Below are 57,671 nucleotides of genomic sequence, written 5' to 3'. Positions count from 1 at the left end.
GCTTTCCGGGTGGTAGCCGTTTGTATGGAAGCCATATTTGAAAAGATCGCCTCCCCAGTTTTGCCGTGATCCTTTTTCTGGATCGACCTCTTCTGGAATCTCCGTCTCTTTTACCAGAAAATCAGTAAAATTGAGATTTGCAAGGGGGCAGCGATTGGAAAAACCCATGGCCATATCGACGAAAAAGCGGATGCCATGACTATGACAGGTGGTGATCAGCCGGGAGAGATCACTCGTTGCGGTTGACCAGGTATTGCCGAAGGGTTTACCAAGATCCCAGTCGGGAGCAAAATAGTTACTGGTTGCATAGCCCCATTGGCGATCGACCCAGCTGTCTGCGGGTGGGTTCAATTCCAGCGCATTGATCCCAAGTTCCTGAAGGTGAGCTCGGTTCTCAAGGGCCGCGATACCAGAAAAATTTACAGGCCTTGCCTCGACCTGAATGAGTGAAAGCACATCCCTGAATGATCCGACATCGATCAGTTTGCCACCCTGCTCTCCCTCACGCGACCAGGAAGTAGGTAATTCATATATGACACATCTGTTGTTAGGGGCGAGGGAAGATATGGTAAGGGTTTCGTCTCCGGCCATTGCTGTTTCACCACCAGCATCGCAGGGAATCAGCAGCCCGCCACTGTACATGATGATTGAGGAGGGATCGCGATCGTCTTCGTCATATCCTTCTCCGGCATGGGTGGCGCGCAGTCGCCAGTCGACACCGTAAGCCATGGGGTCGGTGATCTCAATGAGAGCGTGGGCCGATTTGTAAGGGTTGGTATCACGTACACGGAAAAAATAGTGGTAGACCCCACCTTCACGAAGCTGGGGGATTTTGGAGACATGCAGTACCCACAAGTCAGGAAATTCCGGGTGTTTTTCAAGTTTCAATTCCTCTTTTTCTACAAGTGTGCAGGGGTTACCCGGTTGAAGAACGCCAATCACTAACTCGGGAACCGGATCCGTTTTCGGCCTCCAAAGCACAAAATGATTCTGTTTCAACACCAGTAAGTGTGACATGGAACCTCCATAACGATGGATGACAAGCCAGTTGCTATACACTAAACCTACTGTGGTTGCAGGCTATGTTAACTTGGAGTCTGCAACCACTTGACAGGCAATTGTCAAAAGACACTGGGCTTGGATAACCGTCACCTCAAAAACCTACCAGATCCTCAACCGGCAGGTTCAGTTCGGTTGAACCGGTTATGCGTTTGAGCGATTTTTCCACCACATTGATATTGTTGTCAAAACCGCCATGAGAGGCTTTCTCGATCTTGGGGCTCATTGAACTGCCGTTGCCAAGTCGGGTCTGGATGGTTTGCTCATCATGGATAGTCAGTCGTTTCTCGAGTCGACAGATTTCTACAGCGTTTAGCCAGTTGGAGAGGGTCTCTCCGGTAAAAGACGAACCGTCCCAGCCTGAATATTGCTGATTGAAGACATTTGCCATACCGAGAATAGGCATGCGGTGATCAGCCTCAAGGGCATTGGAGACGAAGTAGAGCAGGGATTTTCGATATATTTGCGCAACCTGATCGTCTTGTTCCCGGGCATCGCTTAAGATATCCAGATAGAGGTTTTTCATGATTTTCGTTTGCGGTGCATAATGTCTGTTGGCAAAGGCCACAGTACAGGCGGGCGCATAGAGATGTACTGAGGCAACCTTGTCTATCAGTTCCTGGCGAGCAAAGAGATCGAGCAGTCTTCCAAGAATGATGGAACCGGCTGAGTGACCCATAAGGTGCAGCTCGAAATTGTCACCCCAGCTCCCGGCCAGTGATTTTAAGGCTGACACCAGCAAATCACCACCTCGACCGCTTTCCGAGGCCAAGATGGCGTTTTCCTTCATCTCACTCCATAATGGCCTGGCGAAAGGGCGGCCAATGGTTTTCTCGATGAGAGGATCAGAGACTGAATCGCTCAGCCAGTCGCCGAATCCCTGGGCCCTGGTGTCGTCGCCTTTATACATTTTATCGGCGAGGATATTGCCGATCGATTCAAGCAAACCGCTTTTCCAGACAAGAAAGAGGGGGTAGCAGCCGTTGCCGATGAAATAGCGACCCATGGCCTGGGCCCGTTTGATAGCCGACTCCTCACTATTGAGGCCGCCATGAGCATAAATGACGAGACGTTTTTTCTTATGCTGGCTGTTTCTAAACCATGAATCAGGCAGGACACAGGCCTGATTCTGTAAAGTGCGGGTCAAGCCATCAACCTGATCAAAGCGTTCCACCCTGCCGTTATTACCAAAGACTATACTGTGCTGATAGGCAGTCGCTTCATTCCACCAGCTTTCAGGCACCTTGCCTTCTGCAGCGGTTGTCCCTGCAGCCGCTTTCGGAGAGGACAGTCTCCCAGAGATGACGCCAGGGACACCCATGGCCGCCACCCAGGCATCCATAGCGTGTGCAAGCCAATCCTCATAAGTGATGAGTGCGAAGCCGGCCGCGCCCCATCTGGTACCCCAGGAGTTTTGAATGACAAATCCCTTTCTATTGAAACCCACAAGGGCAAAGGCATGGCCGCCTTTCCGTGATGGTACGCCATTGTATGTGATAACTGGCAGGCCGGCATGGGATGATGGGGGGCTGGCGGTATTGCCAACAGTTTCCCAGCCCTTATGGGTATAGGCAGAGACATAAATCGCGCCAACTTCATGGATTGCTGCCTGCAAGTCAGTGATAGCCTTGGTGGAGATCCGGTAATACACGCCAAGGGTTCGCTCAGCCGCATCGGTGTCCCAACCTGACAGAGGCAGGGAACTATTGTCGCCGGGATGATACGGCCACCTGCTGTCAAGGCAGACCCCGTTATGGAACCAGCCTTTCAGTGCGCCGCGACAGCTTGAGCCTTCATAGTTTTCGCCTTCATACTCATCATAACGACGAGCAAAATGATAAAGCATGCGTGGGCTAACCGATTCAAACTGGCCAGGCGCTCCTGATGCGCGCCAGCGCAGGTAGTTGATGACGCAGGCAAGCCCAAAACCGGTGCAGGCGCCTTCTCTGCCCTGATTGAGAATGAGACCGGCCTTACTGTATGCTCCGATGAACTTTTTAACATCAGCATTATCCGGATAAATCTCAGGAAGGGAGCGGGGAGGCGGGGTGTATGGTCTATCGCGCAAATCGGCCGGATCGCTGCTGACATTTGAGGCGGCTCGCTGCTGCGCTGCCGTCAGTGTCTCTTCGCCAGCCATTTCGCCGGCCATCATCACCCTTGGTCGAGCTTTACCCCAAAGTTCGCTGGCTTTTACGAAGGTATCAGTGAATCGATCAAGTCCATGGCTGCCGCCATTGACCGCTCTACGGATTTTTTTCAGGTCCTCTGTTGCCAGTCCTTCGGTAATTGTTTTTTCTTTGGAAGCCAGAAAGGCAGCAAGGAGGCAGGCGGCAATCTCAGGGGCGCAACCAAGGTCAGGGTTTTCGGCTAGAGGGATATCGAGGAGGCTGCCGAAATTCTCATAATTGGCCCGGCCGGTCAGCTGTACAAAACCTCGTCCTTTATAGCGGGCACCGTCACCAACCCTGGTATTGCCGATATTTCTCCTGTTATCGTACGCGCTAAACGGGGCTTGTCCCGGTAACGTATTGAAATGGGATGGCATTTCCGCTATCGGCACAAAACCTTCAGTTTCAGCTCGGATTGTACCAAGCGCGACACCGATCATTTGCGGGTTGGTTAGGCCGAATGCTGCCAGTGCAGCTGTAACATAGGGGAGGTTTTTGGATATATTGGAGGACTTTGTGTATGGAAAAAGGGTGCAGACTGAAGCGACATCGACTCTCACATCAAGTTCATGCTCTGCGGCAACGCCAAGGGCACTCATCGTCCTCGGCCCAGCAATGCCATCCGGTACGAGGCCTACCGATGCCTGCCAGGCTCGAAGTGCGGTCTCTGTGGCGATATCGAACACTTCTCCTTTGTCTAGTTCGTAACCATGAAGACTCTCTCCTAGAGCTTTTGCCAGTGCATCTTTTAAGACTTTTACTTTTTTGCCGACACTGCCTTTCATCAACAGTAAGGATTTGACTTTTGTATTTTCCATAGTTCACCTCCTTGATTGCTTGATCTTCCTGTTCCTGTTGGCTGCCTGATGATCTTGTAGAAAGTTGCAATACTCACTAAGTTTAATCATGTAATCTGAAAAATACCTGACGATCAATTGGTGTACAAAGGGGTCAGGTTGTTGACACTGTCCATTTGCAATGATCTGGAGGAAAACGAATCATGCCATCCTGTTCCAGTTAAAATGAGAATGGCCTGTGGGGGTAACATTGCAAAACTATTGCAATATCTGATCCACAAGTGGCGTGTAAATGTCGGTGAAATTACAACTGGTTAGATTTGTGTGTTGTCGTACTGCTCTATAGAAATGCGAATTTGTGGAAGGTTCTGTTCATATTTGCGAAATGTATATGTTTTCTATGAACCTGTATAAGTGGTGGAGAAGCTGTGATTTTGAATGTTATCGTAATTGTCGAGTTTCATTGTGTGGGTAATTTCTGTTAGGTAATACGTGCAAAGCGAATGGAAATGGACTAATTATTCTCGCGATTGCGAGAGAAATATGGTCCATCCGGGTAAAAAAAGAACAAGAGTCTGTTTGACGTCGTGGGGAGAAGAAATGAGAAGAACGAAGGTGCTGATCTTTGTGTTGTCAGCTGTCATGATGTTATCCGGCATTGTCAGAATATGTGTTGCTGACGATCAGTATGAGAACGAATTTATCGAGCATCTGGCAGCGGGGCCTGCACAATATCTGGGGTTGAATGTACATGGAAGGAATGCAGCGGAAATTGATTCTGCACTATCTGAGATTTACCATGCTAACGGGTTGCAACCGTATTGGCTCGAAAATGGCCGACCGGGCAGAAGAGCTGAAGCAATCAGGGCCGTGCTCGATGATGCTGCAAGTCAGGGGCTTGAACCTGGTGACTATTTTACTGATTTGATTCATCGTTACTGGGATAGCAAGGATACGGCAGGTCTGGTCCGTCTCGACCTGGTTTTAACGCTTGGTATGATGCGCTTTGTCGCTGATCAAAGGGAAGGGCGGCTGGCTGTTCGTGAAATTGACCCGAAGTTGTTTGCCTCAGCCCGGAACGCGGAAGTTGCCTGGAGGCCTCTCTGGAAAGAAGCATTCGCGGCAGCAGATATGAAGAATTTTTTAGACGACCAGGCCCCGCCATTTCTGCAATATGACGGTCTCATGAAAAAGCTGGCAGAATACCGGGTACTGGCAGCGTTGGGTGGTTGGCCGATGGTTCCTGATGGGCAGGTGTTAAAACCTGGTATGAGTGATGATCGGATTTTAACTATCAGAAAACGCCTTCAGGTGACCAATGAATTGTCCGGAGATGGCAGCAGTTCGGTATTTTATGACGGAGTACTTGAGAAAAGTGTTCAGTCCTTCCAACGTCAACATGGCCTGCAACCGGATGGCGTAATCGGTAAACAGACCATTGCCGCCATGAATGTGCCGGTCAGTAAAAGAATTGAGCAGATAATACTGAATATGGAGCGTTATCGCTGGCTGGATCGATCAATACTCGACGATCGACTGGTAGTTGTCAATATTGCCGGGTTTACAGCTTCTGCCGGAAATGCGGGGAAGTTCGATCTGACCATGCCTGTTGTTGTAGGCAAGGAGTATCAACAAACTCCTGTGTTCAACGACACCATTAAATATATCGAGTTTAACCCGTATTGGACGGTGCCGCCATCGATCGCAAGCAAAGAAACTTTACCTAAACTCCGTCAGAACAGAAATTATCTACGGGAAAGGAAAATGCGGCTGTTTAACGGTTGGGAAGCAGATACCAAAGAACTCGACAGTACAAAAATTAACTGGAGCAAGGTGTCTCCCCAACAGATGCGGCGTTATCGTATAAGACAGGATCCCGGTCCAGGCAACGATCTTGGGACATTGAAGATCATGTTTCCCAACAGCTATAATGTCTACCTGCACGACACCCCTCAGCGAACTCTTTTTGCAAAAGATCGTCGGGCTTTCAGTCACGGCTGCATACGTCTTGGAAAACCTGTCGAAATGGCTTCCTGGCTGTTGGGCGGGCCACAGGCAGGATGGTCGGTGGAGAAAATTGATCAGCTTATCGCAACCGGTCAAAGGAAAGTTGTTGTTCTGGATAAACCAATACCGATACATATGATTTACCGCACGGCGGTTGTAATTGATGACACGATCACGTTCTATGAAGACATCTATGGTCGTGACCTACTTATCAGCAAGGCATTATTTCGGAAAAAAACGTAAGACACCTAAAATCTAAAAGTGATGACCTTTGGTATCTGGGGTCGGAGGCGAGGTCTCAGGCAGGCGAAGCTGGACTCATTTCAATGGAGGAGATTCATGTGGATCGTTGAACTGCTGGTCGTTTTGTTTTTTATCTGGCTTGGTGCGAGAATCGGCAGCATAGGTATCGGTTTTGCTGGCGGATTTGGGGTTCTTGTTCTCGCATTGCTTTTCGGGATCGAGCCTGGCGCTATACCTGTCGATGTTATTTTGATCATCATGTCGGTGATAGCAGCGATAGCTGCCATGCAGGAAGCCGGAGGCCTCGACTATCTTGTTCATCTTGCTGAAAAAATTTTGAAAAGCAATCCAAAGTACATCACCTTTTATGCACCGATTGTTACCTATTTCATGACCTTGCTGGCGGGGACAGGTCATACAGCCTTTTCAACCCTGCCGGTCATCGCAGAGGTTGCCAAAAGGGAAGGGATTCGACCGTCCCGGCCCCTAGCCATAGCCACTGTGGCCTCCCAGATTGCCATAACTGCCTCACCAATATCTGCAGCAGTTGTCTTTTTTTCGGCTGAACTGGAAAAGATTGGCGTCGATTATGTGCAACTGCTGCTCATAGCTATTCCAAGTAGCTTTACTGCGGTCATGCTCGGCGCAGTGGTGACCAATTTTCTAGGAAAGGAATTAAAAGACGACCCCGTTTATCAAGAACGATTGGCAAAAGGGCTTGTGAAATTGACATCAGAAAACGACAGAAAACAGGAACTGGCACCGGAAGCAAAACGGTCTGTACTGTTTTTTTGCTTCGCCATCGTCTGCGTTGTTTTCTATGCAACAGCAATAAGCCCGACAGTTGGTCTTATCACCGCCCCTGTGCTTGCCCGTGATCACGCCATAATCACCTTTATGCTCGCGACGGCCACTCTCATTACGATATTTTGCAGGATTGATGCAAAACAAATCGTCAACGCAGGGACCTTCAAATCAGGCATGAGTGCCTGCATATGCGTTCTTGGAGTAGCCTGGCTAGGAACGACATTTGTTGCTGCACATCTTGAAGAGATAAATGTCTTTGCCAGTAATCTCCTGGCAGCAAAGCCTTGGAGTCTTGCCGTGGTATTGTTTTTTGCAGCCATGCTGCTCTATTCTCAGGCTGCAACTACAAGGGCACTGATGCCGGCAGCTCTCGCCTTAGGGGTAAGCCCACTTGCGGCTATTGCTTCCTTTGCCGCAGTAAGTGCTCTTTTTGTTCTGCCGACTTATCCGACCCTGCTGGCTGCGGTTGAGTTCGATGACACCGGTTCAACCAGAATCGGAAAGTATGTATTTGATCATCCATTTCTTATCCCGGGGACCCTGACCATCGCTTTTGCCGTCGCAATCGGTTTTGTTCTTGGCGGTATGATTTTATAACCATAAGAAACAGGAGATAATCTATGAAGATAGAGCACTCAATTATCAAACATGTATCCAAGACCACAGGCATAAGTGAAGACGATCTCGAAATATTTTTCAAAGAAGGTGTCGAGCAGTCATATGCACCCAACGAGTGGTTATTTCAGGAGTCTACTCCTCGTAAATGGGCCGGCATAATATTGAGTGGTGACGTTTCTCTGGTAAGAGGGCTGCATGGCTCAACCAAGCATATTGCAACGATGGTTGAAGGATCACTCATCAGCGAGGGAACATTTCTTGAGGATGGAGCGCACAGTAATGGTGCCTACACCAGGAGCGGTGCGGTCATCTGGCAGATATCACGTGAGAAGATCGAGCAGTATCGTGAAACGAAGGCTGAAATATTTTACCGGATAGTCTCTCGTGTTGCTGTCGGCATCAGCCGCCGGATGCGGGTACTTTCCAGGCAACTTTACGAGAATCGTGACGAAGTCCAGGTGATAAGCGGTTTCAGGCTGGAGCATGATTCTCTAGGTCAACGAGAGATCTGTGACAGCAGCTATTATGGTGTTCAGACCCAACGCGCCATGGAGAATTTTGCCATATCGGGAGTATTTGTTTGTAATTTCGACCACCTGGTGGAAGGGCTAGCTATGGTCAAAAAAGCCGCGGCCCTCGCCAACAATGAACTTGGGATGCTGGATGAGGCTAAGACCAAAGCTATTTGTGCCGCCTGTGACGAGTTGCTTGAGGGGAAATTCCACGAACATTTTACCGTTGACATGTTCCAGGGTGGAGCGGGAACCTCGACCAATATGAATGCCAATGAAGTGATTGCCAATCGCGGCCTTGAGCTTATGGGTTACCGGAAAGGCGAATATGATCAACTTCATCCCAACGATCATGTGAACTGTTCACAGTCAACGAATGACGCCTATCCCACCGCAATAAAACTTGCTGTTTTGCTTTCTAATCGCAGTCTGATCAGTGCAATGGAAGAATTGCGCGAGGCTTTGGGTAGAAAAGCAGTAGAGTTCAGCGACGTCCTGAAAATGGGGCGCACAGAGAACCAGGATGCGGTACCCATGACACTGGGGCAGGAGTTTAGTGCCTACGCCATGATGGTTGAGAGCGCTATTCGTGCAATTGAACGGGCGGCGTATGAATTTCTGGACATCAATATGGGGGCAACTGCTATTGGCACCGGGATCAACAGTCCTGCCGGCTATGCCAATCTTGTGACCAGCAAATTAGCGGAGGTAAGTGGCTTTGAGTTGCGTAGGGCCAAAAATCTGGTGGAGGCGACTCAGAATGCCGGGACCTTTGTGCAGATGTCTGCGACATTAAAAAGAGCGGCAGTACAGATTTCTAAGATATGTAACGACTTGCGTTGGATGTCTTCGGGTCCGCGTTGCGGCCTCAATGAGATCAATCTGCCTGCCATGCAGCCGGGCTCGTCGATTATGCCTGGAAAGGTTAATCCGGTTATCCCTGAGCTGGTCAATCAAATCTGCTATCAGGTAATGGGATATGATGCGGTGGTCTCAATGGCGGCTGAAGCAAGCGAACTAGAACTCTGTATGGCAGAACCGATCATTGCGTACGATCTGCTGCACGGGATGATGATATTGAAAAATGCGTGTGTAACTCTGGCATCACGATGCATTGCAGGTATAGAGGCAAACCGCGATATTTGCAGGGGATATGTGGAGAATAGTATAGGGCTTGTTACGGCAATGGTGCCGGTTATCGGTTATGAAAAGTCGGCAGCCATTGCGAAAGAGGCGCTGAAGACAGGTGGCAGCGTCTATGAGTTGCTCTTGGAACGTAAGCTCGTTTCAAAAGAAGAACTTGATGAAATTCTTCGGCCGGAGAATATGACGGATCCGAGAGAAATACCAAATAAATAGAGTTGTTCGGACTGGTTCATTGTTCTGCCAATGTGCCAGTAAGTTTTCAGGCGTGTAGTAGGAATATGGCTTATGGCTGTGGTTCAAATTCGTTACGGTTACTGTGTGAGAGGAGTTAGCCCATGGATCCATTAATGATTGTTGTTGCTTTTCTTCTTGGCTTCCTGGTCAGGCAGGTTGGGCTTCCTCCGCTGGTAGGGTATCTGGCCGCTGGGTTCGTCCTCAATTGGTTGGGCTTTGCCGGGGGGGAGACCTTGCATGTTTTTGCCGATCTTGGTGTGACGCTCCTCCTTTTTTCCATTGGTTTAAAACTTGATATCAAGAGCTTGATACGTCCGGAGATATGGGGCGGGGCGTCGATACATGCTTTGTTGACTGTGACAGTGCTCGGTGTAGCTGTTTTCTGTCTCAGTCTTGCCGGTGTGCCATTTTTCAGTGAACTCGATCTGCCAAAGTCATTTTTAATTGCCTTTGCACTCAGTTTTTCCAGCACGGTTTTCGCGGTGAAAATCCTCGAGGAAAAAGGTGAAATGGGTGCACTGCATGGTCGGGTTGCCATTGGTATTCTTATTATGCAGGATATCTTTGCCGTACTTTTTCTCACTTTTTCGCTCGGTAAAATTCCATCTATTTGGGCACTTGCAGTTCCAGTTGCGCTCTTAGGCCTGCGACCTCTTCTTTTTACGATGATGGATCGAAGTGGTCACGGAGAATTGCTGTTGCTCTTTGGTTTGTTTGTTGCGCTTGCGGTTGGGGCTGCAGGATTTGAGCTGGTTGGCCTTAAAGGCGATTTAGGTGCTCTTATTGTAGGGATATTGCTTGCTAAACATGAGAAAAGCTCAGAACTTGCCAAGACGTTGATGGGGTTCAAGGATCTGCTGCTGGTTGGATTTTTTCTGACCATAGGCCTTTCCGGGGTGCCAACAATTGCGGCAATCGGGGTTGCAGCCATCCTGGTCATTGCCGTACCTTTTAAAACGACGCTGTTTTTTATGTTATTGACCCGCTTCAAGCTGAGGTCTCGATCATCACTTTTAGGATCATTGAGTCTTGCCAACTACAGTGAATTCGGGCTGATTGTGGCAGCTGTTGGCACTGCAAAAGGCTGGTTGGAACCAGACTGGCTGGTGATTATCGCCCTGGCCTTGGCCGTGACCTTTGTTATAGCATCACCCCTGAATACGATGGCTGACATGCTTTATGTTAAGTATCGTGAAAAACTCAAAAAATTTGAGACAGATACCAGGCACCCCGATGACCAGCCAATACGACCGAAAGGGGTGAGTGTTGCCATATTAGGGATGGGCAGGCTAGGCACCAAGGCGTATGATTTTATGTATGAGAAATACGGGGATGAGGTTTTAGGGGTCGACTTCGGTAAAGACAAAGTTTTGGAACATCGGGTGGCGGGCAGGCGGGTTATTCATGGAGATCCAACAGATCCTGATTTCTGGAAGCGTATTGAACGTCAGGATATTCCGGCACAGATCATAATGTTGACGATGCCCAAGCACCAGGCAAACTTGTCGGCGGCCCGTCATCTTAGAGGTCTTGGTTATGAAGGCTGTTTGGCAGCGGTTGCCCATTTCGATGACCAGGTCGAAGAATTGAGAAAGTCTGGGGTGGATGCGGCATTTAACTTCTATAATCAGGCAGGGCTTGGTTTTGCTGAACACGCCTGGTCGTTTCTCGAACGGAGCAGGCAAGAAGAGCTACAGGGATGAAGCTGAATATACGGGAGTGCAATATCTCGCAAATGGGGGGCATTGTATCATGGAGCTTCCGTCTACGGTCCCGGTAGCAACAGGACAATTGTCGGTAATGATTCAAGTCGGCAGTGAGGTGATGACCATCAGCGCTGATCCGCGCTGGCTGGCAGCACAGGAAGTGGGGAGAGTGTTAGGGGTGAGGATAACTGACGATAATCCGATATGGAACACTTTTGTTGCTTCGCACTGATGCGAGAATAACGGCTACGTTGGTTTCATCACTTCTGTTGCTAGAGCATGCCACATCGTGAGAGGTTCCTTTCTACAGGGGAGTTCCGTCTCTGCTGACGATCGTTTCCTGCTAATAAATGCTTGCCGTTCACCATCTTCCGCCGTATAGTGCCTGACAATTCGGCCGGGGTGCTGGCCATCCCGCTCCGATACCTGTTGGCAATTCATCGAGACTTCATTATCCGGTTTAAACCCGCCTGAAGTGATATTCAAAACCGACATTTGATCAATTTCTAAACGCGTCAATGAAAAATAAACTGTTGGTATGCTTTGTTACATGGATGCTATCCGTTCCATGTTTTCCTTTATCAGTAGTCGCCGAGAACGGCTTGAGTTTTGCGGATGCCTGGAAGAGGGTCCAGGTTGAGAATGATGCTCTTCTCGCCTCACGAGCAGAGGTGGAACATGCCGAGCACAAGCAGAGCGCGGCAAAATCACTTTATCTTCCTGAGGTCGGTTTATCGGCAAGCTATATATATTTAGATGATGATGTCAAAATTTCCCCTGACGATATATTCGACAGTATGCCGGCCGGTGATAAGGTGAAGTCAATGTTTGACATGATCGGTGGGGGGATGGGACTTTCACCAGCTCAATTGAACAAAGGGCTCACCTCGACCATTGCCGAGCGGGATAATCTGACCAGTTCGCTGACGGCCACCTGGCCAATATATACTGGCGGGCGTATTACCGCTGCCCAGGACATAGCTGCCGGTCAGGTTGATGAAGCCCAGTATGGTCACAAGCTCCAGCTTATCAGTCAGTTTGAGCATCTGGTGCGCTACTATTTTGGGGCGGTGCTGGCAAAACAGGTCTATACCACTCGATTGAGTGTGGAGGAAGGACTGAAAAAACATCGGGATCACGCTGTTCTGTTGGAGCAGCAGGGACAGATTGCTAGGGTCGAGAGGATGCAATCTGAGGCCTCTCTTGATAAAGCGGTTGTCGAGCGAAAAAAAGCTGGTCGTGACTTGGAAATTGCCCGCGTCGCGCTCTCCAGGATGTTGAAGAGTCAGGAGTTGATTGTTCCGGCTGACGATCTGTTTCTTTATGAGGATCTTCCTCCTCTTGAAGTATTTATCAAAAAAACCATGAACAATTACCCGGCACTCGGCATGCTTGATGCAAAAAAGGAGCAGGCCTCCGGGGTCGTCGATATCGAAAAAGGCAAATACCTGCCGACGGTTGCCCTCTTTGGCAATGTGAACCTCTATGAAGAGGATGATTTGCTCAATAAAGCACTGATGCCTGACTGGTTTCTTGGGGTCGGTGTGAGCCTGCCCCTGGTGGATCGCTCCGGACGGGCGGAGCAGCTGAGCGCCGCCAAGAGTACGGTAAAACGAATAGATCACCTTGAGCTTCAGGCAAGAAGCGATCTTTCCGTGCTGGTTGAACAGGCCTATCGCCAGGCTCAGCAGGCCCTGGAGGAGTATCATGGTTTGGGTTCAAGTGTGAAGTTGGCGGAAGAGACGGTTAATCTGCGCGGAAAAGCGTTTAGTCAGGGTCTTTCAACGTCCCTGGATGTGGTGGATGCCCAGTTGTTTCTGGCAGGAGTGAAAAGCCAGCGGGCTGTTGCCCAATACAATTATATCGTCTCACTGGCTCAGGTGCTGGCGGTGGGTTGCGATCAGGAAAGTTTTTTGCAATACCAGAACAGTTCTACACATGAGAGGAATTGATGCGTACACTCGGTTCATCGTTGATTGTTATTTTTCTTGCTGGGGTAATAGGCTGGCTCAGCTACACGTTTTGGCTTGCCTATCAGCCAAAACCTTTGCGATTGCAAGGACAGATAGAAGCCCAACAATATTACGTCAGTTCAAAAGTTCCCGGTCGTATCGATCAGGTCATGGTGAAAAAAGGTGATCTGGTAAAAAACGGTCAGCTTATTTTTACCATCCACAGTCCTGAAATAGACGCCAAACTGGTTCAGGCCCAAGCCGGTAAGGATGCTGCGGAGGCATTGGCCGAAGAGGTGAATATCGGTGCCAGAAGCCAACAGATCCAGGCAGCCCGAGACCAATGGCAACAGGCGAAGGCTGCCGTTGATCTGCTTGAGAAAACATATAGCAGGATTGATGTCCTGTTCAAGGAAGGGGTCGTTGCTGAACAGCAGCGCGATGAAGCATTTACCAAGTTGAAAGCGGCCAGATTTTCTGCCAGTGCCGCACTGCAGATGTATCAAATGGCAGAAGAAGGCGCCCGTGATGAGACGAAACAGGCTGCCCAGGGCAAAGCGAGAATGGCAGCCGGAGCAGTGGCTGAGGTCGAGGCCTATGCTGAAGACACCAAAATAGAAAGCTGGCATGACGGCGAAGTGTCACAGATTCTTCTGCACAGCGGTGAGCTTGCACCCCAGGGGTTTCCGGTGGTGACAATCATCGACATGGAAGACGCCTACGCAGTCTTCCATGTGCGGGAAGATCTGCTGGCCGACTTTGGCAAAGGCAAAGAGTTTACAGCAAAACTCCCGGCCCTCGGTAACAAGGAACACCGTTTCAAGGTCAACCATGTAGCAGTTATGGGGGATTTTGCGACATGGCGGTCAACCAGCACCGATAAGGGATTTGACATGCGCAGTTTTGAGGTTGAAGCGAGGCCGGTGCAGCCGATAGAAGGGTTGCGGGCCGGGATGAGTATCATCGTTACGCGCTGATGGGCAGATCGTTTTTTTCCATAGTCTTAAGGGAGGTGAGGGAGCTAGCGCACGATCGCTGGCTGTTTTCTCTGGTGAGCTGGATACCGCTTGCGCTCTTTTTCGTGATGTTCCAGATGTTCTCCCAGCAGATTCCGCGGGAGCTACCCTTGGGCGTGATCGATCTTGACAAAAGTACTCTGTCGAGAGGGCTTATCCGTCATTATCAGGTGTCACCTGCCCTGGAGGTAGATGATCATTTTTTCGATATGAGCCAGGGGGCTGAGGCGCTCCGCAATGGCGATATCTACGCCCTTGCTGTGATTCCTGCCGATCTCAGTCAGGATGTCATGCTGGGAAGACCTACTCAGGTGACGGTCTTCGTGAACGACCAGCTCCTCCTGATCGGCAAGATCATTAATTCCTCGTTGCTCCAGGCTCATGCAACATTTACCGGCCAGGTGGAGGCCGGAAAGAACCTTCTCGGTTCTACTCAGGTTATTGAGCTTGCAGTGTCACAGGCTGCGCCCACAGCCAGCAAGGTTACAGCACTCTTTAATCTGAGTGTCAATTACGCGCAGTTCCTTGTATCCGCGATCCTGCCGGCTATCTGGCAGATTCTCATGATTGTGACAACTATCGTCTCACTGGCCAACTCCCAACGGCTTTACGGTGGTAATAGTTGGCTTGGTGAAGAGGTGGTAACATCGCTCTTTGCCAAATTTTTACCGCTCAGTATTCTGTTTTCTCTTCAGGGTGCACTCTTTTTTAGCGCGATGTATGTCTGGCAGGGCTGGCCGATGCACGGTAACTGGTTGCTGATATTTTTCGCCCAGCTGCTGACCGCATGGGCAAGCATCGCTGCGGGCAGTCTCTTCTTTTTCGCGACCAGAGGCAAGGTGGAAACCAGCCTCAGCCTGGCGGCTTCCTATGCCGCACCGGCCTTGGCGTTTATGGGGGTAACTTTTCCGGTGACTGATATGACCCTGCCTGCCAGAATCTGGCGCAGCTTTTTACCGATAACCCACTATGTTGAGGTACAGTTTGCTCAGGTTAACTATGGCGCTGCTGTTGAGAGCGCCGTTCCCCAATTGCTATCGCTTACGGTTTTTGCCATTCCGATGATACTGGCTTTCGTTCTCGCTCAACGTTCCTGCCGGTTTGTGAATGGAGGTGCAGGGGAATGAGCTGGTGGGATGTTTTTATCAATGAATTGCGGGCAATTTTTTTCAATCGCTCGATTGTGCTCACGGTGTTTGGCGGGGTGATTTTTTACTCTTTTCTGTATCCTTTGCCCTATAGCCAGCAGGTTCCACGGGAGCAAAAAGTGGTGGTGGTCAATCTCGATGAGAGCCAGCTCAGCCGCAAACTCGAACGAATGGTTGATGCGACCCCGCAGGTGGAGTTGAGTGAACGGGCATACAGCGTTGAAGAGGCAGAAAAGCTTTTTCTTGAAAAGCGGTTGGCCGGTATCCTGGTCATTCCTGAGAATTTTTATCGTGACTTGTTGCTGGGGCACCAGCCGACATTATCTTTTGCCGGTGATGCGAGCTATATTCTTGTCTATTCCACCGTTTTGGAAGGCATGCTCGGGGCGGGCGGCACTATGTCCGCCGAGGTCAAGGTGACCCGAATGGTAATGTCCGGCCAGGCCATGGCACTGGCGGCTGAACAATACAGTGCAATCAGGCTTAATAGTCGCCCGGCATTCAACGAGACCATGGGCTATGTCAATTACATTGTCCCGGCGGTTTTCATCCTGATTCTTCATCAGACGCTCATTATCGGGGTGGGTCTTCTCGGCGGAGGCCAAAATAAAAAACGACTGGATGGAGAAGGGGGCTATTGGCTGCAAGCCTCGCCCTTAAAGCTGCTGATGGTGAGAGCGCTCATCTTTGCTGCAATATATTGGATTCTCTCTCTCTACTATTTCGGATTCTGTTTCGTCTATTACGGTGTTCCTCATCTGGCAGATGCTGCAGAACTGCATCTGCTGTTGCTGCCTTTTCTGCTTTCTGCCGCCATGCTGGGGATCTGTATCGGTGCCGTCCTGCCACGGTGCGAACTGGCTACCCTCATTGTTCTGCTGACGTCGATGCCCCTTGTGTTCGGTGCAGGCTTTGTCTGGCCGACAGTCGCGATTCCTGCCCCAATAGCGACAATCCTGAATATGGTGCCGGTAGTTCCTGCCATTCAGGGTTTTCTGCGGTTAAACCAGATGGGGGCCGATTTTCAGGCGATCATTCCGTTATGGAAACAGTTGTGGCTTTTAGCAGGCGGCTATGGTTTTCTTGCCTGGCTGCTGCTGCATCGCCACCAGGCATTAGCTGAAAAACAGCGTGTTGCCAAGCATTCTTGCGAACAATCTTTGTCCGAAATAGACAACATCTCTCAGCAACTTTCCTGATCATGCCTTGAGGTAAGGGGTCAGATCAACTTCGTCGATCTGCTCGGGCTGCAGATATTCACGTGCGTATTCCAGATAAGCACCACTCGTAAGAAATAGCCGGAATAGATCAGGGTCGATGTGTTGATCTTTTTCCATCAGGGCAAGAATACGGATGGCGTCGCTTATTGGTTTGGCCTTTTTATAAGGCCTGTCGGAGGCGGTGAGCGCTTCGAAAATGTCGGCGATGACCATCATCCTCGCGGGAATCGACATCTCAGTGCCCTTCAGCATTCTCGGATAACCGGTACCATCTATCTTTTCATGATGACTTCCGGCGATATCCGGCACATTGGCGAGATGTTTCGGATAGGGCAACTGCTTCAGCATGATAATCGACTGGACGATATGGTCGTTGATCTTATAACGATCCTCGGCGGTGAGTGTACCCTTATGGATCGAGAGATTATAAAGTTCCCCTTTATTGTAAAGATATTCCGGGACATCAAGCCTGAAACCATAAGGATTGTCAGTGTTGATTTTGTCGTTTTCTCCGCGAAGGTGAATGTGGTCGTCCCGATCGGCAAGGATCGGTTCCATGACCGGCAGAGGGTGCGCCGGGGTGCGTTCTTTACGCTGCAGTTCTTCCCAGGAAATGCCGATCCTGTCGTCAATAGTGCGCATCCAGTGGCGGGTGGCTATCTGCTGTAGGCGGTCTATTTTCTCCTGATCCATAAATTCGCCACCGAGGTTGCAGTCGGCTATAAAACTGTATTCCTCATCAAGTAGATTCCATTCATGTTCCAGGTCGGTGAGAATCTGTTCCCTGTCTCCGCCCTCGGCGATCTGCTGCCAGGAGCGAACCTGAACTTCGCGTTTTGCCACTTCAAAGCGCATGCGAATCTCATGAATACGGTCGTAAATAGTCTCAAGCTTGGTAGCCTTGTCCACCACAAACTCGGGCGTGGTCACTTTGCCGCAATCGTGGAGCCAGCTGGCGATCCTGATTTCTTCCCATTCCTCAGCAGTAAGGCAAAATCCGGCGAAAGGGCCATCTGTGGCTTCACATGCCTTTCTTGCCAAGAGTTCCGTTAACACCGGCACACGTTGGCAGTGACCTCCTGTGTAGGGGGATTTGGAGTCAATGGCCCCAGCCAGCAATTGAATAAATGAGTCGAGCAGATCCTTTTGCATTTTGAGCATTCTGCGACTTTCAAGGGTCACTGCTGCAAAGCCTGACAGTGTCTCAATAAAAGCCCTTTTTCCTTGCTGTTTTGGCGTTTCGATGCCATCGCTTTCATCATATACCAAGGCGAGAAGGCCGATGCTGTCGCCCTGGCGATTGATAAGCGGCTGAACGAATACCTGCGGATTCCTGAGGCCGAGTGGATCAATGACAACATCAAGTTTTTCCAGTCGGTTGGCCGCAAAAATGTTGCCCTTGCAGCTTTTGAGAATACACAGCAACTCGCTTTCATCTTGAATCGGGAACGGTTCGATATTGGTGAATGTAATCTGTTGCCCAGGCCCATCGCCGTGTTGGCGAAATATTTTCGGTTCCAGCTGTTTCGTGGTTTCATTGACGATAAAGGTCATTGCTGCCCGAGCCTCGCAGGCGGTCATCGTTTCCTGGGTGATAAGGTCGAGAAGTCGGTCGAGGTTATGTTCTCCAGCCAATGATTTAATAAGTGCAAGGAACTGACCGATGGTGGTCTCCATCATTGTCATGGCGCGGCTTAATTCATCGACCTCGGTAATGGTGGAAGGAGAAAGCGGGTCTGTTATAAATTCAAAACGGCTGATACGTGAAGTTTCATTCGCCAGGAGTTGGATTGGTCGCGAAATTTTTCTGGCGAGTAGGTACGTAAGTGGTATGGAGAGCAAAATCATTGCCAGCGAGTATTTGAGGGTTTGTTCCCGTATCCTTTTTGCTTCCAGTAACAGTTCGTTTTCAGGTGAGAGCATCACGAGATAGAGATTACTGTCTTGAGGAAGATCGAGCTTTTTGGTTGATCCCAGCCAATTCTCGTCGTTGAGGGTAAATTGTACAAAAGGATCAAGAATGTTGGGCAGCTTGGCGGCATGGTTGATAACGGCGCTGTCCAGGTTGATTACTTTACTCCGTTCAGGATTGCCGTTCATTTGAGTGAGCAGCTTTTGTGGGTCCCTATATGCAACTACCAGGTAATCATTATCAGTTTTTTCAAGAAGGATGAGCTCTGATCGCGGGGTCAGTTGGTATTGGGCCAATAATTGGGAAAGATGGAAGAGGGTGACGTCGCCGGCAACAACCGCTTTTTCGCCTTCAGGCATGAAGGCGATGGTAACACCCATCTGGCGTACAAAATGAAACAGATAGGGTGCGGTGGTGATTGCTTTGTCGGAGTTGATGGCTTCAATATACCAGGGCCGAAGGCGTGGATCATAGTCGGTTGGTTCCGGTTCGGTGCTGGCAATTTCGGAAAGCTTATCGTTCATCCAAATGCGCTGCATCTGCGGTTTGCCGTAAGGCGGGCGAACGATATTATCCACAACCAGTGTTGCTTCTTCAGGTGCGTTGAACTGTCTGCGCATATGGTCATCGATCAGCGGTCGTACGATAAAATAGTCACCCGTAGCATAACCGACTTCCAGATCGGTAAGGTTGGGTTCCTGGGTGAGAGCTGCCTGCAGGATCGGAAGAAACGAAAGTCGCTCTTCAAGAGTGCTGGCGTTTGGCAGGTCGGTTGCTGCAAGCATATGCACCGCCTGGCCGATTGTTTTCCGGGTGGTTAAATAACTTTGGGCAAGTTCTCTGTTGATCCGGCTGAAAATCCTTTTCGACTCCTCGATCAAGAGGTTAGAGGTCTGCCAGTAAATAAATTGTCTAAAGAAGAGACCAAAGAGGACAACCAGGGAGATGAACAGTACGCTGATCATCACGAGAATCCTGTATCTACGGGAAACAGTTTGCTGAGTCATGGCAGGTGATCGAAGTGAATGATGTTTGACAAACGTTGACGGTCGATTTCCAAGATGTGGTATTGTATTCTATCCATGCAGATTTTACGTAAAAAAAATGTGATCCTTTGTGATGGTTCTTCTCTTGGGGTCACAAACGGTCGGGCAATAACGATGAATGAATTTGATAGTTTGAACCCTTTGAGGGTTGTCTTTTTTTGATAAATTATTCGGTTGAGGGGAAAATGACAGACTCGGCAGCGATAAGTGAAGAAAGCAGATACCATCTACTATTTGATAATATGGTAAGTGGCTTCGCGTATCACAAAATAATTACCAACAAAGATGGCGAGCCAGTCGACTATGAATTTTTATCGGTGAACAAAGCCTTTGAAAGGTTTACCGGTCTTAAAAGAACAGACATTATTGGTAAGAGAGTGACAGAAGCCATTCCAGAAATAGCAACCATCGAATTTGACTGGATTGGTGTTTATGGCAAGGTGGCATTGACAGGCAAGCCGGTTGTTTTTGAAAGATATTTCGAGCCTCTTAAACGATGGTATTATATATCTGCATATTGTCCTGAAAAGTTTCACTTTGCTGTCACCTTTGATGATATTACCTTCCGAAAAAATGTAGAGAAAAAGCTCAGAGACCATGAGTCGCAATTTCAAATTGTAACAGATAATTCTGTGGCTTTTATTGCGTATGTTGGAATGGATGACTTGCGATATGAATTTGTCAATAAAAAATATGAGGAGTCCTATGGTATACCGAGGCAAAATATTATTGGTAAACACATTAAGGAAATAATCGGCTCAAGACACTATGATGTTGCATTGAATTATATTCAAGATGTTAAACAAGGAAAAACGGTATCGTTTTTACAATCATATGATTTCAAAGATGGCAGGCGTTCATTAAAAGTTAACCTTGTTCCCGAGTTTGATGATCATAAACGGGTCGTCGGTATGGTTGTACTGAGTTACGATATAACTGAACTGAAAGAGATTCAGAATGCTTTGGAGGAAAGCGAAAGAAAATATCGATCACTGTTTGACAAGAATGAGAACGGTATTTTCATCTATGACCAGGAAACACTGATTATTCTTGATGCTAATCCAGCAATGACTGAGATATATGGTTTTAATTATGATGAGCTCGTAGGAATGAATTGTCTTGCGCTCAGCAGCGAAGTCAGTGAGTCTGTTAAAGCATCTGAAATCATAAAAAATAGTGGTAGGTTGAATGTAGAGATTCGATGGCATAAAAAGAAAGACAACACTATATTCCCTGTCGAATTGGAAGCATTTTCTGTTGAATCGTATGGCAGGCGTATCGGCTATACTCTCATCAAAGACCTCACTGAACGAAAAAAAGCAGAGGATGCTCTTCGAGAAAGTGAAGAAAAGTATAGAAAAATTTTCAATGAGGCACAAGTCGCATTGTTCCGTACCAGAATTTCTGATGGCCAATTAATTGATGCAAATGAAGAATATGCAAAAATGGCAGGATACCCAAATGTCAGGGAATGCATAGGTCATTTTCATCCAGGCAGATCTTGGGTTGACCAGAAGTCACGCAAAAAAATGATCGATTTATTAGTGAAAAAAGGATCTGTCAGGGGGTATGAGGCTCAAATTGTCCGACGTGACGGGGTATCTATTTGGGTAAGATTTTCTGCAACAATATATCCGGAAAATGGATATATTGAAGGTTCAATAGAAGATATTACCAAACAGAGAGATGCATATGAGCAGCTCAAAGATATCAATACTGCTTTAGATGTGTTGCTCAAGAAAAGAGAAGAGGATAGTAAGAAAATCGAAGAAAACATATTTTCAAACTATGAATTGATGATTATGCCATTCCTTAATAGGTTGAAATATACGGATTTAAATGCAAATCAACAGAATTTGATCAATATTATTGAAGAAAATCTTACAGAAATAGTTGATCCATTCGTAAAAAAACTATCCAATTCAATGATGCGACTCACACAATCTGAAATTCAGATAGCCACTATGATAAAGCAGGGGCTCACCAACAAGGAGATCGCTCAAACTCTCAACTGTTCGAAAAGAACTGTCGATACCCATCGTGAAAACATCCGGAAAAAACTTCATCTCACAAACAATAAAGTTAACCTGAAAACCTATCTGCTACACCTCTAAAACACGTATTTCATCTACGTATAAAATGGGGTTTCGTCAAGTGTTGACTGCCGAATTTGTTTGTTGTCTAATTGCTTGGTTAGTGACAGCAACATGGATTTGCAGAAATAACTGCTTGAAATGGATAGGTAAAAATTTGGCTATCAAGATCCTCATTGTTGATGATGAAAAGGCAATACTATCGTTGCTGCATCGAATTTTAACAAAGTTTGATTTTGCGGTTGATGTGGCTGAAAGTGGTGAGGAAGGGATTCATAAAATTCTCAAGACCACATATGATTTGATTCTTACCGATATTAAAATGCCTGGAATGTCAGGAGGTGACCTCTTAAACTATGTAAAAGTCAAGGTCGATCAATCACTCCCTGTAATTGCTATGTCCGGCACACCTTGGCTATTTGAGAATTCCAATTTTGATGCAGTAATTGCCAAACCGTTCAGTAAAGAGGAATTGCTGGAAGTCATGAGTCGGTTTGTTCAGATTACTGAACCATAAGCTGCAATTGAAGCGCTTTAGTAACACGTGTCCACATAAGCCATCCTACCGAAGTCGTTCCCAATGAAGTTGGTATCACCACTGTAATTGCCCAGCGCTACGGATTCATTTTTAGAAAATCAACTTAATTCTCTTAAAAATTCCCATAAGTATTGCGACATTGTTCGCTCCAAATGTGGTAGTATGGCGGGGTCTCAGATGCCTTAGTAAACCTGCATGCAGTGAATATTGGTTTCGGAAATGCTATGAAAAATCTTCTCATTGTCGGTGGAACAGGTCGCAACGTCGGCAAAACTGAGTTCGTCTGCCGGTTGATTGCCAAGCTATCGCTTCAAACGGATATTTACGCTCTGAAGGTCTCTGCGATCCACCCGGATGAGGAGATATACCATGGTGATCATGGTGGTGATTGTTCTTCACTTGGCCAACTTGCAGAAGAGTCCAGGCAAGTCGGTAACAAAGATACTATCCGCATGCTGCGGGCTGGAGCCAAACGGGTTTTTTATCTTCGAAGCGATGGTTCAGGAATAGAAAAGGGTTTTCAAGAATTTCTGAATACGATTCCCGAAGAGGCAGCTATCATTTGTGAGTCAAACAGTCTTGGTGATGTCGTCGATCCGGCTCTTCTCATTGTAGTAAAGGCCGCAGCAGGTCAGGTTAAGCCGCGTGCGATCGCCCAACTCGAGCGGGCTGATCTTGTCATCATTTCTGACGGGCAATCAGGTTTTCCCCAGCTGGAGAAAATCGACTATGATACCGTGGCCGGTTGGTATCTCAAATAGAAGCCAGCAAGAATACCTCTTCATCAAATATTCATCCTTGCGTTCGAATAATGCTCCGGTTTGTGCTTGAAGTGAGACTGGCACAGGAGTAGTATCGCCGTTTCTTATCCCTGTTCCTTTCTACGCCATGAGCCGGAGGTTGCCATGCAGGATATTATGACTTCATGGGAAGTTCTCAGTAAACTGGTTAGCGCCGGAAACAGCGCTGAACTTATCGATTATATCGATACTCTCAGTCCGCCTGAAACCGCAAGGGCCATTTCCCGCCTTACTTCTGAAGAGCAGCAACGCCTCTTGTCCATTCTGAGTCCGGAAGACGCCGCTGAGGTTATAGAAGATATTCCAGAAGTCCAGGCCGCTGAAATGGTCGAGGAGATGGATATAGGGCAGGCGGCAGCCATTTTGGAAGAGCTGGACTCTGATCACCTCGTCGACGTTTTGGCGGAAATGGACGAGGAAGCAAGTCAGGCCATTCTCAATCGGATGGATCAGGAGGATGCCGAGGAAGCCAGAAAATTCCTCGAGTATGAGCCGGATTGCGCAGGTGGTCTGATGATCTCGGAGTATCTTGCCTATAAGGCCGATGATACGATTCAGGATCTGCTGGATGATCTTCACCAGAATCGAGAAGAGTATGCTGACTATCATGTGCAGTATTTCTATGTGGTGGATAAAGATGAGCGGTTGATTGGCGTGCTGCGCATGCATGACCTGCTCTTTCCACGCCGTACAACTCAACTTGCAGCTCTCATGATTCCTTCCCCATTGCGCGTGAAGGACACAACCCCGCTGAAAAAGTTGAGAGACTTTTTCGAGGAACATGAGTTTTTGGGTGTTCCTGTTGTCGATGAAGATGATAGGATGGTCGGTGTTGTATTGCCGGGAGCTGTCGAAGAAGAGGTCAGCAAACAAAAAACCAGAACCTTCCTTCGTCTTTCCGGTATTATTGGCGGCGAGGAATTCCGTACCATGGGGTTGTTGTCGCGATCAGGGCGCAGACTCGCGTGGTTGACGATGAATATACTGCTCAATGTCATCGCCGCCTCGGTTATCGCCATGTATCAAGACACGCTTGCTGCCGCAATCACCCTTGCTGTGTTTTTGCCAATGGTGAGCGATATGTCGGGTTGTTCGGGAAATCAGGCCGTTGCGGTTTCGATGCGTGAGCTTTCGCTTGGCCTGGTGCGGCCGAGTGAGCTGCTGTGGGTACTGGCTAAAGAGGCAAGGGTAGGCGTACTGAATGGCCTGGTGCTTGGCCTGCTGTTGGGAGCCATTGCCTGGTTGTGGCAAGGTAATATCTGGCTTGGGGTGGTCGTCGGTGGCGCACTGGCTGCCAATACCCTGGTTTCTGTTCTTCTTGGCGGTATGCTACCGCTTGTCCTTAAGAGGCTCAAGCTTGATCCTGCCCTGGTCTCGAGCCCGCTTCTGACCACCGTCACCGATATGTGCGGTTTCTTTTTCGTTTTGAGTTTTGCCTCGGCGGTGCTGCCGAAGATAATTGGCTCATGATATTTGGGGGCTGATGTTACAGCCCCAAAATCGTTATTACTCTTTTCCTTTCCAACGCAGTTCGTACAGATCCGTACGCCTGCTGAGTGCGTTCCTTACACTGCCTTGCTGGCGGAGTTCCTTAATCAGGTCGAGGTCGAGGTCGGTTATAAGGGTTGTTTCAATGCCAGGGGTTGCCTCAGAGGCAATGGCATCATGGGGGAAGGCAAAGTCTGAAGGCGTAAAGACTGCTGCCTGCGAGTATTGAATCCCCATCGTCTCAACTTTGGGAATGTTGCCGACGGAACCGGAGATGGCAACAAAGCATTCGTTTTCTATTGCCCTGGCCTGGGCGCAGCGCCGCACTCGCTGATATCCTGTTTTGGTATCGGTCCAGAAGGGGACAAACAGCATTTTCATGCCTTTTTCCACCTGTAGTCTTGCAAGCTCTGGGAATTCGACATCGAAGCAGATCAAAATGCCGATTTTGCCGACGTCGGTGTCGAATACTTTCAGGTCATGGCCACCTGAAAAGCCCCAGTGACGGTCTTCATCCGGGGTGATATGCAGTTTTGACTGGTAGTCCCAGGTGCCGTCGCGGCGACAGAGGTAGCTGACGTTATAGAGTTTTCCATCTTCACGTATTTGCGGAACGCTGCCGGTGATGATGTTAATATTGTAGCCGAGGGCCATCTCTGTCATTGCCTGACGCAATTGATCAGTATAACCGGCCAGCATGCGCATAGCCTCCATCGAATTATTGCCCTCGTATGTATGGATGAGCGGAGCATTGAATAATTCGGGAAACAGTACGATATCGGATTGATAGTCGCTGACGGTATCGACAAAAAACTCAACCTGCTGCATGAAGTCGTCAAATGAATCAAAGCGACGCATCTGCCACTGCACCACGCCGATTCTGGCTATTGACTGCGTTCTGCCGATAAGCTTGGTTTTTTTCTGGTAGTAAATATTGATCCACTCAAGCAGAACGGCGTAGCCGCGTGAGTGATGGTCTTCAGGCCAATAATCATCAAGCAGATTGCGGACATGAAAGTCATTCGACATCTGGAAGGTGAGTACCCGGTCATACACTTCCTTCTTTTTCACCGCGACGATGTATTGCTGAGGTGACATCTTGGTAGAATATTTGTGGTAGCCGGGAATGCGGCCGCCAAGGAGAATACCTTTCAGGTTAAGGTTTTCGGCCAGCTCTTTCCGCGCATCATAGAGTCGTCGGCCAAGGCGCATACCCTGGTAATTCGGGTCAACGATGACCTCTATGCCATAAAGATAATCGCCTTCAGGATCATGGGTGGTTTAGGTACCGTTAGCTGTGACTTGTGAATAGGTGTGGTTGTCACCAAATAGACTGAAATCTATGATCAATGAGAAAGCCACGGCCACAAGTTTACCGTGATCTTCGATGCAGACCTGGCCTTCCGGGAAGGTTTCAATGAGTTCACGGAAAGTTTTTTCCGTCCATGGTCCGGAGACTCCTTTATATACTCTGGCACTTATTTCGCGGAGTGCGTCGTAATCACCAAGATGAAGGTGTCTGACTTTGAGTTTGTGATCGATATCATTGGACATAAATTGTACCTGTGCGTGTGATAGTGATACTGCGATATGTATTGACAGTTACTGATGAGACTTTGGACCAAAAATCATAAACCAGTGTGCAATGAAATAATAAGATTGTTGGTAATTGCAACAAGTGTTTTGGCTGTGGTTTCAATTTGTCAGGTTTGTGCAACATTACACTCAGTCGTTTAATACGTGTGGCGTGCCCCACAAAGGGTCTGGAACTTTTCATTGCTGCCCTGGCGTTGGTAGAAGTAACAGGGAAAGAATCGAACAACCTTTTGGCGGAGTTGGCGTTAGAAACCGTAAGTACCAGCTGTGGATTTCCTGACCGGAAATGGGTTGTTATGGTACTTCCCATACGGTGGTTCCATGTTTTTTGTTCAGATCATTGTGAGCCGCGAGAGTTTCAGGAGAGTTTGCTGCAGAGCCTTTCAGTAAAAATACACACTCATCCATTGTTCAGTTGAGGAGCATGTGATGTCCAATAGAAACTCTTAGAAGGTTTTAAAATCCAACAAAGCTTCATGGTAATTCTGGTAATAGGAATTGCTTTTCTTAATAAAAAAACATATCAGTGAGAACTGTTGGTTCGGACTGAGGAAATTGGTAGTTCCTGACCTGTGCATGGACGTAAATTCAGCTACATACCGGAATTTTTTTTGATAATCAATTGCTATCGTGATTATCATCTGGTAAATCAACCGGCTGGCATTCATTTTGGAAAGGCATCGACCGAATGTCATGCTTTAACCGCTATAACGATACATAGAAAAAGCTTTACGCAGGTGTGTAGTACAATGGATCTGGATACTGGTATTTTGTTGGCAATGACCGCTTGTGCATACTGTTGGTTCATTTCATTTGGCATTCGCGAAGAAAAAAGAGAAATTAAAGCTCGTGAGCAAGAGCTCATTGATCGTAAGAAAAGAGAAGAGCACTTGAAAAGGCTGTTTGGAAAATTGTAAAATAAATTCCAATTGCTTAGCCTGGCAATATCTTAATATTGCTGACTGAAATGTCAGTGAAAGATAATTGCTGTTCCTGACAAACTTCCTCCCTTTCTGCTTCTGAAGAACTAGTTTTACTGTTTGACGAAGAAACTCGGTTTCTGTTGCTTGCAGTTCATTGCTTTCCGGCAATCATGCGGATGTACGCTTTTTTTGTTGCAAACCACGAAGACATGGCATATTAGTGACGCACTATCGCGGGAGCTCGGATGGACCGGGCTGAGAGGGGTTTATCAGCTAACCCGACCGCTTAACCTGATCCGGGTAATGCCGGCGGAGGGAAGAGAGCAAATTATCAGCCGTCTCCTTTCCGGAGATGGCTTTTTTTTTGCCGTTCACTCTTGGATTTGGCAAACTCGAAAACCGATGATGCTCAACCTGATGAGTTATTGGAGAAATTGATGAAAAAGCGTGTAAAACACATTCTGGCAGGATTCTGTTCTGTGGCCGCAATGATGATGGCTACCAGTGGCTGGGCCGGCAGTACTCTCACCGTCATGACCCATGACAGCTTCAATGTCAGTAAAGAGGTCATCGCTCTGTTTGAAAAAGAGAACCAGGTAGAAGTTCGTTTCCTGAAATCGGGAGATGCAGGGGCCGCCCTGGTGCAAGCAATTCTATCAAAAAACAACCCATTGGCCGATGTGTTTTATGGTGTCGACAACACCTTTTATTCCAGGGCAATCGAGGGTGGAATCTTTCAGGCATACGACTCGCCGATGCTGGCTCATATTCCTGCCAATTTACGTTTGGATGCTGAAAATCGTCTGTTGCCTGTTGATTACGGTGATGTCTGTTTAAACTATGATAAGGCCTGGTTCCAGGAAAAAGGAATTGCGCCGCCAACCGATCTTGCCGATCTGGCAAAACCGGAATATGCAGGGCTGACCGTGGTGCAGAACCCCGCCACTTCTTCGCCAGGCCTGGCTTTTCTTCTCGCCACCATCGGCCGGTTCGGAGAGGATGGCTATCTTGATTTCTGGAAGAAATTACGTGCCAACAACGTATTAGTGACCGCTGGCTGGGAGGATGCCTATTTCGGCCATTTCACCGCCGCCTCAAAAGGGGACAGGCCAATCGTCGTGAGCTACGCTTCAAGCCCGCCTGCTGCAGTATTCTATTCAGAAAAACCGCTCACAGAAGCGCCAACTGGTGCAGTAGTGACCGATGGCAATGCCTTTCGCCAGATCGAATTCGTGGGTATCCTGGAAGGAACCAAGGAGCTTGAATTAGCAAAGAAGTTTGTGGATTTCATGCTCGGCAAAGATTTACAAGAGGACATTCCTCTGCAGATGTTTGTCTTTCCGGCAAATGATCAGGCCAAATTACCGGAGGTTTTTATGAAATATGCGACGGTTGCCGATAAACCTGTCACTGTAGACCCCGCTGCCATTGAAGAGAAGCGCAACGTCTGGATCGAGGCGTGGACAGATACGGTACTGCGCTGAAAAACTGAGCGGAATTGACGATGAACGGCTCAACAGATGAACGAGCAGGGCGCTTGCGACCTCCCAAAATACTGCATTGGGCGCTGCTTGTTCTGCCTTTGCTCTTTCTGGTGTTATTTTATTTTTATCCGTTGGCCAAAATCGTCACGTTAAGTTTCTTGCCGGATGGCAGCTGGCAGCCGGACCAGCTGCGCCGGATATTCCATAGCCCGGTATTCGGGCGGATCATATGGTTCACCACCTGGCAGGCGACGCTGTCAACATTGCTGACGCTTGCCGTTGCCCTGCCGGGTGCATACGTCTTTGCCAGATTCACATTCCCTGGTAAGAATCTGCTGCAGGCGCTTACGACTGTACCCTTTGTCCTACCAACCGTGGTCACTGCCGCTGCCTTCAGGGCTTTGCTTGGTAATAACGGTCTGGTGAACAGTTGGCTCATGACCATATTGGATCTGACTACCCCGCCAATCAAGCTTGACCAGACCGTGTCCTTTTTTCTCCTCGCCCATGTCTTTTACAACTACGCACTGGTGCTTCGAATTGTCGGTGGTTACTGGGCAGGACTTGATCGCAGTTTGTCAGCGGCGGCACGGATGCTGGGGGCATCCCCCTGGCAGACCTTTCAACGCATCACTTTTCCTTTGCTTTTGCCTGCTATAGGTTCTGCTGCATTGCTGGTTTTTATCTTCTGTTTTACCAGTTTTGGGGTAGTATTGATTCTGGGCGGCCCCAGTTATGCAACCATCGAGGTGGAAATTTATCGCCAGGCGGTGCAGTTGTTTAACCTGCCCATGGCAGCGGTGCTGTCGCTTATCCAGATCGGTATCAATTTTCTCCTGATGTATTTCTATGCCCGGCTAGATAGGAAAACCAAATCCGGCTTCTATTCGGATACCGCGATGGGTGAGGCTATCCAGCCCGGAACCGGCAGCCAGAAACTACTGGTTGGGTCGAATGTCGCGTTTATGCTATTACTCATGGTTATCCCGCTACTGGCTCTGGTGATTCGATCATTTGTTGGTGAGGATGGTCTTACTCTGGCCTTCTATAACGCGCTATTCACCAGCCAGGCCAAGTCAGTGTTTTTCGTCGAGCCGATAAGCGCTGTAAAAAACAGTGTCGGTTTTGGCTTGGCGGCCATGGTACTGGCAGTTATTTTGGGATTGCTCGCTGCAACCTTCATAGCATCCGGTGACAGTCGGCAGCGGTCGCTGTGGGACGCACTAATCATGCTGCCGCTTGCCACCTCGGCAGTGACCCTGGGATTTGGCTATATTATCACCTTGAACCGCCCCCCACTCAACCTGCGGGATTCCCTGGCCCTGGTGCCCATTGCCCATGCGTTGGTGGCCTTTCCCTTCGTGATTCGCTGTATTTTACCATCCATCAGACAGATTCCCCATACCTTGAGGGAGGCTGCATCGCTGCTTGGTGCATCCCCCCTGGTTGTATGGCGGAAAATAGATCTGCCCCTTATCACCAGGGCAATTCTTGTAGGTGCGGTCTTCGCTTTCTCCATCAGTATGGGTGAGTTCGGAGCCTCGGCCTTTGTAACCCGGCCTCACACTCCGACCATGCCAGTTGCGATATTCAGGTTTCTAGGGCAACCGGGTGAAATGAACTACGGACAGGCTATGGCCATGAGCACTATCCTGATGCTGGTGACATGTTCTGGCTTCTGGCTTTTAGGCAGGCTTGATTCGTACCGGAAGGGGGCGCTACATTGACGGAAAAGATGGTGAGCAAAATGGTTGAGGAAAACACCCTTTTCGCAGTGCGAAATCTCTCTAATCATTATGATGGAGAGCCATTGCTGCAGAACGTAAGTTTCACTCTAGAAGAGGGGGAAATTCTCTGTCTACTTGGGCCTTCAGGTTCCGGAAAAACGACGCTGCTACGGGTATTGGCTGGTCTTGAGCCGCTGGAATCCGGTTCCATCATCTTTAAGGGCAGGGATTTGCGGGATGTGCCGCCGCATTTGCGAAAAATAGGGATGATGTTTCAGGAATATGCCCTTTTCCCGCACAAGACAGTACGTCAGAATATAGCTTTTGGCCTGGAAATGCAGAAAATGCCAGCCAGGGAGCAGGAAAAAAAGATTGCTGTAATGCTGGAGCTGGTGGGGCTTACAGGATTCGGCGACCGTACTATCGACCAGCTATCCGGTGGTGAACGTCAGCGAGTGGCCCTGGCCAGAAGCCTGGCACCAGAGCCACAATTGCTGCTGCTTGACGAACCTCTCGGGTCACTCGACCGAACCTTGCGCGACCGACTTACCGGCGAAATCCGCACCATTTTAAAGAAGCTGGGAGTTACCGCGATCTTTGTCACCCATGATCAGGCTGAGGCTTTCAGTGTTGCCGATAAGGTTGCGGTATTGCATGATGGTATTTTGCATCAGTTTGACAGCCCGGAGCGACTCTACCGATTTCCCGCCTCAAACGTTGTTGCAAGGTTTCTTGGTTTTGAGAACCTGGTGAAAGGGGTTCTGGATGATGGTGGCCGCTTTCATGGCCCATTCGGTTACTTGGATACCGTCATACCGCCAGATGAAAACCACATCCAATCAAGACCTGTGACGCTTTTGCTGCGCCCGGAAGGTGCGCGGCTTGCCGACACCGCGGCACCGTCGGAAGCATTGCCACAGATTTCAGGTGTGGTCATTGCCAGCCGATTCCTTGGTGGCGCCTACCGGCTGACAGTTGATGCAAACGGTGAACTATTGACATTTTACCTGCCAATAGATCCCGTGCCGCCTATGCCTGAAGAACCGGTGCGCCTTTGCCTCAACCCTGCGTCACTTGTGCTGCTGACAGACGAATCCTGAGAGAATAAAAACATGCAGACCCTTATTTTCGCCAACGGTAATTTTGATGTATTTCCAGAGTTTCCGAGCCTTGTTGAAACGGCCGATCTCATCATTGCCGCCGATGGTGGGGCTGTGCATTGCGCAAGTGCAGGTATTCTACCTCATGTTGCGTTAGGTGATTTTGATTCTATTGGCAGGGAGCTCCTTGAGTACTATGAAAGGGAAGGGGTGGAGATATATCGTCACCCTGTTCACAAGAACGCGACCGATCTTGAACTCGCTCTCGACCTCGCTGGTGAAAAAGGTGCGCAGCAGGTCTGCCTATTGGGTGCGCTCGGAGGTCGTTGGGATATGAGCATGGCCAATATCATGCTCGCAGCCCAGGAGAAGTATCGCAAAATCGATGTCTCTCTCGTTGGTAGTGGGTGTCGGATGCATATTTTACATTCGGGCCGGGAGCATAGTGTTGTAAACCGTCATGGCATTATGGTTTCACTGCTGCCGCTCGGTGGGGATGCTGAAGGCGTGACACTCAGCGGTTTTCGCTATCCCCTTACCGGACATACAATTCGTTTCGGATCAAGTAGAGGCGTGAGCAACCTCATGGAAGCAGAGAGTGCTTCGGTCTACCACAGGGATGGGGTTCTGCTCTGTATTCAGCACACGGAATAAGATGTGCTGGGGGATACATGAGCGGTTGTTCTGAAGCTGTCCATCTCCCAATGCGTTTTTGGGGCAACCAGATAGTTATCTCAGGGAAGGCTGATGTGATATGCCGGTAACCCCATCGAAATGAGGGGCTACCAGCGGGCAAACATGCAGCTGCCTATTTTGCGGGTTCTATCTGCTTTTCAATATCGAGCATTTTCAAACGGAGATCATTCATTTGCTGTTCGATTTTTAACAACGTTGCCTTGTCGGCATTAGGCGTGCGGTAAGCCTCCATATAGTCGAAACGCAGATCATTCATTTGTTTCCGGAGATCGGTGGTCTTGTCGAGGTATTCCTGATAGTTTTTCTGCGATTCTTCATCTCTTCCATACCATGCAGCGCCTGGGCAGTCTCCGTAACCGTTACCATCCATCATCTGCGGTCCCATCATACCACTCCCCATTCCGCCCATCATGCCATAGTTGCCACCACTCATCATATGGCCACCCCAATTGTTTCCATGAGCAAAGGCTAAACCTGTGGCAAGACCGATGATCAAAACCGAGCTGATAAGAATCTTTTTCATGATACACTCCTTGATGCTGTTGTGTGTTAGCCAGCCTATCCGGCAGGTCTTTGTATTCTATAGTACTGCTAGCAGGAGTTGTGCCAGTTCGGTCAATATGGGTGGCGATGATTCAATGTACTGATATTGCGTTGAAATAATACTTTAAGTAAGCGCGATTGGTCTCGTCTCAATCTTGACTGCCCAATTTTTAGACATCAGTACAACAGCAGGGTTGGGGCGATTGGATAAGAATGAGACAGCGACTTCTTATTTCAAGAAAAAAGGGGAGAGGGAACTGCATTCGATTGTAACGTGCAGTAATCCGGATATTGGATACCTGATATCACTTCATCGAATGTTGATACCTCGTATTCTTCACTTATGCTCATCGAGAGAGTAACGATTGGCAGAAAAATGTGGGGATTTTGAAGATGGATGGCGCGACTATTCCAGTCCGAACTCTTTGATTTTATTCAGTAGAGTCTGACGGGCAATCCCGAGCTTTTTGGCTGTGAGGCTTTTATTGTTGCCGGTTTGGCTTAGCGTTGCCTTAATGGCTTCACGCTCAAGATCACGAAGGGTGAATTCGCTTCTGCCATCAAGGGTTCTTTGAGGTATAGTGGCATCAGAGAAAAACTGGGGCGGCAGTTCGTGAGGGGTTATCTGCTCTCCCATACAGAGGATAACAGCCCGCTCGATGGTATTTTCCAACTCGCGGATATTTCCAGGCCATTCATATTGCATGAGGAGGCTGAAAACTTCCGGATGGAATCCCTTGATGTCTTTTCTGTTTTTCTTCGAGTAACGATTGAGGAAATGTCTCGACAGTTCAGGGATATCGATCGCTCGTTCCCGAAGTGGCGGTAGATGAATGGGAACGACAGAGAGCCGGAAAAAGAGATCTTGCCGAAACTCCCCGGTATCGATCATCGCCCGTAGATTTTTATGCGTGGCGGCAACGAGTCGCACATCGACTGTGATCGTTTCAGTACCACCTACCCGCTCGAAAGTACCGTCTTGAAGAACACGTAACACCTTCGCCTGGGTGGCCGGGCTCATGTCCCCGATCTCGTCAAGGAACAAGGTGCCTCGATGGGCGAGTTCGAAGCGTCCTTTCCTCCGTGACGAGGCACCGGTGAACGATCCTGCTTCATGGCCAAAAAGTTCACTCTCCAAGAGGTTTTCATGGAGTGCTGCACAATTCAATTTGATAAAAGGGCCGTTTTTCCTCTGGCTTTTGTGGTGCAGAGCGTTGGCAATCAGTTCCTTGCCAGTGCCGGATTCACCAGTGATGAGCACGGTGCCATCTGATGGTGCCACCATGGAGAGAGTTGCAAACATCTCCTGCATGGCGGGACTGCTGCCGATGATATTGTCGAAACCGAACTTCTCGTCAAGTCGCGTTTTCAGGGCCTCGTTCTCAACCGACAATACCCTAAAATTCAGCGCTCGCGAAATGGCCAGCTTCAGCTCTTCAATGTCAACCGGCTTCGTGATGTAATCAAAGGCTCCACGTTTCATGGCAAGAACGGCACTTTCAACCGAGGAAAAGGCGGTAAGGACGATGACCGGGATGGTGTAGCCTGCCTGTAACATTGTTGACAGGGTGGTGATACCGTCCATGCGGGTCATTTTCAGGTCCAATAACAGGAGGTCGACGTGGTTAGCTGTAAGAAACGGCAGCACCTCATCGCCATCACCGAGTTCGACTACCATAAACCCTTCTTTGACAAGATTGACCTTGAGCATTGTCCGGTGGGCAATGTCGTCGTCCACCAGAAGAATCACCGCCTGTTGTTTGAGCATGTTATTTTTCTCCTGATTTCTTGGGAAGGATTATGGTTATCGTGGAGCCATTATCCGGAGCTGTCCGTACTTCAAAGAAACCGTTGTGCTGTTCGATGATCTGATGGCTGACTGCCAGGCCTAGTCCTGTTCCGGTTTTGCCGGTGGAAAAGAAGGGGTCGAACATCTGATCGCGTTCCTTTTCGGTCATTCCGCGCCCGGTATCGGTTACTGATATCCTGATATGGGATTTTTCCTCTTCGGCAAGCAGGGTGATTTCGCCTCCGGAGGGTGTTGCATGGATACTGTTTTTCAGCAGATTAAGCAAAACCTGGAGTAGAAGGTCTGGGTCTGCATTGAGGATTATCCCGGTATCACGACTGCAGGTGAAGTGTAGCCTGCTGTCGATAAAATCGGGGTTCATAAGGACGATGGTCTTGGCAAACAGGTCATCAATGGAAATGTCCTGTAAATGTAATTCACGGGGGCGGGCGAATTGCAGCAGACCTGAAACGGTCTGATTGAGCCGATCCACTTCACTGACCATCAGGTCGGCATATTGCTTTTCCATGATAGTGGTTGCCTGATTGCCGAAAAATTGAGCAAAGCCGCGGAGCGTGCCGAGCGGATTGCGGATTTCGTGGGCTATACCCGTTGCCATTTTCCCTAAAGCGGCAAGCTTTCTGGAGCGTTCAAGCTGCATCTCCATGTCGCGGATTGAACTCATGTCCTTGATAATGAGTACCTTGCCAATTACTGATCCTTCGTGATTCAACAATGATGAGCAGCTAAGGCGGATGGGAAGAGCCTGACCCTCTGCCGTTGTATATTCAGTGGCATGTTCAGATGCTGTGTCACAGTTTGACGTGAGATAGTGCGAGGTGGAAGGCAGAAGTTCCAGAATATTTTTTTCTCGAAGTGTTTCAAAGGATCTGCCGAACAACTCTTCCCCATTATGGTTGCAGGAAACGATTCTGCCATCTGAATCAAGGGTTATCAGGCCAACCGGAATACTTTCGATGATGGATTCCGTGTAGAGTCTCATATTGGCGAGCGAGGATTTTGCAACCCGTGCATCCTGATACAGAAAAACAAAGTAAAGTCCGGCACTGCCGACGAGAAAGAGAAGGGCACCCATAAACATGGCGTGGTGTACATCCTGTTTCCTGGCTGCATCGAAATTTCTGGTGAGAAGGCCAATAGATATTACATAGGTATTTTCAGCAGGCCGACCGCCGGCAGTCGTGGTGTTCACGTCATGCATCATGTGCATATTCATGATATGAAATTGAGAGTCAAAAGCTTTTGAGACGATAAACGTGGCATTATCCCGATCTAGCTGGGTGAGTATGCTTCCCTCATTGAGTATGCTTGTCAGGTTGGAGGTTGACAGTACTATCTGGGAGGGAGAGCCTGCCTCATCTATGACATTTCCACTTTTATCGACAACCCGAATAAATACCAGATCGTCTTCCTTACTGCTCTCAGCCAGAAGGGTGTGGAGAGGGTTGCCGCTTCGCATCATGTGGATGGCTGAGGTTTTACTGCCCGCTTCGAGAACGTGCACGATTGCCTCCGCCTTTTCGATAAGAAAATTCCGCATGTGGTTTTCGGCACGATCAATATTTTCAATGGTAGAAAATGTCAGCAGTATAGCGAGAATGACTGTGGCCAGCAGGAGTCCGATAACCGTTCGCGACGTGCGAAAAGAGAGACGGGGCGTCGGAAAGACAGTTTTTGGGTTCTGGTGAGCGGTCATGTTTTTTGTTAGCAATCGTTATCCCGTGATTTTTCAAATATTCCGGTGAATGAATGTGCTCTTGATATCGTTTTAGCAGCCGGTCTTCTTCAGGTATATCATGTTGGACCACTTTGTCTCCAGCATTCCTGCCATTCTCAATACCATTACCACGCCCCTATCTTCATCATCGTCAGATACATATAGTCTGATCACAATAGGTTTGTGCAACATTTAGTCCAGTCCCTACTTATTCTGCAGATTTTGCTTTAACACCCTAAATTGCCATATGATTGAGTTGTGGCTGATGTTGATATCTAATGAAGTTGTTGATGCCCAATAAATGTGCATCTCACTGGAAACGGTTGCCCAAAAACTGGACAGCTGCAAAAGAAACGACGTGAAAGAAAATTATTGTGCGGCTCTTAGACATCGCAATAACAGCCATATAGTTTTCCTGTGGCCAATATTAGAAAGGCGGCACGTTCATTGCTTAACCTATCCAGTAATGAATCGTTGCCTTTGTACTCACAGATGTTGAGTAATTGGTATCAGCTTTGGCCGATTCAAACGGAAAAAGGAAAAAGAACACATGAAATATAGAGCGAGCGAACATCGGTTCAACACCTGGCGTAATGTATGTATAAGCATCTTTTCCTGCATGCTCCTTCTGGCTGGCATTACTCCGACACAAGCTGAGGGAGCGAGCAACACTGCGCTTGATGATCTTGTTTCAGAGGCAATGAACAACAACCAGGATATCAAAAGCTTGGAGGAAAAGGCCAGAGCGTTGCGGGCAGAAGCACCATTTGCCGGTTCACTCAGGGATCCGATATTGGCCGTCAGTCTTGTGAATGTTCCTACCGATAGTTTTGAGCTGGACCAGGAGCCTATGACCCAGAAACTGATCTCGTTTAGCCAGCAGGTGCCTTGGTTCGGCAAACTCAGTTTGGCAGAGCAGGGGGCTGAGCTGATGGCTGTTGAACAGGAGGCCATGTTGAGGGTGACACAGCTCAGTGTGGCCAGACAGCTAAAAGAAGCCTGGTTTGAACTGAGTTTTGTTGAGCGTAGTCTCGATATCAACAGCAGGCTACGGGATATTATATCCCAGATTCTTCATGTGGCCGAAACACGTTACGCCAATGGAGAAGGGTTGCAACAGGATATACTGATGGCGCAAGTGCAGCTCTCAGAGCTTATCGACAGGGATGTAAGCCTGAAAGCAATGAAAACAAAGCTGCAGGATACAATCGGTGGATTGCTGAATCGGGATGGTTACTTTCTTGAAAATGGCACCAGGCTCGAGTTGCCTGATATTTCTGGTCTGAAACGTGAAACTCTTACAGCAGAAGCGATGCAGAAAAATCCCCTGGTTGAAGCACGGCGGGCATCGGTCTTGAAAGCAGAGGTTGACCTGCAACTGGCGGAAAAAGACTATATGCCTGACATGAATTTTACGGTTGCGTTTGGCCAGCGTGAAGACGATCCGGTGAGTGGTCGTGATCGTTCGGATTTTCTCTCCGCTGGAGTATCGATAACGGTGCCTCTTTGGCAGAATACCCGACAGGATAGCAAGCTTGCAGGGGCAAAGAATCGTCTGAAATCTGCGCGAAGAGCTCTCCAGGCCGTGCAGAAAACCTTGCCCCACAAAATCGATTCGTTGTTGGCAGAGATAAATGGGGCTCGTGAGAGCAAGGCACTTTTTGCCGATGGTGTATCTATCCAGGCTCTACAGCTGGCTGATGCATCACTCGCCGCCTATTCCGTCGGCCAGGTGGAGTTCAGTACGATGCTTTCCACCCACACCCGCCTGCTGCAGGTCGAGCTGAAAATCGAGCAATATATTGTGCAGGTGCACAAGAAGCTGGCAGAGCTTGAAGAGACTGTTGGCCAGCCGATTGCCCTTGCCCAGGAGAAGTTATGAAGCGTTTATTGTTGCTGATAATCATTGGGCTGTTGACAGCTGGATTGAGCGCTGCTGCAGATGGCCCAAAGAAGGGAGAGGTTGATCCCAAAAACGGCAAAGTCATCAAATACTGGGTGGCGCCAATGGATCCCACCTATATCCGTGATGAGCCGGGCAAGTCGCCTATGGGCATGGATCTGGTGCCCGTTTACGAGGAAGCAGGTGGTGAAAAAGAGCCTACCTCAACAATCCGCATTGACCCGGTAACCATGCAGAACATGGGGGTTCGAACCGCCAAGGTGAAAACGGCGAAGGTGGCGAAATCGATTCGCGCCCTCGGTACCGTTACCTATGATGAGACCAGACTCCATGTGATTAACCTGAAATTCGACGGCTGGGTGGAAAAGCTCCATGTCAATTTTGTTGGCGAAGGAGTGCGGAAAGGTCAACCTCTTTTCGATATCTATAGTCCGGAGCTGGTGACTGCCCAGGAAGAGTATCTTCTGGCGGTGCGGCAGGTTCAGAGCTTGGGGAATAGCCCGTACCCTTCACTGAAGCACAATGCCGAAAGTCTGCTTGCTGCCTCGAAAAAACGTCTGTTGTACTGGGATCTCGATCCAGCCAGTATCAAGGAGCTTGGTAAGGGGGGAAAGCCGGTCAAGGCAATTACCGTCTACTCCCCGGTTGATGGGGTGGTGATCAGGAAGGAGGTGCTGGGCGGACAGTTTATAAAAGCAGGAATGAACCAGTATGAAATAGCCGACCTGTCCAGTGTCTGGGTCGATGTGGAAGTGTATGAGTACGAGTTGCCTTATGTGCGCAAAGACATGCCTGTGGCGATGGAGCTCAGTTATTTGCCTGGCAGGACATTCTCAGGAAAAGTGCTCTTTATCTACCCTTATCTTGACCCGAAAACCAGAACGGCTCGTTTGCGCCTCTCCTTTGACAACAGTGAGAGTCTGTTAAAACCCGATATGTATGGAAACGTCTATCTCGAATCGGTGATCGATGAGAAAGGATTGGTGGTGCCTCAAGAGGCGGTTGTTGACTCTGGAGTACGCAAGGTGGTGTTTGTCGCTCTTGGTGAAGGAAAATTTGAACCGCGTGAGGTCAAGCTCGGTATTGAAAGCTCTGAGAACACCTTCCAGGTGCTGGATGGTCTGAAGGAAGGCGAGGAAGTTGTCATCTCCGCACAGTTCATGTTCGATTCCGAATCCCGACTGAAAGAGGCAATCCAGAAGATGCTTGAGGTAAGGTCCGGGAGTGGTGAGAAAAAGAACGAACTTTCAGCAGATGACCTCGAAATGGAAGGGATGACAATGGATGATGAGCTTGACGAGATCGACGCAATGAAGATGGATCAGTAAAAAAGGATGGAACCAGCCTAGGCAATATCATGATTAAAGCCATTATAGATTATTCGATCAACAACAAGTTCCTGGTGCTGATCCTGACGCTGTTTGTCATTGCAGGCGGGATAATCGCGATGCTCAAAACTTCGCTGGACGCTATCCCGGATCTTTCCGATGTGCAGGTGATCGTTTTTACAGAATATTCAGGTCAGGCTCCTCAGGTGGTTGAGGATCAGGTCACCTATCCTCTGACCACTGCCATGCTGTCCGTTCCCTATGCCAAAGTCGTTCGTGGTTATTCGTTTTTTGGGATGAGCTTCGTCTATATCATTTTTGAGGATGGCACAGACATGTACTGGGCGCGTAGCCGTGTCCTGGAGTCGCTGAATTATGTTGCGGGCAGGTTGCCAAAAGGTGTTACGCCAACGCTCGGACCTGATGCTACTGGAGTGGGTTGGGTTTTCCAGTATATTCTCAAGAGTGACAATCATGACCTGCAACAACTCCGTTCCATTCAAGACTGGTTTCTTCGCTACGAATTGACCAGTGTACCAGGTGTGTCTGAGGTTGCTTCCATTGGTGGTTTTGTCAAACAGTACCAGGTGGTTGTCGATCCCAACAAGCTGCTGGCCTATAATATCCCGCTGCAGAAAGTGCGGATGGCAATTCTCCGCTCAAATAACGATGTTGGCGGACGAGTCGTGGAAATGGCGGAGACCGAGTACATGATCCGCGGCCTTGGCTACATTAAAAATATCCGCGATATTGAAAATATTCCCTTGGCAGTCAATGATCGCGGCACTCCCATCCTTTTAAAAAATGTAGCTCAGGTCCGTATTGGCCCGGAGATCCGTCGTGGCATTCTCGATTATAACGGTGAAGGGGAAGCCGTCGGCGGAGTCATTGTCATGCGGTACGGGGCAAATGCCCTGCAGGTGATCAAGGATGTGAAGCAGCGTTTGTTGGAGATTACCACCGGTTTGCCAAAAGGAGTGACCATTGAGTCTGTTTATGACAGGTCCGCTCTTATCCTGCGGGCGATCGACAACCTGAAGCGAACGCTCATGGAGGAAAGCCTGATCGTGGCTCTGGTCTGCGTACTGTTCCTCTTTCATCTGCGCAGTGCCCTGGTGGGGATTATTACTCTGCCGATGGGAGTTTTTATCAGCTTGCTTATTATGAAATGGCAGGGCATCAATGCCAATATCATGAGTCTTGGCGGCATTGCCATAGCTGTTGGGGCCATGGTTGACGCGGCCATCGTCATGATTGAGAACATGCATAAACATCTCGAGCACGATAAAGGAAAGAAGGATCATTGGCAGATAGTGCGAGATGCATCCGTTGAAGTGGGGCCATCACTTTTTTTCTCACTCCTGATCATTGCTGTAAGCTTTCTGCCTGTTTTCAGCCTTGAAGCGCAGGAGGGACGGTTATTTCGGCCGCTGGCCTATACCAAAACCTACGCCATGATGGGGGCTGCCATTCTGGCAGTGACCCTGGTTCCGGTCCTGATGGGCTATCTCATTCGGGGCAGGATCATGCCCGAGCAGAAAAACCCGATTAATAGATTCCTTATCTGGATCTACCATCCGATCATCAAACTGGTTCTAAAAGCCAAGATTCTAGTGGTGCTGCTGGCTCTTGTTGCTCTGGCGGCAGCTTACATTCCCTATAAACGCATGGGCTCTGAGTTCATGCCGCCGTTAAATGAAGGCGATCTGCTCTATATGCCTACAACCCTGCCGGGTATTTCCATCACAAAAGCCAGGGAGCTGCTACAGCAGACAGACCGGATCATCAAATCTTTTCCTGAAGTGGCAAAAGTGGCTGGAAAGGTCGGCCGTTCTGAGACGGCCACAGATCCGGCCCCGCTCTCAATGCTGGAATCGACCATTACGTTGAAGCCCGAGAGCGAGTGGCGGGAAGGGATGACCATTGAAAAGCTGGTTGAAGAGCTCGACAAGGCGATTCAATTTCCAGGACTGACAAATGCCTGGACCATGCCGATCAAGACCAGGATCGATATGCTCTCCACCGGAATTAAAACACCGGTCGGATTGAAGCTGATGGGAGACGACCTTGAAGTACTGTCAGGCCTGGGTGAAAAAGTCGAGGCCGTACTTCGCGATGTGCCTGGTACCGCTTCGGTTTATGCCGAGCGGGTAACAGGCGGCAATTTTCTGGATTTTAGTATTCGCCGTGAAGATGCCGCCCGCTACGGTCTTACCGTGGGAGATATTCAGGATGTCATCTCTTCTGCAGTTGGTGGTATGAATATCACCTCGACCGTTGAGGGACTTGAGCGTTACCCCATCAACCTTCGTTACGGTGCTGATCTGCGTGACACTCCTGAAACGCTTGGTCGGATCCTGATCCCGACGCCGACCGGAGCGCAGATTCCCATTGCCCAGGTGGCAGACATCACTATCAAGAAAGGTGCGCCGGCCATTAAAAGCGAGAACGCCCGTAAGAACGCCTGGGTGTATGTCGATATCGCTGACGTTGACATAGGTTCGTATGTAAAAAAGGCTCAAGAGGTGGTGGCCGAGCAGATCGAGCTGCCGCAAGGATATTCCATAGTTTGGTCCGGACAGTATGAATATATGGTCCGAGCCGAGAAAAAATTACAGCTGGTCGTTCCGGCAACACTCATCATTATTTTCCTGCTGCTCTATCTCAACTTCAAAAACATGACAGAGAGTTTGATAGTCATGTTGTCTGTGCCGTTCGCCCTCACAGGTGGGCTCTGGTTTATGGACTATCTGGGCTATAACATGAGCGTGGCAGTAGCGGTTGGGTTTATTGCCTTGGCTGGTGTCGCTGCCGAGACAGGGGTGGTGATGCTTATCTATCTCGACATTTCCTATCGGAAATTCAAGAAAATACATGGTCCTCAGTTTTCGAAAGAGCACCTGGCTCTTGCTATTGAGGAAGGCGCTGCTTTACGGGTACGTCCAAAGATGATGACCGTGGTAGCCATTATTGCCGGTCTGGCCCCTATCATGTGGTCAAGCGGTACCGGTTCTGAAGTGATGAAACGTATTGCCGCCCCAATGGTTGGCGGGATGTTGAGCGCGACTGTACTGACGCTGGTGGTTGTGCCAGCTATTTATGGTCTTTGGAGGGGAATGGGGTTGCAGAAAAAAACGAATAGTTCGTTGGAAGAAGCGCAGGATGAGGTAATCAATCAGAATATCGACCAATAATGGTTGATATGTAGAAGAACAGAAGATGCATTCGAGGAGATACACATGAAGAAAATCATTACAGCCATTATTTTGGCCGGTCTTTTTATCGCAACCAATGCTGGGGCCATGGATGGTATGCAGCATGGTACCGCAACAGAGCCAGCGGCGGAAGGTTCGCATGATGCTATGCAGCATGGCAGCACCAGTATGGATGACAAGTTCATGCATAGTGTCATGGCCGACGATGTGCACACCGAGTTCCAGATCATGGATCTGGCTAGTATGAATATGAAGGATCCGGAAGGGAAAACCCATCATGTCATGGCAACCTTCATGCGGGATGATAAGAAGATTGAGACATTGGCCGGAAAAGTCAAACTGATCGCTCCGTCTGGCAAAGAGCAGATTGCTGACTTGAAGGACTATGGTGGAGGAAATTTTGCTGCAAACTTCACCATCGATGAACCTGGGAAATGGGGTGTCATCTGCTTGTTTAAAGAGGACAACGGCAAACACACGGTAAAATTCTGGTATGAACATAAGCAGATGTGACAGTTTGCCGAATAGCCAAGTGTGAGATCAGGGGAGTGGTTTGCACTCCCCTGACGAACAAGGTGTAATTGGAATAGTACTGGTAGCAACTTAGATATTGCCGCTATCCACCCCGGCCTCCTCAAATGAGGCCATCTCCCGCATGGTCCGGCAGGCCAGATCAACCAGATTCATGGTGATGGCCGCCCCGGTACCTTCCCCTAGCCGGAAATCGAGATCGATGATGGCAGTAAGCCCCATATGCTTCAAGGCAGCCTGTTGACCCTGTTCCACCGAGCGGTGCCCGGCAACGAGATACCCCTGCACAGCCGGACAGATGAGATAGGCAATGAGGCCGGCGGCTGTGGAGATGATACCATCCAATACCACGCAGCAGCCTTTTGAGGCGGCAGCTATCACTGCTCCTGCGATTCCCGCGAGTTCATAACCGCCCAGTTTTGTCAGTAATTCAAGTCCGTTGTCGGGTGAAGGGCGATGGAGTCTGAGGGCGCGGTCGATTACCTCGCGCTTGCGTTTGAGTCCCTCATCGTCAACACCGGTACCGCGGCCAACAACCTGGCTACTGCTGAGCCCACTAACCGCGCAAATGATCGCGGCGGCGCTGCTGGTGTTGCCAATCCCCATCTCACCCATGCCCACAATTTGACAGGGAGAAACGGCCTGCTTTTCGAGAAAGGCCCTTGCGCCGTTTTCGATTGCGGCAAGAGCCTGTTCTTGGGTCATGGCTGGTTGGACGGTGAAATTGGCGGTACCGGGTGCGACTTTTTTGTCGATGAGCAGCGGGTGCGAAGTGAAAGTGGTATTGACCCCCATGTCGACGACATTGAGGCCGATACCGTACTGGCGGCAGAAGACATTGATTGCCGCGCCTCCGGCCAGGAAGTTCTCGACCATCTGCACCGTCACCTTGGCCGGGAAGGCTGAGACGCCTTCATCGACGACACCATGATCTCCAGCAAAGACAAAGAGGTGTTTACTGTCCACCTGCGGCATCAGTGATTGCTGAATGACCGAAAGCTGTACAGCAAGCTCTTCAACTCTCCCCAATGCCCCCAGGGGTTTTGTTTTCAGGTCGATCTTGTAGCGGGCGGCAGGCTCGATCCGACGGTCCACCGGATTGACTTCGGCAATAAGCTCTTCGATATAGTACGAGAGCGAAGGCGCTGTTTGATGAGCATCGCTATTGAACTTGATTTCAGGTGCCAAAAAGGATTGCTCGTTCATATACCCACGAAAATCGATGATGTATTTGAGCGCATTACCAGATAAAATATGGGCGAAGGCAATTTCGGCTTCTGTGGGGTCGATTACTTTTTCCACCAGCAGCGGCAGGGTATCACGCCAATCGGCGATACGTTTGACTGCCTGGGCCATATGCGCTCGCCTGGGGCCGTAGCTGCCATACATCTCGAGCTCTTTATAGTGGATGAGATTCAGAAGTCCGCTTTCGATATCCTCTCGCTTCTTCAGGCCGCTGAAAAAACCGAGTTTGCCAGCTTTTCGCAACTTGGTAATGGCTTGGCTGAAAGCGATGTGGCTGTCGCAGCAGTTGATTGCCAGATCGAAATCGGCGGCGGTGGTATCTTTGACAATTTCGATCTGGTTAAGATCGCAAAAACTACTCAGCCTCGCAATTTTTTCAGCACTGCGTTCAATCACAGTGACCATGCAGCCCACGTGTTTTGCGGCGAGAGCCGCTAACATGCCGACTACGCCACCTCCGTAGATTATAAGGCGCTCATCTTTTTGCGGTTTGAGCTGTTCCATGCAGTTCAGCACGCAGGCGATGGGTTCGGCGAATGTGAGGAGCATTTCATCCACCGTTTCATCGGCCATGATAAGGCTGTCTCTTGGTACGCACACCTGCCGGCTGAAACCGCCATCGGCGTGAAACCCGATGATGCGCATCGACTCGCAGAGATTTTCCCGGTCGGTGAGGCAGTAACGGCACGAGTTGCAAACCATGCCCGGCCAGCTGACAAAAAGTTGTCCCGTTGCGATATCGCGCCCAACGAACTCGTGACCGAGGACCCTCGGCAGTGCCAGATCGCGGTGCCCCTCCCGCCACATTTTGGCGTCGGTGCGGCAGATCGCACAATAGGAGACAGTGAGCGTCACTGCAGAACTGTTCACATCTGGCTGAACAGGTTGTTCTTCCATCACCATGTTCTGACTTTCTTTCAGTGTCAGTCGCATTTATCTGGCCTCCGAAAAGGGTTCCTCGATGATGGTTAATTTACGCAGTTCGATATCGGCAATACCGTTCTCCTGGGCACGGTGTATGCGTTCTCGCACCTGTGCCACCTGATCGAGAGGGTACACGCTCGCTTTATCGAATTCGCAAAATTGATGCCCTTCCGGAAGAAAGCGGAGATATTGGTTGCCGGCCTTCACTATGAGGAGTTCTTTCACTGACTCATACCTCGTTTTTCAGGCTGTTCAGTCGGGCTAAGCCTTGTTCGGGATTATGATTTTGGCTTCTGACCCACTTTTCAAGAGTCGCAAGAGCAGCTCCTGAACTGATGCATTCCCGGGCAATGTCGACGCCCTCCTCAAGGCGTGTCACGAGACCACTCACCAGAAAGAGCAGGCCGCTATTGAAAATGACGGCATCAGTGCGATCGGCTGGTCCTTTGCCAGCCAGTAGTTGATACATACGCCTTGCTCCTGTTTCCGGATCAGGGTCGGCAACAAGGCCGGAAGGATCATGAAGGGAAACCCCGCCATCGGCAGGGCGCCAATCATGGGTTGTGATTTTGCCGTTTTTAAGCCATGCACCGTAGGTAGTCCCGCAAACGGAACCTTCATCCATGCTAAGATCGCTCCCATCGATAGTGCCATGAATGACAAGGGCATCGGTATATCCTATCGCTCTCATCACTTCGGCGACCGGAATAACGAGTGAACGATCATATACGCCCCGCAGGGCGATACGGGGCAGGGCAGGGTGAGCGAGGGATGCCGCGATATTAAGAGGCGAGCCAAAAGATATCTGCGAGAGTATACGTCCAAGGGCCATGGGATGTACTGTTGGGCTCATGCCGTTGAAAAGTCCGAGACCTGATTTCCGTACACTCTCGGCGACAATCTCAACAGTGCAATCAACATCTACCCCGAGTCGTTCGGCCATATCGACGGTGCCGCAGGACGAGGTGATCGCACGCGCTCCGTGACGTGCCACTGTGAGGCCGCCGGCCGCTGCAACTACTGAGGCGGCGGTACTGATATTAAAGGTTTTGAAACTATCCATGCCGGTGCCGCAATTGTCGACTACCGTAAGGTCACCGAAATCAACTTTATTCGTATCGAGCTCATAAACAGCTTTCCAACCGCCGGCAACCTCTGCGGCGGTTTCGCCCTTCGCCGTGAGGGCAGCCAGGAAGGCACCCTGTTGCATATCGGAAACCTGGTTGTTCAAAACCAGGGAAAAGGCGGTGTACGCTTCATCCTGGTTAAGGTGCTGCTTGTTAATCAGTTTACCGATGGTACGACCGAACTGTCTGTTTGTTTCCATATCCATTGTGTTTTCTCCCATAATGGAAAACGCAGCCTTATTGGCATTGCAGGCGGCATAAGCTCTTTTTTGCGGATATGGAAAACGTTGACAGGAAGCGCCTCTCCGTACCCGCACCTATCCCTTCCCGATTCCGGGTGGAGTAACGTGTCAGATACAGAGAACTCCAGTGGTTGACTCTGGGTGGTGGCGCGGAACCGCGCAACCTGCAGGCAGGCTTTCTGACTCGCGAATTATCCTGCATAACGGTAGCCTTCCCGGTTTCCCAGTGACTATCTCCATCAAATGCATGTGGAGGAGATGCGACGGCAAGGAAAATGCCGACGACCGTTGCAGCCTTCGCATACAGCAAGGACTGGCTTGTGACGGATTCACACCGTCTTTCCTCTTAACGCCGAAGCCGACGCACCTACGAGAGCAGTTATACACAGGAATGGTGTGAATCTCAAGAAGATGATTTGCTCAAGAAAAAGGGGGGAGGGGAAGGTCTGAAATGATGCAAATGCGAATTCAAGCAGGGGACTGCACTTTGAGGCAATTTTCAGCTCGCTTCTGAAATGTTAATCGCGTATAGGACGATGTCGCAGTGATCATTATGGCAAAACGGATCGACTGCGGTGTCTATCTGTTTCCAGTCAAGTTCAGGAGCAATGCACGTATTTGGAGAGCATCGAAGCAGGAGCATCACTCATGGTAACAGGATGAAACGGTTTAAAAAGATCTATATTGAGATTACCAATACCTGCAATTTATGCTGCAACTTCTGCCCGGGAACACATCGGCCACCAGAGTTGATGGATGAAGAGCGTTTTCAATCGATTATAACGGCTATCACTCCCTACACCGATTATGTCTTTTTTCACCTGATGGGTGAGCCCCTCTTTCATCCTGGATTGCCTAAGTTTTTAGAGATGAGTCACCAGGCCGGGTTAAAGGTCAACATTACCACCAACGGCACCTTGCTTGAGCGGGTGCAGGCTGTTCTTCTTCAAGCGCCAGCTCTTCGGCAGGTGAATATTTCCTTGAGCAGTTTTGAGGCCAATGTAATGACCAGGTCGCTCGAGTTGTATCTGACAACGGTGGTTGAGTTTGTCAAAAAAGCGGCCAGGGACAGTGGGATCATCTGTTCAATACGGCTCTGGAATATTGACTCGGAACACTTAAAAGGAAGCAACCGGTTGAATGAGCAGATTCTGCGGTTTTTGGAAGCCTGTTTTGGCATGACCCAAGGATCTCTGTCAATGCTTTTAAAAAACACCTCCAAAGTGTTGGTGAAAGAGCGGGTGTACCTGAATCCTGCAGAAAAGTTCGAATGGCCGGATTTAAATAAAACCGATGGATCCAATAAAGTTTTTTGTCACGGTCTGAGAGATCAAATGGGGGTTCTGGTCGATGGAACGGTAGTTCCCTGCTGTCTGGATTGCGATGGGAATATCCCATTGGGCAATATGTTGAACACATCTTTAGAAGATATTTTGCACAGTGAAAGGGCGGTCGCATTGTTCAATGGCTTCTCGCGCCGTTATGCGACTGAACTCTTGTGTCAAAAGTGTGGATATGCACGGCGTTATTAATCTGTGAGCTTTCCCAAAAATGGAGGACACACAACTAGGCCACTTCTATGAAATGACAGAAGGAAAACATGGTTGTTCAAGCAATAAAAAATCGTCTTGCCAGAACATGGTAAAATCTTGCTACCTCATCAGATTCAAAACGAATTCGTGTGCTTGATAAGAGGTTGAAGGATGCTGAAATTGAGGGAGAGATACAAAAAAAGGCCATTTCTACCATCTTTGTTAAAGATCACTTCCTTTAAAAGAGTGTGGCCATAACGATAAATTTTTTGTTTTGTCAAAGGGATGACATGCCATGGTAAAGACGAGCCATTCTTCTCGTATTACGCTTCTCGATGGAGGCATGGGGCGAGAACTCTTAAGGATAGGAGCACCGTTTCGACAGCCTGAATGGTCAGCTCTTTCACTTATAGAGGCTCCTGATCTTGTAAGAAAAGTACATGAATCTTTTGCTGCAGCGGGGAGTGACATCCTGACAACAAGCAATTACGCTGTTGTTCCTTTTCATATAGGCGAAAATCGTTTTTCTACTGAAGGAAACAAGTTAACGGCGCTCTCAGGTCAACTTGCGCGTCAGGCAGCCTCGTCATTCGGATGTAAAGTCGCTGGTTCCATACCGCCGATCTTCGGTTCATATAGGCCTGACTTTTTTGTCCCTAAAAGGGCTCCGGCTTTACTGAAAATCATCATTGATGCGCTTAGCCCCCATGTCGACATCTGGCTAGCCGAAACCACGAGTTCTATAAGCAAAGCACAAGCGGTTGCAGAAGCTCTAGCTGGTGACAATCGCCCATTATGGATCTCATTCACACTTCTGGATGGCCGGGAATCACAAAAGGATATACCACGCCTTCGCTCTAACCAGAAAGTAAGCAATGCCGTAAATTCTGCCGTCGAGTTAGGTGCATCGGCAATTCTTTTTAATTGCAGTCAACCGGAGGTCATGTCGCCAGCAATTGACACAGCAATTCGCGAGCTAAAGCGTCTGAAGGTCGATTTGCCGATTGGAGTTTATGCTAATGCCTTTCCTGCAATACAGAAAGTAGCACAAGCCAACTCAACCATACAGGAAATTCGTCCGGACCTCGATCCGGCGGGATATCTAACATTCGTTGATACCTGGTGTCGACTTGGCGCGACAATCATTGGCGGATGTTGTGGTATTGGGCCAGAACATATCGCGACTCTGCATGAAAGTTTGAAAATGAAAGAAAAGTCATTTCCTCCCTCAGAAGAATAATTACCAGCCACTTTTTTCAGAAAAATTGAGCAAAGGATGCTTTGTAGAAGAGGGGATGTTGTTGATGGTGTTACGTGGAGTTATGAATAATATGTTGAAATCGAGATTCGATCTGGCGTTTTTCACTCACAGGATCTGGTTACATCTTACAGATATTCGAAGATAAGTCAAAATAGGGCGTTGATGAAATATTCAGATCTTAGATGGCAATATTAATGTACTACCCTGGTAGTTGCAGAAAATTTCTGCTTGTGATTTCGCTAATCTTCTCGCCTTTCTCCATCCAGCACATTCCTTACAAGGATGGCAAGATCCTTGTTCGCCAGAGGCTTCATCGCAAACCCTTTTATTCCATATATTTTTGCCTTTTCTTCTGAGACCTGATTGCTAAAACCTGTGCAGAGAATGATCGGCATATCTGGTCGAACCTGCAGTATGCATCGTGCTAGGTCACTTCCAGTTATGCCTGGCATCGTCTGATCGGTGATGACCAGGTCGAAGCGGTCTGGTTGACTTTGTATAATTTTGAGGGCCTCGATGCTGTTGGTCTCCACTGTCACCCTGTAACCAAGCCTCTCGAGCATGGTTTTCCCCATTTCGGCCAGCATCTCCTCATCGTCAACAAAGAGAATACGTTCAATACCAGTTTGGATTAAATTTACAGGTATCGTTTCTGCTTCTGGTGGAGCCGCAGCTTCATGGACTGGAAGGTACACACGAAAAGTTGTCCCTTCACCGAGTGAACTTTGACAGGATATAAACCCACCAGATCTCTTCACTATACTATGAATGATGGCAAGCCCCATTCCTGTTCCCTTGCCCACCTCTTTGGTGGTGAAGTAGGGATCGAATATTTTATCCATGATTTCAGGCGCTATTCCAGAGCCAGTATCAGTGACAGCCATTTGTACGAAAATCCCAGGCTGCACATTGGGTTCGTTGAATAAATCGGTTTGGGTGAGTTCTTGGTTTTTCAGGGTAATGGTGAGAGTGCCTCCTGTTTCTTCCATTGCATGGAAGGCATTAGTAAAAAGGTTCGTCACTATCTGATGGATCTGGGTCGGATCGGCAAGAATCTGTCCTACTTCCGGCTCGAATTTTTGCTGGATATCAATGGTCGTAGGCAGTGAAGCACGAAACAGCTTCACAGCTTCTTTTATGATTAAAGCTGGTTGCAGAGTTTTCTCTTCGATCTCTGTTTCGCGGCTAAAGGCGAGGATTTGTTTGACTAGCTCTTTAGCTCTGAGGCTCGCTTTGATGACCTGATCGATATCAACTCTCATCGAGGATCCTACCGGACAATCCTCCTGAACCATTTCTGCGTAACCAAGAACTGCCGCAAGGATATTGTTGAAATCGTGAGCTATGCCTCCAGCCAGAGTGCCGATTGCTTCCATTTTTTGAGAATGGGAAAGCTGCTTTTGTAGTAGTATCCTCTCATTTTCCTGCCGTATACGTTCAGTGATGTCACGCATTATCCCCAGGTTTCCCAGCCATCGTCCTTTTTCATCGAACAGTTTGGCCCCGAATGTTTCGCCAGGAAACTCTATCCCTTTACTATTTCGGTAATAGGTAATGTATTGATCACCCTGTTTCTGAGTGTTATTACCAAAAACTGTCATTCCGGTTTGACGATACTTGTCCTGATCGGCGTAAAGAATTTCTGTTCGTTTGCCCAGCAGTTCATCTGGCTTATAGCCAAAGGTGTTTTCCATGCCTTTGTTGGCAAGCCTTATTTCACGGTTTGTATTGGTAATAACAACTCCATCCGTGATTGTATTAAACATGGTCTCAAACAACTTCTTTTGATTTGAGAGTTCTTCCTCGGCTTGCTTCCGCTCAGTAATGTCATCTATTAAGGCCACAATAAAATTCACAGAATTGTCTGCACGACGCACACACCCAACCGAGAGGTTAGTAAGTATTACGGACCCATCCTTTCTGATGAACCGTTTTTCAAGAGAATATTCGTTAATCTCACCGGATAATAGTCGATTGAATTGAGCCAAATCCGTTGCAATGTCTTCAGGATGTGTCATTTTTTCCCAGGTTTGACATGCCAGTTCCGCACGTGAATAACCAAGCATCTGGATCAACCTGTCGTTCACTTGTATCCAACCTTTCTCCGGTGACGTGATAGCCATTCCGACTATTTGGCGCTCGAAAAAAAGGCGCATCCTCTCCTCGCTCTCCTGTAATTCTCTGGTTCGACGGTTCACCGTTCTCTTCAGGATCACTGAGAAGCTGGCAAAGATAAGGATTGAAACGAATCCGAAAATGAAGGTGTAGATAACCCAGGTCGGAAATATTGTTCTAAGGCTCCGATTTCCTAACCAGTAGCCAAGGCGTTCATAATAAAATGAATCCGGTTCTTTTTTCCAGTTGGAAAGGTAAGAATCAATGTGACTCAATAATTCATGTTGCGTTCCTTTCTTACTGGCAAAGTAAATCGAAAAGGGGCTGAACATGATTGAACTGCTAATGAGGTTGAATTCCCTGGCATGGCGCAGTCCAAAATGCTGTGGGGCGACTCCGGCATCAACGATCCCTTCCTGAACTGCAGCGAAGACCTTGGCATGTGTTGGATATTCGGTTATTTTACAGTGAACGCCTAACTTCTCAGCTGTAGCGATGAAGTTGCTGCCGCTGATATCTTTACTCATGATTGCAACACGTTGCCCATCGAGACTGTTTATGTTCTTAAACTTGCTATTTGGTTTGAAAAAGACTTGCCCCCAAAGTTCGGCCACCGATTCAAAGGTGAAGTCCATGATCTCGGCTCTTTCGGGGGAGTAAGCGACAGAGAGAATCAGGTCAATCTCACCCCTCTGCAGACGTTCCAACCCTTCTGCCCAACTGCCGGGAACGAATTTGACTGACCACTTTTCATCTTTAACAATTTTCCTGAGAAGGTCCGGGTATAAACCTTGGGCAACGCCATTTCCATCCAGGAAGTTTAGTGGTTCGAACGGGAAAATGCCTACTCGGACAACGCCTTTTGGCCCTCTGTCTTCAGCTTGGGCAGACAAGACGCTCAGAGCCAGGCAGAGGAGAAATAGTAGTCGGTAGATAATTGTAATCACCTGGGCATTTCCATAGAGTTGATTTGAACCTGGAAACCCCTTGCCCTCAGGGCAAGGTAATTGTTCAGAGGCTTTGCCGAATGAACGTGAGATGAAGGTAATTGATACTCTGCAGTTGGGCTACCAGGCTAAAGCAAACCACAACCGAGGGTATCAATGAGTTTATTTCGTAAGTTATCACAAACACTATGGTATTGCCAGTGCCATATTGTATGGCTACCCACGTATCGGTTCAGGATATTGGAAGGCCAAGTCTCAAAAGATGTCACTGAATTTAAAGCCAAGATGCCTTTTAGTAGTTCCTCCATTTCAGGCAAACCGGAAGCACGACTCTACTTTCACATTTAGCCTCTCTTCATTGTGGACTTGTCAGTTGTTATCTGAACTCCAAAAATGAAACTGTCAGCTGAATTCAGATTTCTACACATCAATAGGTTCGCCGATTTTCCCGGTCAAACCAATTACTGCTAACGCTGCATTTTCTGTCTGTATTGCTCAATTTTTTTAAGCGACTCCTGGTAACAGTCCGGACAGAGACCGTGGGTTAATTCAACATCTGTATGGGTTGTGAGATATGCTTCGACCCTAAGCCAAAAGCCATCATCATCACGAATCTTTTTGCAACCGGCACAGATGGGTAGCAGCCCTTTCAGCGAGATAATCTCTTCCCTGGCTCTTTTCAACTCAATGTGCGTTTGTACCCTGGCTAACAGTTCTGCTGCATGAAACGGCTTTGATATATAGTCTACCGCGCCACATGTAAACCCGCGGACAATATCTTCGGTTTCTGACTTCGCGGTCAGAAAAATCACAGGGACATTCTTGTTTCTCGGAACTTCCTTAAACTTTCTGCACACCTCAAACCCATCCATGTCAGGCATCATAACGTCGAGCAGGATGAGGTCCGGGAGTTCTTCTGCAAGATATTCAATAGCCTCTGCACCATTCATGGCAAATGCAACATCATAGCACTGTTCCTGCAGAACACTTCCGAGCAATTGTAAATTTTGTGAATTATCATCTACGACGAGGATGGAAGATACTTTACTCTTGCTCATGAGTTACCCCCATTAAACGATGATACAATCTTCTGAACTGTAGATTTGATCAGGGAGAGATCGAAATCTTTCATGGCCGTTGATAAGTGATCGGCCAGCAGTAAAAAAGCAGGTTCTTCCATTTGCTTGCCTAATTCTTTAAGCTGTTGGCAAATAGATTCCAAAACCGAAGGTTTTACTACACCTGACATCTTTTTTAATGAAGGCAAAATGTCACTCTCAAACTGAGTCCTGAATTTGGGATTTGCTTCAAAGGCTTGAAAAATGGCAAGGTGATTTTCGGTCTCTTCCCCTAGCTCTGAGATACGTGTCTGTCTCTTTTTTTGTACAAGAAAGTGTGATAATTCAGCAAACAGCTCTTCAACATTTATAGGCTTGGTGATATATCCATTCAGGCCGAGTCGAGCGATTTCTTTCTTTGATTTCTTTGCTGGGGCAGCAGTAAGCGCAATGATAGGCATTGTTTCGCACTCGGGAAAAGACCTGATACGGGAAGTGGCTTCATAGCCATCCATCTCTGGCATTCGAATGTCCATGAGGATAAGGTCAGGCTTACTCTGAATTGCAATCTCTGTCCCTTCTTTACCGTTTTTCGCTTCGAGAGTACAGAGGCCGACTTTGCTGAGGAGTTCGCGCAACATTTCACGATTAGAAGCAACATCATCGACAACCAGAATCGTTGCTGGCTCGAATTGAATTGCGTCCATAATACATTCAGGTGCAGCCTTTGCTGTTTTTCCTGATGGAGCAACCGCAACATCAAACAATCTTACCTGAAATGTACTGCCAAGCCCGGGTCTGCTTGCTGCCAAAATGGTTCCATTCATCATTTCTACAAGTTTCCGACTAATGGTGAGCCCAAGTCCTGTCCCACCATATTTTCGTGTAATCTGGCCTGACTGTTGTTTGAAGGAGTCGAAAATCATTTCCAGATCTTCTTTTGGTATCCCTATGCCTGTATCTTCGACATTGATGATCAGATCAAATGTTGAGGGATTATGTTTTTTCTCTACTTTCCTGGCTGTAAGCTTGATATGTCCCTTGTCGGTAAATTTGGTGGCATTGCCGACAAGATTGAGAAGCACCTGTCTCAGGCGAATCTCATCGAGCAATATGGTAACCGGCAGCTGTGGATGTATTTCCATGGAAAAGTGAAGGCCTTTATCGGAAATACGATCTTTAAACAACTGCTGTATCTCTGTGAAAAGCTGATGAAGATTCATTGGGTGGGGGGATATCTCCAGCATCCCAGCCTCAATTTTTGAGAGGTCGAGAACATCATTGATAAGCGTAAGCAACCCTTTACCTGCTGTCTTGATGGAGCCAGCATACCTTCTAGTTTGTTGATCTGCCGAGAGATTGCCGAGCAATTCACTAAAGCCGATAACGGCATTAAGGGGCGTTCTGATTTCATGTGACATATTGGCCAGAAACTCACTTTTTGCCCGATTTGCTATTTCAGCTTCGTCCCGTGCTTGTATCAACTCCGCTTCGATCTGTTTCTGTTCCGTAATATCCAGGTTGAGTCCGATCATCCTGACAGGCTGCCCTGAAGCATCACGATATACATCTGCATACGATCTGAGATGACGGATTTTTCCATCCGGATGTACTACCCTGAATTCCGATTCAAATTCCTTTTCCCCCCGAAGGGCCTTTTTTACCGCCTGTTGCGATTTCTCCTTATCCTCAGGATGAACGTTTTCCGTCCAGGCTTCATAGGCTTTAGCGAAATCATCCTGCTTCAACCCGTAGAGTTGATACATACGATTATCCCAGACAAGAGAATTTGTCTTCACGTCCCAGTCCCAAATTCCCACATCGGCGGACCGGGTAGCGAGAGAGTAACGCTGGTTTGCTGTATTCAAGGCATCCTCAGCTCGCAACCGCTGGATAGTATTAATCATATGTTCGGCAATAAACGATAGCTGATCGATGTTTGCTGTATCGTAGTCCTGCTTTTTGTTGCCAACTCCCAGCACCGCGATAACCTTTTTCCCGTCAAAAAGAGGGATAGCCATATCGCGTACCAGGTGAACATGGCCTTCCGGCAGTCCTTTTCTTTCTCTGGCTTTCGAATAGTCGTTATGAATTACCGGCTTACGTTTTCGGATACACTCTACCCATATGCCCGCCTCATCAATGGGATAGTGGGTTGCCTTTTCGCCCACCTCACAATGTGCAAGTGTCTCTATTGACCAGGCTGTCAGCGCAATAGTTCTCTGGTCCGGATTGACGAAATGAAAATAGCCTATTTCACTGTTGCTTATGCGAACGGCCTTCTCAAGACCGTATTCAATAATTTCGTCTACGCCATTTCCTGCACTCAGCATTTGATTGAACTGGATCGCTGTCCGGAGCGATTCTTCAGTCTGTTTTCTATCACTTATGTCTTCTATAACCACCAGGAGATTGAGCTGATCACGGATATGAAAGACATTGAAGCTGCAGTTCAACCACTTCTCCAGACCAAAGGACGTAGTCACGTGAATTTCGATGCGGTTTGGTTTTCGGGCTTTGAGTACTTTATCTGCAGCGTCGATCAATCCTGATCTTTGCCAGGAGTCTAATTTTCTGAAATTCTGTGCAAGTACCTGCTCTTGCGTTGCGCCGAGGATGGCTGCGGCAGTTTCGTTTGCCATGACACAGTCGCCGTCTTCACGGTAAACAAGCAATCCCATTGGCGATGTTGTAAAGATCTTCTCACTCATGTTGAGGAGTTCTTTAATGTGCTTCTCGGCGAGAACTCTCTCAGTCACATCCTGGACAATTCCCAGCATTTTGCAGGGCATGTTATTGTTGTCAAAAATAACCTCACCTCGCTCCAGCACATGGCGTATCACTCCATCTGGCCGCAGGATACGATGTTCAACCTCGTATACCTGCCCCCCAAGAGCATCGGTTACTGCCGAAGTAACCTCGTCACGGTCTTCCGGATGGATCGCTTGAACAAAGTTTTCATAGGTGGGTTGGCATTGCTTTGCTTCATATCCGAAAATCCTAAAGACTTCCTCGGACCATTCAAGCGTTTCCTGCTGTATATCCCATGTCCAGTTACCCAGATGGGCGATGCGCTGTGCTTCCTCAAGAGATTGCTGACTGGCTTTGATCAGGTCCTGAGCACGTTTTGATTCGGTAATATCTCTGGCCACAGCATAAATAAGATCAAATTCAGGTACCGCTTCACTGTTCCAGGAGATCCACTTGTAGGTTCCGTCCTTACAGAGGTAGCGATTCTCAAAACTTACAACTTTTTCTCCTTCGAAGAGGACACCACCGATATGGATGGTGGCTTCTCTGTCGTCAGGATGAACGAAATCCAACCATTGCCTTGCATAAATCTCTTCTTCAGACCATCCCAGGGTTTTGGTCCAGGCTGCGCTGATCTGTTTGAAATACCCGTCAAATCCGGCGATACAAAGCATATCCACTGCCAGATCAAAAAAACGATTTCTTTGCTCTGCAATGATTCGCAATTCACGTTCCGCCAGCTTACGGTCAGTCACGTCTTGGAAGATACCCTGAATGTACTTGTGCCCGTCCATCTCCAATGGGTTGGATTTTATCAATACATCGCGGATTTGTCCTGATTGGGTAATGATCTGTTCCTCGGTGACAAGGCCGGACTCTCCTTTGAGGTGCTTCTGAAAATCTTTTCCGAACCCTTCCTCAGTTCCAGGAAAGGCGTGGAGAAAGCGCTGGTGCATCCCTACAAGCACATTTCTGGATTTTTCCAACAACTTACAGGCATTATCGTTGCAATCAACGATCAACCCAGTCTCGGTATCCACGACTATGATGCTGTCTATAGCCTCATTAAACAGCTTTCTGTACTTCTCCTCTGAACTTTTCAACTGAAGTTCTGCTATTTTCCTCTTGGTAATATCCTCAAAAACGACATAGACAGAAGAAATTTGGTCATGTTTATTGAAAATCGGTACCGCATTGATGTTTATCCAGACAAGTTCCTCCCTGATGGGATTGTAGATGCCCATAACCTGATCCCGAACCTCTCTGGAAGTTGCCAGCGCGATCATGACAGGATGGCTTTCACCGGGGTATGGACTTCCGTCCTCGTGGATAGACTCCCAGCGAGGATCCATTGATGTGATCCCCATAATCTGGTCCATGGTG

General features: G+C 48.5%; 36 protein-coding genes, 1 pseudogene and 2 riboswitches (2 of these 39 cut by a window edge). Of the genes and pseudogenes, 24 read left to right on the top strand and 13 right to left on the bottom strand.

From position 1 onward, the window contains the following. Together BUF15_RS08055 and BUF15_RS08050 are read right to left on the bottom strand one after the other, a co-directional pair. Positions 1–1,017, bottom strand: partial view of an alpha-amylase family glycosyl hydrolase gene (locus BUF15_RS08055; RefSeq protein WP_084553734.1) — the 5' portion only. It extends 1,038 nt beyond the left edge of the window; only the first 1,017 of its 2,055 coding nucleotides appear in the window; its start codon is at positions 1,015–1,017; the stop codon falls past the left edge of the window. A gap of 136 nt (positions 1,018–1,153) precedes the next feature. After that, the gene (locus BUF15_RS08050; protein WP_073612954.1) at positions 1,154–4,048 is read right to left on the bottom strand and encodes a peptidoglycan-binding protein; all 2,895 of its coding nucleotides are present in this window, start codon (positions 4,046–4,048) and stop codon (positions 1,154–1,156) included. Between the two features lie 579 nt (positions 4,049–4,627). On the opposite strand from BUF15_RS08050, the gene BUF15_RS08045 reads away from it, so the two are divergent. The 9 genes from BUF15_RS08045 (at position 4,628) to BUF15_RS08005 (ending at position 16,615) form a co-directional block, all read left to right on the top strand. After that, a complete protein-coding gene (locus BUF15_RS08045; protein ID WP_073612953.1) occupies positions 4,628–6,277 on the top strand; it encodes a L,D-transpeptidase family protein in 1,650 nt (549 codons plus the stop codon). A 96-nt stretch (positions 6,278–6,373) separates the two neighbouring features. Continuing rightward, a complete protein-coding gene (locus BUF15_RS08040; RefSeq protein WP_073612952.1) occupies positions 6,374–7,681 on the top strand; it encodes an anaerobic C4-dicarboxylate transporter in 1,308 nt (435 codons plus the stop codon). Between the two features lie 23 nt (positions 7,682–7,704). Then, positions 7,705–9,573, top strand: a complete 1,869-nt coding sequence (aspA, locus tag BUF15_RS08035; RefSeq protein ID WP_073612951.1) for an aspartate ammonia-lyase — start codon at positions 7,705–7,707, stop codon at positions 9,571–9,573. 122 nt (positions 9,574–9,695) lie between these two features. Next, positions 9,696–11,297 (top strand): cation:proton antiporter family protein, encoded by a 1,602-nt coding sequence (locus tag BUF15_RS08030; protein ID WP_073612950.1) that lies wholly within the window; start codon positions 9,696–9,698, stop codon positions 11,295–11,297. 49 nt (positions 11,298–11,346) lie between these two features. After that, positions 11,347–11,532 carry a hypothetical protein gene (locus tag BUF15_RS08025; RefSeq protein WP_073612949.1) on the top strand — a complete coding sequence of 62 codons (186 nt, stop codon included), beginning with the start codon at positions 11,347–11,349 and terminating at the stop codon, positions 11,530–11,532. 370 nt (positions 11,533–11,902) lie between these two features. Further along, positions 11,903–13,252, top strand: coding sequence for a TolC family protein (locus tag BUF15_RS08020; protein ID WP_200802350.1), 1,350 nt, complete (start codon positions 11,903–11,905; stop codon positions 13,250–13,252). Next, a complete protein-coding gene (locus BUF15_RS08015; protein ID WP_073612947.1) occupies positions 13,252–14,229 on the top strand; it encodes an HlyD family secretion protein in 978 nt (325 codons plus the stop codon). The genes BUF15_RS08020 and BUF15_RS08015 overlap by 1 nt, the downstream gene beginning before the upstream one ends. Beyond that, complete coding sequence (locus BUF15_RS08010) at positions 14,229–15,395, top strand: ABC transporter permease (protein WP_073612946.1); 1,167 nt, start codon at positions 14,229–14,231, stop codon at positions 15,393–15,395. Before BUF15_RS08015 ends, BUF15_RS08010 begins: the two co-directional genes overlap by 1 nt. Beyond that, positions 15,392–16,615 (top strand): ABC transporter permease, encoded by a 1,224-nt coding sequence (locus BUF15_RS08005; RefSeq protein ID WP_073612945.1) that lies wholly within the window; start codon positions 15,392–15,394, stop codon positions 16,613–16,615. The genes BUF15_RS08010 and BUF15_RS08005 overlap by 4 nt, the downstream gene beginning before the upstream one ends. On the opposite strand, the gene BUF15_RS27685 is transcribed toward BUF15_RS08005, so the two are convergent. Beyond that, positions 16,616–19,513: an HD domain-containing phosphohydrolase gene (locus BUF15_RS27685; RefSeq protein ID WP_159441252.1), complete on the bottom strand. Its 2,898-nt coding sequence runs from the start codon at positions 19,511–19,513 to the stop codon at positions 16,616–16,618. 266 nt (positions 19,514–19,779) lie between these two features. Here BUF15_RS27685 and BUF15_RS07995 point away from each other — a divergent pair, with 266 nt between their 5' ends. The 4 genes from BUF15_RS07995 to mgtE all read left to right on the top strand — a co-directional run bounded on the left by BUF15_RS07995 (position 19,780) and on the right by mgtE (position 24,495). Next, entirely contained in the window at positions 19,780–21,708 is a 1,929-nt protein-coding gene (locus tag BUF15_RS07995) for a PAS domain S-box protein (RefSeq protein WP_073612943.1), read from the top strand. A gap of 136 nt (positions 21,709–21,844) precedes the next feature. Continuing rightward, positions 21,845–22,204, top strand: a complete 360-nt coding sequence (locus tag BUF15_RS07990) for a response regulator (protein WP_073612942.1) — start codon at positions 21,845–21,847, stop codon at positions 22,202–22,204. Positions 22,205–22,449: 245 nt separating this feature from the next. Next, positions 22,450–22,986, top strand: a complete 537-nt coding sequence (locus BUF15_RS07985; RefSeq protein WP_073612941.1) for a P-loop NTPase family protein — start codon at positions 22,450–22,452, stop codon at positions 22,984–22,986. 144 nt (positions 22,987–23,130) lie between these two features. Beyond that, positions 23,131–24,495 (top strand): magnesium transporter, encoded by a 1,365-nt coding sequence (mgtE, locus tag BUF15_RS07980; RefSeq protein ID WP_073612940.1) that lies wholly within the window; start codon positions 23,131–23,133, stop codon positions 24,493–24,495. Positions 24,496–24,531: 36 nt separating this feature from the next. On the opposite strand, the pseudogene BUF15_RS07975 reads toward mgtE, so the two are convergent. After that, positions 24,532–26,067, bottom strand: a pseudogene (locus BUF15_RS07975) (GNAT family N-acetyltransferase). A 791-nt stretch (positions 26,068–26,858) separates the two neighbouring features. On the opposite strand from BUF15_RS07975, the gene BUF15_RS27045 reads away from it, so the two are divergent. From BUF15_RS27045 to BUF15_RS07950, 5 genes are all read left to right on the top strand, one after another. Next, entirely contained in the window at positions 26,859–27,026 is a 168-nt protein-coding gene (locus BUF15_RS27045) for a hypothetical protein (protein WP_159441251.1), read from the top strand. A gap of 229 nt (positions 27,027–27,255) precedes the next feature. Next, positions 27,256–27,368: riboswitch (TPP riboswitch) on the top strand. 101 nt (positions 27,369–27,469) lie between these two features. Further along, positions 27,470–28,516 (top strand): thiamine ABC transporter substrate-binding protein, encoded by a 1,047-nt coding sequence (locus tag BUF15_RS07965; RefSeq protein ID WP_073613063.1) that lies wholly within the window; start codon positions 27,470–27,472, stop codon positions 28,514–28,516. A gap of 20 nt (positions 28,517–28,536) precedes the next feature. Next, positions 28,537–30,243 carry an ABC transporter permease gene (locus tag BUF15_RS07960; protein ID WP_084553728.1) on the top strand — a complete coding sequence of 569 codons (1,707 nt, stop codon included), beginning with the start codon at positions 28,537–28,539 and terminating at the stop codon, positions 30,241–30,243. Between the two features lie 20 nt (positions 30,244–30,263). Continuing rightward, entirely contained in the window at positions 30,264–31,343 is a 1,080-nt protein-coding gene (locus BUF15_RS07955; protein WP_159441250.1) for an ABC transporter ATP-binding protein, read from the top strand. 12 nt (positions 31,344–31,355) lie between these two features. After that, positions 31,356–31,997 carry a thiamine diphosphokinase gene (locus BUF15_RS07950; RefSeq protein WP_073612938.1) on the top strand — a complete coding sequence of 214 codons (642 nt, stop codon included), beginning with the start codon at positions 31,356–31,358 and terminating at the stop codon, positions 31,995–31,997. 154 nt (positions 31,998–32,151) lie between these two features. On the opposite strand, the gene BUF15_RS07945 is transcribed toward BUF15_RS07950, so the two are convergent. The 3 genes from BUF15_RS07945 to BUF15_RS07935 all read right to left on the bottom strand — a co-directional run bounded on the left by BUF15_RS07945 (position 32,152) and on the right by BUF15_RS07935 (position 36,103). After that, positions 32,152–32,562, bottom strand: coding sequence for a hypothetical protein (locus BUF15_RS07945; RefSeq protein ID WP_073612937.1), 411 nt, complete (start codon positions 32,560–32,562; stop codon positions 32,152–32,154). Positions 32,563–32,988: 426 nt separating this feature from the next. Then, positions 32,989–34,350, bottom strand: coding sequence for a sigma-54-dependent transcriptional regulator (locus tag BUF15_RS07940; protein WP_073612936.1), 1,362 nt, complete (start codon positions 34,348–34,350; stop codon positions 32,989–32,991). Between the two features lies 1 nt (position 34,351). After that, entirely contained in the window at positions 34,352–36,103 is a 1,752-nt protein-coding gene (locus BUF15_RS07935; protein ID WP_143170661.1) for a two-component system sensor histidine kinase NtrB, read from the bottom strand. Between the two features lie 556 nt (positions 36,104–36,659). Here BUF15_RS07935 and BUF15_RS07930 point away from each other — a divergent pair. The 4 genes from BUF15_RS07930 to BUF15_RS07915 are packed head-to-tail and all read left to right on the top strand — an operon-like array spanning position 36,660 to position 43,068. Then, the gene (locus BUF15_RS07930) at positions 36,660–37,991 is read left to right on the top strand and encodes a TolC family protein (RefSeq protein ID WP_073612934.1); all 1,332 of its coding nucleotides are present in this window, start codon (positions 36,660–36,662) and stop codon (positions 37,989–37,991) included. Then, a complete protein-coding gene (locus BUF15_RS07925) occupies positions 37,988–39,340 on the top strand; it encodes an efflux RND transporter periplasmic adaptor subunit (protein WP_073612933.1) in 1,353 nt (450 codons plus the stop codon). Before BUF15_RS07930 ends, BUF15_RS07925 begins: the two co-directional genes overlap by 4 nt. A 29-nt stretch (positions 39,341–39,369) precedes the next feature. Then, positions 39,370–42,534 carry an efflux RND transporter permease subunit gene (locus BUF15_RS07920; RefSeq protein ID WP_073612932.1) on the top strand — a complete coding sequence of 1,055 codons (3,165 nt, stop codon included), beginning with the start codon at positions 39,370–39,372 and terminating at the stop codon, positions 42,532–42,534. Positions 42,535–42,579: 45 nt separating this feature from the next. Then, positions 42,580–43,068, top strand: coding sequence for a hypothetical protein (locus BUF15_RS07915; protein ID WP_073612931.1), 489 nt, complete (start codon positions 42,580–42,582; stop codon positions 43,066–43,068). Positions 43,069–43,158: 90 nt separating this feature from the next. On the opposite strand, the gene cobT is transcribed toward BUF15_RS07915, so the two are convergent. From cobT to trpD, 3 genes are read right to left on the bottom strand one after another with little or no spacing between them, the layout of a single operon-like run. Further along, complete coding sequence (gene cobT, locus BUF15_RS07910) at positions 43,159–45,264, bottom strand: nicotinate-nucleotide--dimethylbenzimidazole phosphoribosyltransferase (protein ID WP_073612930.1); 2,106 nt, start codon at positions 45,262–45,264, stop codon at positions 43,159–43,161. After that, positions 45,265–45,480 (bottom strand): hypothetical protein, encoded by a 216-nt coding sequence (locus BUF15_RS07905; protein WP_073612929.1) that lies wholly within the window; start codon positions 45,478–45,480, stop codon positions 45,265–45,267. Between the two features lie 4 nt (positions 45,481–45,484). Beyond that, the gene (gene trpD, locus BUF15_RS07900; RefSeq protein ID WP_073613060.1) at positions 45,485–46,588 is read right to left on the bottom strand and encodes an anthranilate phosphoribosyltransferase; all 1,104 of its coding nucleotides are present in this window, start codon (positions 46,586–46,588) and stop codon (positions 45,485–45,487) included. A gap of 188 nt (positions 46,589–46,776) precedes the next feature. Further along, positions 46,777–47,010: riboswitch (cobalamin riboswitch) on the bottom strand. Positions 47,011–47,283: 273 nt separating this feature from the next. On the opposite strand from trpD, the gene BUF15_RS07895 reads away from it, so the two are divergent. Continuing rightward, positions 47,284–48,156 (top strand): radical SAM/SPASM domain-containing protein, encoded by an 873-nt coding sequence (locus tag BUF15_RS07895; RefSeq protein ID WP_073612928.1) that lies wholly within the window; start codon positions 47,284–47,286, stop codon positions 48,154–48,156. A gap of 295 nt (positions 48,157–48,451) precedes the next feature. Next, a complete protein-coding gene (locus BUF15_RS07890; protein ID WP_073612927.1) occupies positions 48,452–49,396 on the top strand; it encodes a homocysteine S-methyltransferase family protein in 945 nt (314 codons plus the stop codon). A gap of 260 nt (positions 49,397–49,656) precedes the next feature. Here BUF15_RS07890 and BUF15_RS07885 read toward each other — a convergent pair whose 3' ends face one another. From BUF15_RS07885 to BUF15_RS07875, 3 genes are all read right to left on the bottom strand, one after another. Beyond that, positions 49,657–52,479, bottom strand: coding sequence for a PAS domain S-box protein (locus tag BUF15_RS07885; RefSeq protein ID WP_073612926.1), 2,823 nt, complete (start codon positions 52,477–52,479; stop codon positions 49,657–49,659). A 467-nt stretch (positions 52,480–52,946) separates the two neighbouring features. After that, positions 52,947–53,537: a response regulator gene (locus BUF15_RS07880; protein WP_073612925.1), complete on the bottom strand. Its 591-nt coding sequence runs from the start codon at positions 53,535–53,537 to the stop codon at positions 52,947–52,949. After that, positions 53,534–57,671, bottom strand: the 3' portion of a protein-coding gene (locus BUF15_RS07875; protein WP_073612924.1) for a PAS domain S-box protein. 1,148 nt of this gene lie beyond the right edge of the window; 4,138 of the gene's 5,286 nt are visible here — the last part of the coding sequence; its start codon lies beyond the right edge, outside the window — the gene reads right to left on this strand; its stop codon occupies positions 53,534–53,536. The genes BUF15_RS07880 and BUF15_RS07875 overlap by 4 nt, the downstream gene beginning before the upstream one ends.

The sequence above is a fragment of the Desulfopila aestuarii DSM 18488 genome, from assembly GCF_900143695.1.
Classification (GTDB): Bacteria; Desulfobacterota; Desulfobulbia; order Desulfobulbales; family Desulfocapsaceae; genus Desulfopila; species Desulfopila aestuarii.
The sequence above is the reverse complement of the archived record's forward strand: the minus strand, read 5'-3'. Positions and strand labels throughout refer to the sequence as shown.

Coding starts and splice junctions, on each gene's coding strand:
- BUF15_RS07985 (WP_073612941.1), top strand. CDS start 22,450: ATGAAAAATCTTCTCATTGTCGGTGGAACAGGTCGCAACGTCGGCAAA.
- mgtE (WP_073612940.1), top strand. CDS start 23,131: ATGCAGGATATTATGACTTCATGGGAAGTTCTCAGTAAACTGGTTAGC.
- aspA (WP_073612951.1), top strand. CDS start 7,705: ATGAAGATAGAGCACTCAATTATCAAACATGTATCCAAGACCACAGGC.
- BUF15_RS27685 (WP_159441252.1), bottom strand. CDS start 19,513: ATGATCAGCGTACTGTTCATCTCCCTGGTTGTCCTCTTTGGTCTCTTC.
- BUF15_RS08050 (WP_073612954.1), bottom strand. CDS start 4,048: ATGGAAAATACAAAAGTCAAATCCTTACTGTTGATGAAAGGCAGTGTC.
- BUF15_RS08040 (WP_073612952.1), top strand. CDS start 6,374: ATGTGGATCGTTGAACTGCTGGTCGTTTTGTTTTTTATCTGGCTTGGT.
- BUF15_RS07995 (WP_073612943.1), top strand. CDS start 19,780: ATGACAGACTCGGCAGCGATAAGTGAAGAAAGCAGATACCATCTACTA.
- BUF15_RS07930 (WP_073612934.1), top strand. CDS start 36,660: ATGAAATATAGAGCGAGCGAACATCGGTTCAACACCTGGCGTAATGTA.
- BUF15_RS08010 (WP_073612946.1), top strand. CDS start 14,229: ATGGGCAGATCGTTTTTTTCCATAGTCTTAAGGGAGGTGAGGGAGCTA.
- BUF15_RS27045 (WP_159441251.1), top strand. CDS start 26,859: ATGGATCTGGATACTGGTATTTTGTTGGCAATGACCGCTTGTGCATAC.
- BUF15_RS08015 (WP_073612947.1), top strand. CDS start 13,252: ATGCGTACACTCGGTTCATCGTTGATTGTTATTTTTCTTGCTGGGGTA.
- cobT (WP_073612930.1), bottom strand. CDS start 45,264: ATGCGACTGACACTGAAAGAAAGTCAGAACATGGTGATGGAAGAACAA.
- BUF15_RS07955 (WP_159441250.1), top strand. CDS start 30,264: ATGGTTGAGGAAAACACCCTTTTCGCAGTGCGAAATCTCTCTAATCAT.
- BUF15_RS07945 (WP_073612937.1), bottom strand. CDS start 32,562: ATGAAAAAGATTCTTATCAGCTCGGTTTTGATCATCGGTCTTGCCACA.
- BUF15_RS07925 (WP_073612933.1), top strand. CDS start 37,988: ATGAAGCGTTTATTGTTGCTGATAATCATTGGGCTGTTGACAGCTGGA.
- BUF15_RS07890 (WP_073612927.1), top strand. CDS start 48,452: ATGGTAAAGACGAGCCATTCTTCTCGTATTACGCTTCTCGATGGAGGC.
- BUF15_RS07920 (WP_073612932.1), top strand. CDS start 39,370: ATGATTAAAGCCATTATAGATTATTCGATCAACAACAAGTTCCTGGTG.
- BUF15_RS08030 (WP_073612950.1), top strand. CDS start 9,696: ATGGATCCATTAATGATTGTTGTTGCTTTTCTTCTTGGCTTCCTGGTC.
- BUF15_RS07915 (WP_073612931.1), top strand. CDS start 42,580: ATGAAGAAAATCATTACAGCCATTATTTTGGCCGGTCTTTTTATCGCA.
- trpD (WP_073613060.1), bottom strand. CDS start 46,588: ATGGATATGGAAACAAACAGACAGTTCGGTCGTACCATCGGTAAACTG.
- BUF15_RS07880 (WP_073612925.1), bottom strand. CDS start 53,537: ATGAGCAAGAGTAAAGTATCTTCCATCCTCGTCGTAGATGATAATTCA.
- BUF15_RS07960 (WP_084553728.1), top strand. CDS start 28,537: ATGAACGGCTCAACAGATGAACGAGCAGGGCGCTTGCGACCTCCCAAA.
- BUF15_RS07895 (WP_073612928.1), top strand. CDS start 47,284: ATGAAACGGTTTAAAAAGATCTATATTGAGATTACCAATACCTGCAAT.
- BUF15_RS07965 (WP_073613063.1), top strand. CDS start 27,470: ATGAAAAAGCGTGTAAAACACATTCTGGCAGGATTCTGTTCTGTGGCC.
- BUF15_RS07950 (WP_073612938.1), top strand. CDS start 31,356: ATGCAGACCCTTATTTTCGCCAACGGTAATTTTGATGTATTTCCAGAG.
- BUF15_RS07940 (WP_073612936.1), bottom strand. CDS start 34,350: ATGCTCAAACAACAGGCGGTGATTCTTCTGGTGGACGACGACATTGCC.
- BUF15_RS08045 (WP_073612953.1), top strand. CDS start 4,628: ATGAGAAGAACGAAGGTGCTGATCTTTGTGTTGTCAGCTGTCATGATG.
- BUF15_RS08025 (WP_073612949.1), top strand. CDS start 11,347: ATGGAGCTTCCGTCTACGGTCCCGGTAGCAACAGGACAATTGTCGGTA.
- BUF15_RS08005 (WP_073612945.1), top strand. CDS start 15,392: ATGAGCTGGTGGGATGTTTTTATCAATGAATTGCGGGCAATTTTTTTC.